This is a genomic window from Dongia mobilis (assembly GCF_004363235.1).
Classification (GTDB): domain Bacteria; phylum Pseudomonadota; class Alphaproteobacteria; order Dongiales; family Dongiaceae; genus Dongia; species Dongia mobilis.
The window spans coordinates 281,874-336,967 of the sequence record NZ_SNYW01000008.1 but is presented as its reverse complement, the minus strand read 5'-3'; the positions used below and the strand labels follow the sequence as shown (position 1 = coordinate 336,967).

The window sequence follows — 55,094 nt, the reverse complement described above, 5'->3', positions numbered from 1 at the left end:
GCGCCGCGATCCTGCAATCGGCCAGAGCGCCGGGCACGACCAACGATTGGTGGCGGTGAGGGGCCGCCAGCCATGACCACGATGCGGGACGTGGCGGCGGCGGCCGAGGTCTCGGTGGCGACGGTCTCGGCCTTCGTCACGGGCAAGCGCTATGTCAGCCCGGAACTGAAGGCCCGCATCGAACGCGCGATCGAGGATCTCGGCTATCACCTCGACGGCGTCGCGCGCAGCTTGCGCAAGGGCTCGAGCGATCTCGTCGGCCTCGTCATTCCCGATATCGGCAACCCGTTCTTCACCGAATTCGTGCGCGACGTGGAGGCGCTGGCGCGCGCCCAGGGCTTCGCCACCATGCTGGCCGACAGCCATTTCGACGTCGCGACGGAACTCAGGATGCTCAACCTGATGCGCACCCAGCGCGTCGACGGCATCATCCTCTGCCCCGCCGGCAATGCCGCCGATTATGCCCATCGCCGCTGGCCGCAGGACCCGCCCATCGTGCTGGTCGACAATGTCTGGGCCGGCGCCCCCTTCGATTCCGTCAGCCTCGACAATGCGGCGGCGGGACAGGCGCTTGCCCGCCACCTGCTCGAAGCCGGCCATCGCGCCATCGCCGTGATCGCGGGTCCCAGGGGCAACAGCACCAGCGACCGGCGCCTCGCCGGCATCGCGGACACCCTGCGTTCGGCCGGCATCGCCCTCGAGGAGACGCGCCTGCGCCACGCCGATTTCCGCGAGGCAGGCGGCTACCGGGCGGCACGGGAGATATTGGCCGCTTCGTCGCCGCGCCCGACCGCCTTCCTCGTCGCCAACAACAACATGCTGATCGGCGCGATGCGCGCGTTGCATGATGCCGGGCTCCGCGTGCCCGACGACATTTCGGTCGCCTCGATCGACGATTTCCCCTGGGCCGAGGCCTTCCGCCCCGCCCTCACCGTTGCCCGCCAGCCGGTCGCGGAATTCGCGGCGCAGGCCTTCCATTTGCTGCGCCGCCGCTGGTCGGGCGAAGCGCCCGGCGCCCCGCAAGCGATCACCCTCGCCCCGGAACTGGTGGTCCGGGAATCCGTGGCGCGGAAGTCGTACGTCGGTACCTGACAGGTGCGCGAAGCAGTGCTAAGACCACCGGCAATTCGGTTGGCAAAGGGAGGCGGCGGTGGCGGGACGATTGGCAGGCAAGGTGGCGCTCATCACCGGGGCGACCTCGGGGATCGGCAGGGCGATTGCCGAGAAATTCGCGGCCGAGGGGGCGCAGCTTTTCATCACCGGGCGTAACGAAGCCGAGGGCAATGCCGTTGCCAAGGCATTGAAGGCGGTATTCGTGCCGGGCGACGTGACGGCGCCGGGACTGGCCGATTCGCTGGTGGCGCAGGCGGTCGCAACCTTCGGCCGGCTCGACATCCTCGTCAACAATGCCGGCATCATCCATCGCGGCAATGCGCTGGAAACAAGTGACGCCGATTTCGCCCGCGTCATGGAGGTGAATGTCAACGCCCCCTTCCGCTTTGCCCGCGCCGCCATCCGCCAGATGGTGAAGCAGTTCGAAGAGGACGGGCGCGGCGGGTCGATCGTCAACATCGCCTCGGACTGGGCGGTGGTGGCGGGCCTCGGCGAGCTTGCCTATTGCACCTCGAAGGCGGCCATCGTGCAGATGGGCAAGGCGATGGCGGCCGATCACGCCAAACAGGGCATCCGCGTCAACGCGGTCTGCCCCGGCGATGTCGAGACGCCGATGCTGCTGGGCGGCATTCTCCACCGCGGCGATACGGCCGAGGAAGGCCTCAAGAAGAATGGCGCGGCCATTCCCATGGGCCGGGTCGGCCAGCCGCGCGAGATCGCCGCGGCCGTCGCCTTCCTGGCCAGCGACGAGGCCAGCTTCATCACCGGCACCTCGCTGCTGGTCGATGGCGGCAATACGGCGGTATGAACCATGCCGGGGCGGAACGACCAGACGATCCGCATCCAGCGCCTGACTCCGGATGACGCCGACCTTTTCCGCACGATCCGGCTGGAGGCGCTGCGCACGACCCCGCTCGCCTTCTGCGCCAGCCATGATGTCGAGGCGGCGGAACCCGCAGCGGCATTCGCTGGACGACTTCAGCGCAATGCCGTGTTCGGCGCCTTCGCCGGTGACGACGTCATCGGGATGGCCGGGTTTTCCCTCTCGGAGAAGAACCCGGGCCGGGGTCTGGTCTGGGGCATGTATGTGCGGCCGGACCGGCAGGGGCAGGGCATCGGCGCCAGGCTTCTGGCGGCGGTGATGGATCATGCGCGCGACCTGGTCGAGACCCTTGGCCTCAGTGTCGTCGCCGAGAATGACGGGGCGCGGGCGCTCTATGAGCGCCACGGCTTCCGGGAGACCGGCAGCCAGTCGCGGCACTTGCCGGATGACGGTCGCATGATCCGCGAGATCCTCATGGACTTGAGCTTGCGGAGCTGAGCTGGTGCCGCGCAGGATTGGCACGGGTCCTGCGTGCAAGTTGGGGAACCCAGACCTGGAGATCCTGCCGTGACGCGCCTTTTGCAGACACTTGCCTGCCTGCTGTTCCTCGCGGTTCCGTTCACGGCTGCGGCCGATTCCCTCCCGCCCGGTGTGACCCTCAAGAGAAATGTCGCCTATGGGCCGGATGACGACCAGAGGATGGACATCTATCTGCCGGCGAATGCCGCCAATGCGCCCATCCTGCTGATGGCCCATGGCGGCGGCTGGAAGCGCGGCGACAAGGCGATGGACCGCGTGGTCGACAACAAGCTGGCCCGCTGGGCGCCCAAGGGGATCATCTTCGTTTCGGTCAATTACCGCATGCAGCCGGAAGCACCACCCCTGACCCAGGCCGAGGATGTGGCGCGGGCCCTGGCGGCACTCCAGAAAATGGCGCCCGAGATCGGCGGCGATGCCGACAATGTCGTGCTGATGGGGCATTCGGCGGGGGCGCATCTGGTCATGCTGCTGAATTCCGATCCGACCCTGGCGACGGCACAGGGCGCGAGGTTGTGGAAGGGCACGGTGTCGCTGGATTCAGGCGCGCTCAACGTGCCGGCGATCATGGAAAAGCGCCATTTCAAGCTCTATGACGAGGCCTTCGGCGATGATCCCGCAGCCTGGGAAGCCGCCTCGCCCTATCATCGCCTGAAAGGCGCGGTGCCACCCGCCCTCATTGTCTGCCGCGAGGGAAAGAGCCCCTGCCTCGAAGCCCGCGCCTACAACGCCCGGGCCAAGGGTATCGGCAACAGCGTCGAGATCCTGCCGCAGGCCAAGACGCATGGCGAAATCAATTCGGAACTGGGCCTGCCCGGCGCCTATACCGAGGCGGTCGAGGCCTTCCTGCGCCGCCTCGGCTGGACGCTTTAGGCGCCCTATTCCTGCGGCGCGAAGGGATCATAGGTGCCGAACGACCAGAGATGGCCACCGGGATCGCGCACCGAATATTCCCGCGCGCCATAGGGCGTGTCGGCCAGCGGCCGCACGATCTCGGCCCCGGCTGCCCGCGCCCGCGCATAATGTTCCTCGATGTCGGCGATCTGCACATAGGTCCCCGCCCGCGCATCGGCCCAGGGATTGGCTGGATCCGGTTTGCCCAACGACCCCAGCATGACCATGGCGCCGCCCAGGCGCAGTTCCGCATGGGCGATGCTGCCATGCTCGCCCTCGGCCACCATATGCTTCGAGAAGCCGAAGACCCTTTCCAGCCAGTCGATCGCCGCCGGGGCGTCGTCATATTTGAGGGCGGGATAAATTTTCGTCTCGCTCATGGGACCTGCCTCCCTGTCGTTGTCATCATCGGAACGGCAACAGTCTAGGCAGCGGCCGGTTGCCGGGTCTTGGACGGAATTTTCCCTAATGGGCCATCGGGCGGCGGGCGGCGAGATATTCGCCAGGTGTGGTGCGGGCGAAGGCGCGGAAATCGCGGTTGAAATGCGCCTGGTCGCAATAGCCGGCAATGTCGGCCAGTTCGGCGAGGGAGCGGCCCTTCGCATCCTCCAGCAAGGCCAGCATGCGGTTGAAGCGCAGAATGCGCGCAATCACCTTGGGCGGCAGGCCGGCTTCCGTCCGGAAGCGCTGGATGAGGCGCTTGCGGCTCCACCCCAGATCCGCGGCGAGATCGCCAATGGCGGCGCGGCCATGGCTGCGCCGGAGGCGGCGGATGGCCCAGGTCACCTCGTTCTCCGGCGCATGCGGCGCAAGGCGTGGGAGCAGCCAGCCATCGACCAGCGCAAAGCGCGCCGGCCAGTCAGGCGTACCGCGCAGGCGCGCGACCAGGTCGAGGACATCGGGGCCGAGGAGATCGGCAAGATCGCAGGTGCGGTTGGCAAGTCCCTGCATGTCCTGACGGGCGAGATGATGCAGCGCCAGCGGCGTCAGATTGATCTGCAGGCATGCAGCATCGCCGCCCGACCAGGTGGTGGCGATGCCGTCATGGAGGCCGGCGGTGAAGGAATCGAACGCCTGCGGTGCGCCCCAGGGCACGTCCGGCGCGCCGATACGCCAGCCGGGTCCCAGATTGAGGATGACCGGCACCATGATGACCGGCAGTTGCGGCCGGAAGACCGGGGCGGCCGACCATTCGCGCCAGCCCTGGTAATCGCCGATGACGAAGGCGGCCAGGCGCGGATCGGGCACGCGGGTCGCGGCCTGCCAGCGATGGCCGGGGCTTTCGCCCGCGCTGTGCCGGACTGTGTCTGGGACAGGCTTCGTCACAATGCCTCGTCCACCAGGATGACATGGAGATGCTTCGGCCCGTGGGCGCCCATGAGGAGGACCTTGCCGATATCGCCGCTGCGCGAGGGGCCGGTGACGAAGTTGATGGTGCGCGGCAGGCCGCCATCGGCATCGCGTACGATGCGGGCAAGAGCCTGCTCATAGGTACCGACGATCTGGTCGCGGCCGATCACCACCACATGATGGTCGGGCAGGAAATGCAGCGTCGTCGGCGTCTCGGCCGAGGATTGCAGCACCAGGGTCCCGGTCTCGGCCACCGCCGCCACCGCGGGGGTGACGCTGGTCGCATCCATGCCATGGGAACGGCCGGTGGCGGTTTCCAGCAGCGGCGCGTTGGCCCAGGGCAGGTCGGCGATGCGCCGGTCGGGGGCGAGGCGTATCTGCGCCGGCGCGTTCCGGGCGGTCAGATAGCGGGCAACAGCCGCCGGCACATCGGACCTGCTTGCCACAACCTCCAGCGTCGCCTTCGCCTCCAGCACCTGTCGGTGGAAGAGATCGACAACATCAATGCCGGGTGCCGTCGCGCGCGCCGGGATGACGGGGATGGGCTTCGCCGGCGGTGGCGCGCCGCGGCGGCGATCCGCCTGGCGCGCCATGCCGGCGCGAATGCCAGCCAGCATGCGTGCGCGTCCCGTATCCGGTCGCGGTTGATCCGTCATGAGCGCGCCCGCCATTGTTCCTGGAAGGTGCGACCCTGCGGCGCCGGCAGGTCGCGGTGCCGGGTCCAGCCGGCGGCGAAGGGGGCGGATTTCAGGCGACCTTGCCCGCGGGCGAGCAGATGGAGCCCACGCGCCGCAAGCCGTGCCGCCAGGCGGTAGAGCCATGGCCGCCGCGCAAAGAAGGCCCAGAGACGGATGAGGCGGCGCTCGGGCATCGGCGCGATGGCGCCCGCGAATTCCCTCTCGCGCCAGTGGCGCAGCATCTTCGGGATCGGGATGCGCATGGGACAGACGGATTCGCAGCGCCCGCAGAGCGTCGAGGCATGGGGCAGCGGCTTGGCGTTCTCGATGCCGTTGAGCGCCGGGTTGAGCAGCGATCCGATCGGCCCGGAATAGACCCAGCCATAGGCGTGGCCACCCACCGAATGATAGACCGGGCAGTGATCAAGGCAGGCGCCGCAGCGGATGCAGCGCAGCATCTCCTCGAATTCGGTGCCGAGATAGGCGGAGCGGCCGTTATCGAGCAGGATGACGTGATACTCGCCCGGCCCGTCGAGATCCGCCGCGCGGCGCGGCCCGGCCGAGAAGGTGACATAGACGGCCAGTTCCTGCCCCGTTCCGGAACGCGGCAGCAGGCGCAGCAGCGTCATCGCATCATGCATATCCGGCACCACCTTTTCGATCGAGGCGAGCACGATATGGATGCGCGGCAGGGTCTGGGTCAGGTCGCCATTGCCCTCATTGGTGACGATGACGCTGGCGCCCTCGTCGGCAATGAGGAAATTGGCGCCAGTGATGCCGACATCGGCCTTCAGAAATCCCTCGCGCAGGTGCGCGCGGGCTTCGGCCATGAGGGCGGCCGGATCGTCGAGGTTGCGCGCGGGATCAAGCCCGTCATGCGATTTGCGGAAGGTTTCCTCGACCTGGGCCTGGGTCACGTGGAGCGCGGGGCCGATGATGTGGCTCGGCGTCTCCCGGCGCAGCTGGATAATGTATTCGCCGAGATCGGTCTCGATCGGTTCGATGCCATTTGCCTCGAGGAAGGCATTGATGCCGATCTCCTCGCCGATCATCGACTTGCCCTTGGTGACGGTCCTGGCATCGACACTGCGGCAGATCTCCAGCACCCTGGCGCGTGCGCTGCCGGCATCGGGGCACCAATGCACATGGCCGCCGCGCGCCACGACCGATTGCTCGAATTGCAGCAGATACTGGTCGAGATGGGCGATGACATGGTTCTTGAGGTCGCGCCCGGAATTGCGCAGGCGCTCGAATTCCGGCAGTCGCTCAATCGCCCGGGCACGGGTCGGGATGGAATGCTCGCGGGCGATGGCGAGTGCCTCCTGCAGCGAGGCGTCGTGCAATGCCGTCGCGGCATTCGCCTTGAACGCGTTGCTGTCGTGAAGAACGGTCATTTGCCGCCAACCCCGGAATCGCCCATCCGGGAATCGCCTGTCCCGGATTCCCCGATGGCCGGTTGCGCGGTCATGCCGGCCAGCACCTCGGCCACATGCCGGACGGCGATGGTAGAACCGGCACGCTTCAGCTTGCCGGCGAGGTTTAGCAGGCAGCCGAGATCGCCGGCCAGCAGCAGATCGGCCCCGGTCGCCCTGATGCAATCCACCTTGCGCTGCGCCATGGCGTCCGAGACATCCGGAAACTTGACGCAGAAGGTGCCACCGAAGCCGCAGCAGGCTTCCGTCTCGGCCATTTCGGCGAGGCTCAATTCACGCACCTGGGAAATAAGGTCGCGTGGCGCCTCCTTCACCTGCATTTCGCGGAGACTGGAGCAGGAATCGTGATAGGTGGCGCGCGCCGCCACTTGCGCATCGATGCGCAGACCGCGCGCGGCGAGGTATTGCGTGAGTTCGAAGACGCGGTCGGCGAGCGAGCGGGCGCGCGGGCCCCAATTCATGTCATCGGCCAGCAGTTCGGGGTAGTGCCGTTTCAGCATGCCGGCGCAGGAGCCCGACGGCACGACAATAGCGGGATGGGCTTCGAGCGCCAGGATCGTCCCTTGCGCGATGGCCATCGCGGATTCCCGATCGCCGGAATTGTAGGCGGGCTGGCCGCAGCAGGTCTGGCCCGGCGGCACCACGACCTGGCAGCCGGCATCCTCCAGCAGCTTGACCGCGGCAAATCCGATCGACGGGCGGAAAAGATCGACGAGGCAGGTCACGAAGAGGGCGACCGTGTCGACTTTGCTGCTGGGCTGGCTGGTCAAGGGCGGGCCCTTATGTCTACTGGAGGGAACTCACGACATCGGTCACGTCGAGAGTCTTGCGCGCCGCGGCTGCCACAGGCAAGAGCAGATACCAGCGGCCGGGGCTTTTCATGGCGCCGGCGAAACGAAGCGCCTCCTCGCCGCTGCCCCAGAAGAAATCGCCGCGCACCGGCCCCTTGATGGCGGAGCCGGTATCCTGCGCCAACATCAGGCGGCGCAGCGGATCGCCGCGGCGATAGGGCGGATGATCGATCGGCCAGGTGGTGTCGAGCCAGAGCGGCAAGCCCAGCGGCACGAAGGCGGGATCGACCGCAAGGCTGCGCCCGGCGGTCAGCGTCACCCCCATGGCGCCGATCGGCCCATCCTTCACCTCGCGGAAGAAGATGAAGCGCGGGTTTCGGTTCATCAACTCGCGCCCCTTTTCCGGATTGGCGCGCAGCCAGTCGCGGATCGACTGCATCGAGGCCGACGAGCGCTCGATGATGCCTTCCTCGATCATCAGCTTGCCGATGGCGACGAAGGCATGGCCGTTATTGCCGGCATAGCCGACCCGCATCATGCCACCGTCATTGAGTGTCACCACGCCGGACCCCTGGACCTGCAGGAAGAAGGCATCGACCGGATCCTTGAGCCAGAGGAATTCGAGGCCACGCCCCTTGAGGCCACCCGCCTCGATTTCGGCGCGGGTCAGATTGGTGCCACCCTCCGGCGCGCGATAGAGCGGATAGCGGTGCGCCGCGTCCGGCGCGCGGGCCGCCGTGATCTCGGCCTCGTAATAACCGGTGAAGAGACCCTGCTGGCTGCTCTCATTTCCTGCGTCATTCTCTGCCACGAAGGGCACGAACCAGCGCTCGAAGAAGGCACGCGCCCGCAAGGTATCGACGGCACCCATCTCCCGCGCGGCGGCGCAGGGCGCCTGCCAATCGGCCGCGGTGCCGCCGAGGCCCTCGGGACCGATCGGTTCCGTGGGTGCCTTCTTGCCGATCACCTGGCAGGATTTCAGGAAGGCCGGCAGGGTGCCGTCGAGGGCATCGTCCTCCCAGCCGGGCAGCATGGAATAGGCGGCGGGCCGCAGTTTGAGGCCGCTGGGCGTCGGTGGTGGCGCGCAGCCGGCCAGGGCGAGGGCGAGAGCGCCCAGCGACAGCGCGGCCAGGAAGGGCCGGCACCGATACCGCTTGCGCTCATCCCCGATCATCCCCTGCATCCCCCGATGCTCGCTCTCCTGATGCGGTCGAAAGGCCCGGAATGCCCTAGGCCGGGCTCTGTGTCGCCACGAGTTGCCAGTTGGGATCGCGCGAGCGCGAGTCGCGGGCGAAGGTCCAGATATCGACCAGCGTATCGACACGGGTCGGATCACCGTCGATCACCTGGCCGGCGGCGTCCTCGGTGACGTCGATCTGCTCGCTGGTGAATTTCAGCGTCACCAGGGCCTGCGAACCCTTCAGCGCCGCCTCGATGATCTCGACATGGGTGATGCCGACCAGATTGGTCTTCAGGCGATGACCCTGCCGGCGACGTTCCTCGATGGCGGCGGTGAAGCTCTGCAGCACCTCGGGACCCAGCAGCGGCTGCAGCGACTTCGCGTCGCCCTCGGCGAAGTTCATCAGGATCATCTCGAAGGCGATCTTGGCGCCGGCGACGAAATCGACCGGATTGAAAGCCGGATCGGCGCGGCGGATGGCCTCCAGCCCGTCGCGCAGGCTTTGCGGGGCCGCCGCGATCTCGGCTTCCAACTGGCGGCGGTCGCGGGGTTGCATCGCGGCACCCGGGCCGGTCGGTTCGGGTCGCGTCTCGACGGGGCGCAGATTGGGGCGCCCATCGGGCCGGCGACTGCCGATCTGGATCGGCGCCTCCGGCTCGTCGCGTTCGATGGTGCGGCCGCGCTGGGGCGCCTCGCCCTCGCCGGCCTTGTCCGGCCGGGACCGGCGGGCAAAGGGGTCGATCTGGCGTTCGTGGCCGGTGCGGCGCCCCAGGATGGAATAGAGCTTCCAGCCCAGGATGACGGCAACGATGGCGAAAAAGACGATGTCGAGATGCTGCAAGAAGCCAAATCCTTGGTTATGCGCCCATGGTTACCCGCCATGAGCCCGGGGGGCTGCTGGACCTGCCCCATCCCATGCGCTAAAGCCTTGATCCGGCATTCTACATAGGAAGAGCGCCGCATGTCAGCAAGGCATCGTCGCCATCCGGCCGGTGGCGCGGAACTTGCTGGCCAGAACGCCGGGTGAGCGGCCCGGGCGGGGTCGCGGGCGAGGGGTAAGGGCATGATTCCAGGGAATATCGACCGATGACGCGCCTCCTCGCCATCCTCATCCTGTTCCTGCCGCTGCTGGAGATCGCCGGTTTCGTGGTGATCGGCGGGCGCATTGGGCTGGGTTTCACCCTGCTCTGGGTGCTGGCGGCCGCCCTGGGCGGCATTGCCCTCATCCGCCAGGGCGGGCTCAACGCCGTCACTAAGCTGCAACTGGAGATGCGCGAGGGGCGCGAGCCCGGCCACAGCCTGATCGACGGCGCGGTCCTGGTGGTGGCCGGGCTGCTGCTGGTGGTGCCGGGCTTCGTCAGCGATTTCCTGGCCCTGGTCCTGCTGCTGCCCTGGACGCGGGGTCTTCTGCTGCGGCGCATGGCGCACCATTTCGAGACCCGGGTCTATACCGGCAACCGGCAAGCCGGCCGGCGCACCACCATCATCGAAGGCGAATTCGAGGTGGTAGAGCCGGAAAGCGGCAATCAGGCGGAGCCACGCCGCACCGGGACCGCCGGAACCGACTCACCCTGGCGCAAGCCGCCGCAAATCATCGACCTCACGGCAGACGATTCATCGAAAGACCAGAAGACATGATCCTGATTCGCCACGGGCAATCCGAATTCAACGCCCATCACGACCGCACCGGGCGCGATCCCGGCATCCCGGATCCGCGCCTGACATCCCTCGGCCGGCGCCAGGTGACGGATGCGGCGACGCGCCTCAAGGACCATCCGACACCCTTGAAGCGCGTGCTGACCAGCCCCTACACCCGCGCCATCGAGACGGCCGAGATCGTGGCCCGCATCCTCGACCTGCCGATCGAGGTAGAGCCGCTGGTGCATGAGCGCGCCTTCTACCAATGCGACATCGGCAGCCCGCGGAGCCACTTGGCCCAGACCTGGCCGGCCCTTGCCTTCGAACACCTGCCGGAGAAATGGTGGCCGGACCTTGATGAAACCCACGAGCAGGTGGAAGAGCGCTGCGTCAATTTCCAGGCGCGTGCCGCGGCGATGCCGGACTGGCCGCATGTGGTGGTGGCGAGCCACTGGGCCTTCATTCTGCAACTGACCGGCCATTCGGCGCAGAACGCGGAACTGGTGCCCTTCGACCCCACCCGCCCGCGCCGCGTCAGCAAGACGGGATGACATCGGCAGGATGACCCGGCCCGAACTGGAAACCGAACGCCTGCGCCTGCGACCGATGCAACGCGATGATGCCGCGGCGCTGCACGCCTGGCTCTCCGACCCCCTCGTCATGCGCTACTGGTCGACCCTGCCGCATCGCGACCTCGAGGAGACCGTGCGCTGGGTGGAACTCAGCCTCCAGGAAGGTGCCGCGGGTCGCGCCCGGGACTATGTCGTGCTGAAGGGCCAGACGGTGATCGGTCGCGTCGCCTTTTGGCAGGGCAACGAGATCGGCTTCTTCTTCGGGCCGGAACATCAGGGGAGGGGATATGCCGCCGAGGCCCTGGCCGCCTTCTGCCGCTTCGGCTTCGACCAGCTGGGCTTCGACGAGATCCGCGCCGATGTCGATCCCGACAATGCGCCGAGCCTCCGGGTGCTGGAACGCCTCGGCTTCGTCCGCACCGGCTTTGCCGAGAAGACCCTGGAGATCGGCGGCAAGTGGTTCGACAGCGTCTACCTGACGCTGGCGCGCCGCTAGAACGTCTCGGACCAGGGCCTGAGGTCCAGTTCCTGGGTCCAGGCGTTGCGCGGCTGCTTGTGCAGCGTGAGATAAGCGGCGGCGATGGCCTGGGCCGAGAGCAGCTTGTCTCCCTCGCCGGCATTGCGCGGCGTCGCAATGCCGCCATCGATGACGATATGGGCGACATGGATTCCCTTTGGCCCCAATTCGCGCGCCATGCTCTGGGCAAGACCGCGCAGCGCGAACTTGCCCATGGCGAAGGGCGCCGAGCCGGCGAACCCCTTCACCCCGGCGGTGGCGCCGGTAAAGAAGATCGAGCCCGCCCCCGCCTTCAGCATCAACCGCGCCGCCCCCTGCCCGGTCAGGAAGCCGGCCAATGCATTGTTGCGCAGCGCCAGTTCCGCTTCCTGCGGGTCGATCTCCGCGATCGGGCCGCGAGCGCGGTAGCCGGCATTGAAGACGACCAGTTCGGGAATGCCGAAATCGCGCTCGGCCACGCTGAACAAGCGGTCGACGGCCTGGGCCTCGCCGGCATCGCAAGCCATGGCGCGGGCTCCCAGTTCAGCCACCAGGGGGGCGAGCTTGGCAATATCGCGCGCCACCAGGACCAGCTTCATGCCGTCGGCGGCACAGGCCCGGGCCAGGGCTGCGCTAAGGCCGGCACCGGCCCCGACGATGATCGCATAACGGCTCATGTTTCCCCCGATCTGCCGCTGACAGGCTGCGGCAGATTGCCCCTGCACGCGAAGCGCAGATTGCCCATGCGCGCGAAGCGCAGATTGCCCATGCGCGCTGAGCATGGTCAAGCGGGCGCGCAGCCGACCCGCCTGTGCGGCGGTTGAAGGGGCGGCTAGCCGGTTGCCAAGCGCCGGGAAGGGTGATAGCGGAACCGCAACCCATTTCCAGGAGCACCAGGAGCAGTAGAATGGCTGAAGAGAACAAGGCCGGTACAGCCGGTTCCGACCAGAATCAGGCGCAGAATCAGGGCGAAGCCGGCCCGGCGCTGGTTGTTTTGCACCAGTTCCTGAAGGATTTCTCGTTCGAGAACCCGCTGGGTGCCGATACCCCCCAGGGCATGACCGAAGCGCCCACCGGCATGATCCGGGTGGACGTCAAGGTGAAGCCGCTGACGCCCCCCGATATCGAGGTGACGCTGTTCCTGTCGGTCGATGCCAAGATCGGCGAGAAGTCGGTCTATCTGGTGGAATGCGAATATTCGGGCTCGTTCCGCCTCGGTCGCGTGCCGCAGGAGCATGTGCTGCCGCTGGTGATGATCGAGGCGCCGCGCCTGCTGTTCCCCTTCGCGCGCCAGTTCATCTCGAATGCGGTGCAGGCCGGCGGCTTCCCGCCGCTCCTCATCAACCCGATCGACTTCGTCGCGCTCTATCGCGACAAGCGCGAGGAATTGCTGAAGCAGGCCGAGGCCCAGAAGGCGGCGCAGGGCGCCGCCACAATCGGCAACGCCTGACCGCCGCGCGGCAGCGCCGCAGATGGCTGGGGGTGACAAGATCGGCCGACGCGGCCTCGGTGCCGACGAATTGGCCCTGTGGCAGGCCGTCGCCAAATCGGTCACCCCGCTGAAGCGCCGGCGCCGCAAGAAGGCGCCGGCAGCGACAGAGCCGTCACCCGCACCGGAAAAGAAGGCCGCCGCGCCGCCGGCGAAACGCCCGAGGGCCAGCAAGGCACCGGCACCGCCGCCGACAGCGAAGACACCAGCCGTCAAACCGCCCGCCCCCCTCATCACTGCGCCGGGGCCGCTCCCCGGCATCGACAAGCGCCAGGCCGAGCGATTCCGTCGCGGCCAGATTCCGATCGAGGGCCGGATTGACCTCCATGGCCGCACCCAGGCCGAGGCCCATGACGCGCTCCACCGCTTCATCGAGCGTGCCCACAAGGCCGGCAAGCGGCAATTGCTGGTGATCACCGGCAAGGGTGCGATGAAATCTGAAGGCGGCATTCTGAAGGCCAACGTGCCGCGCTGGCTCAACGAGCCATCGCTGCGCCGGCATATCCTCGCCATCTCCGAGGCGCGCCCCGAACATGGCGGTGCCGGCGCGCTCTATGTACTGCTGAAGCGGGAGAAATAGGGCCTATCTTCTTCCCCTTGGCCGCTTCGGCGTCGGGCGCGGTCGCGGCGCGGGACGTTTCGCCAGGATCTTGGCGCCGGATTTGCCGCCCTTTGCCGCCCATTCGATGATGAAGGCGAAGAGTGCCCTGAGACCCAATGGCTCGCCGCCATCGGGGCGGCCGGCGCCCTTGCCCTGGGTCCAGCCCCAGGTGTCGATATGGAGCCATCGGGTCGCGGGGCTGACGAATTCCTGCAGGTAGAGCGCCGCGGTGATGGCGCCGGCGAAACTGCCGGGCTCGCAATTGGCGATGTCGGCCACCTTGCTGTCCAGCATCTTGCGATAGGGCTTCCACAAGGGCAGGCGCCAGAACGGGTCACCCTCGTTGCGGCCGTGGCGCAGCAGCGCCTCGGCGAGATCATCGTCATTGGCAAAGAGCGCCGGCAGATCCGGGCCCAGCGCCACGCGCGCGGCACCGGTCAGCGTCGCCATGTCGATCATCAGATCCGGCTTGTCGTCATCGGCATCGGCCATGGCATCGCAGAGGATCAAGCGCCCCTCGGCATCGGTGTCGTTGATCTCGACCGTGATGCCCTTGCGGGTCTTCACCACGTCGAGGGGGCGGATGGCATTGCCGGAGACGGAATTCTCCACCGCCGGAATCATCACCCGCAGGCGCAGGGGCAGGTCGGCCTCCATGATCATCTGCGCAAGCGCCAGCACGGTGGCGGCACCGCCCATGTCCTTCTTCATCATCATCATGCCGCCGCGCGGCTTCAGATCGAGGCCGCCGGTGTCGAAGCAGACTCCCTTGCCGACCAGGGCCAGCAACGGCAGCTTGTCGCCGCCACCCTTCTTGCTGGCGGGGCTTTTCCAGACGATGTCGACGAGGCGCGGCGCGCGCGGCCCCGCGGTCGCGGCGGCGCGGCCGACCGCGTGGATGGTGGGATAGTTCTGCTTCAGCAGGTCGTCACCCATCACCTCGCGATAGCCGGCCCTGTGGGCGCGGGCAATGTCATGCGCCGCTTTGGCGAGGTCGGCCGGCGCCATGTGCTCGGCCGGCGTGTTGATGAGGTCGCGGCCGAGTGCGATCCCGCGCACGATCCGTTCGACCGCGGCACGATCGGCGCTTTTCGGCCAGACCAGATGGGCAAAGGTTTTCTTGTCGCTGCGGTAGCGGGCGAAGCGGTAGCAACCCATGGCCCAGGCGAAGGCATGGGCGTCGCATTGCGCCGGCGTGAGGTCGTCCTCGATCAGGGCATAATTGCCTTCGGGGAGGGCGGAAGGCAGGGCGGCCAGCGACCAGCGGTCGATACCGGGTTCGGCGCCAGCAAGGATATGGGCCTGACTCTGGGTCCGAATCTGGCCCCGGGCGGTGTCGCCGCCGGCCCCGGCTGCTGCCGGCAGCAGCAACCAGGAGCCGGGTTTGGCGCTGAAGCCGGAGGCCTTGATCCAGGCCTGCAGGGCGGCCGGGCGATCCTTCAGCCAGGCTGCGAAGGTCTTGTCGGTAAGCACCAGGATGCGGGTGGGTCGGGTGGCGCGGGCAATCAGATGGTCGAGCACGATGGCTTTCCTCGGGGGTCTGGCATTGGAAGCTGGTATTGGAAGCTGGCGTCGATGGTTCCTGGAATGGATGGTCGCAGCACGGATTTTAGCGGGGCTTTGCCGGCCAGGATAGTTGGCAAGAAGGTACAATTGCCTATGATGTGAAGGTGCGCGAGGTATTTGCGGCGGATAGCCCCGACGGAAAATGAGGGGAGGGAGTGCGAGCGCGATGTCGAGATTGACCCTGATCCTGGGCAACAAGAATTATTCCTCCTGGTCGCTGCGCGGCTATCTCGCCGCCAAGGCGAGCGGACTGCCCTTCAAGGAGGTGGTCATCCCGCTGCGCATGGGCGACACCAGCAGCCGCATCCTGGCGCATTCGCCCTCGGGCCGGGTACCGGCCCTGGTCGACGGCGACATCGTGGTTTGGGAGAGCCTCGCCATCTGCGAATACCTGGCCGAACTGGCGCCAGAGGCGGGCCTCTGGCCAAAGGATCGCGCCGCGCGGGCCCACGCCCGGGCCATCTCCGCCGAGATGCATGCCGGTTTCGCCAGCCTGCGGCGCAACCTGCCGATGGACATCACCCATGACCGCCATGCGGAATCGCGCGCCCATTTGGCCAAGGAGGACATCGACCGTGTCCTCGCCATCTGGCATGACACGCGCGCACGCTTCGGCGAGAAGGCGGCGCACGGCACCGGTCCCTTCCTCTATGGCGGCTTCTCGGCTGCCGATGCGATGTATGCGCCGGTGGCGACGCGCTTCCGCACCTATGGGGTACGCCTTGATCCACAGGCCGCCGCCTATTGCGAGGCGATCCTGGCCTGGCCCGCCTTCAAGGAATGGGAGGCTGCGGCCCTGACCGAGACGGCGGTGATCGAATTCGACGTGTTCCAGAAGGCCGACTGAACGTGGCGTCGCCACCGGGCAGATTTGCGGCAACCGATCCGGCCGCGACGGAACGCGGCTTCGATCCGCTGCCGGAGAATCCGGAGGTGCGGCTGCTCGAGGCGCAGATTGCCGAGGCGGAGGCGAATATCCAGGCCGCGGCAAGCGTGCCGCCGGGAGCGGCACTCCTGCGCTGGGCGCTGGTGGTGCCCTTCCTGTTGTGGCTGGTGATCGTCGCTGGCGCCCTCACCGGCCGGCCGCCGACAGCACCCATCGAACTCGAGAGCCTCGCCGCCGCCTGGCATATGTGGCAGGATTCCAGCCTGGTGCCGCAGCGCGGCCACGATGCCATGGGCAGCCTGCCGCCATTGCATCTCTGGGCGATCATGGCCGGCTGGAAGCTGTTCGGCCTCGGCGAGTTGTGGCCGCGGCTGCTCTCGGTGCTGGCCAGTGTCGGCACATTGTTGCTGGTCGGTCGCACCGCCCTGCAATTGTGGCCGCACCGGCGGCTGACCGAGCTATATGTCCGCATCCTGCTCATCGGGACGATCGGCTTCGCCCTGGTCACCACCATGGTACAGCCGGAGCCGCTAGCGTTGCTGTTCGCGGCGCTGGGTTTCCATGGCCTCGCACATCTCTGGCAGGGGCCGCCGCCCGGCCCCGGTCGCCGGCTGCGTTATGTCGGCTGGTGGGGCGCCTTCGCCTTTGGCCTGCTGGCAACCTTCTTCACCCAGGGCAGCACGGCCCTGTTGCTGCTGCCGCTCACCGCCCTGCTGCCGCCCTATCATGCCGACGGCATCGGCCCGCAGCTGACTGCCGGCCCGTTCAAGGGCCCGGTTCGCGGCGGCAGCCTGCGCTTCGGCCTGCGCTTCGTGCCGCATTGGCATGTCGCCCTCTTCCTTGCCACCCTGCCCACGCTCGCCGCCTGGTTCCTCTGGGCGCAGTACATGCAAGCGCAGGGCGCACAGGCCAGCCTGCTCGCCTTCGGCAACGGCTTCCTCGACCCGGCGACCGAGGCCAGCCGGCGCGAATGGTGGTCGCTGCTGCTGGTGCCGCTGCTGCTCTATCCCTGGATCTGCTGGAAGACGTTGTGGCGGGCCCTCGGGCGACAGATGCGCCAGCCGGTCGGGCGCGGCTTCCGCCTCTGCCTCGCCCTGCTCATGGCCAGCGTGATTGCCGGTCTGCTGAGCGGCTGGCAGATGCAGGGCCAGATCTGCGTCGTGCTGCCGCTGGCCCTGCTGGGTGCCCGCCTGCTGGCGACGCAGGAGATCCGCGCGCGCGACTTCCATGCCGTCGTGCCGGCTCTCTGGGCGCTGCTGCTCGGCCTCTGCTTCTTCCTGATGAACATCATCCCGACTGCGCATCTCGATGTGCTGTGGCGTGCCTTGTTCGACGTCTCGCTGCCGATCTGGCTGGGCGGCATGGGCATGACGTCGGGCCTGGTGCTGCTGGTGGCGGGCTATGGCATCGCGCAATTGTCACCCATGCAATTGCTGTCACGCACCATCCAGGTGGCGATCCTGCCGGTCCTGGTGCTGACCTCGATCAACCTGGAATTTCCCAACAACCTGCGCCAGTTCTTCGATCTGAAGCCGGTGGCGGAGCGGCTGCGCGAGTTGCAGGATGCCGGCCAGCCGATCGCCGTCTATGGCCGCTATCGCGGCGAGTTCGACTTCTACGGCCGACTCGGCGATGCACCGACCAGCCTGCCCGACGAAGCCGCCGCCCTTGCCTGGGCGCGCGCGCATCCCGCCGGCATCATCGTTTCCTACTTTGACGGTTCGCCGCTGCGCCTGCCAGCCCTGCCCTATTACCGCGGCGTCGCGCGCGACCGCTGGGTCGCGGTATGGCCGGCGAGCGCCGTGCTGGCGACCGAGGGTGGCGCGCTCGGGCAACATTTCTGACGGCATCCTTGACATCGGGCGGCGGCGATCGCGCCAGCATGCTGGCAAAGGGCCGGGACAGGTGCCGCGGCATCTGTTACATTGCTCGCGATTGAGCCGGAAATTGTGAGGTTTGGGGGCATGAGCAGCTTTACCATGGGCTTTCGCCACGTGCGCGGTCCCGAGCACCGCCGCGACAAGCGCCTGCCTCTGCCGATCTTCACGGTGATGGTCGACGGCCAGGAAGCCGACACGGTGAACTGGTCACTGGGCGGTCTGCTGATCGGCAATTACGACGGCCACCTGCTGGTCGAGATGCCGGTCGAGATTGCCATCAAGATCAAGGACGAATCGGCCGAGTTCTCGATGAAGATCAACGCCAAGGTGGTGCGCAACGATCGAACCAAGAAGCTGCTGGCGGTGAAGTTCGACGAACTGAGCCCGGCCATCTACGATTTCTTCGAGCGCGGCTTCAACCGCCGGTTCCAGCGCGCCAAGGCCTCGACCCGCTGACCCCCTCCCGCTGACCCCCTGCTGAACCGATGCCGGATATCCTGTTGCAGCACTGGACCTGGCCCGACGGCCTCGCACTCCTCTGGATGCTGCTGTTGTGGTTCGTCTATGGCCGCTTTGCCGATTTCCTGCCGCCCGACGACGTGGCGCCCAGGAACCTCAACCAGATGATGCATCACCTGCGTCGCTCCTGGATGCGGCGCATGATCGACCGCCACGACCGCATCGTCGATTCCGGGCTCACCGGCCACTCGGTGAATTCCACCACTTTCTTTGCCTCGACCTCGATGCTGATCATCGCCGGCCTCCTCGGCGTGCTCGGCAATGCGGCGGCGGCCCACGCCGTGATCCAGTCCTTCGGCTTCGTCATGCGCGCCGACATCGTCATGTTCGAGATCAAGGTGCTAGGCCTCGTCATCCTCTTCATCGTCGCCTTCTACAAATTCACCTGGGCGCTCCGGCAGTTCAATTTCGCCTGCACCCTGATCGGCGCGGCGCCGCTGGCACCGGCGGAACCGGCGACCCGCGATCGCTTCGCCGATCATGCGGCGCGTGTCATGTCATTGGCGGTGGTGAGCTTCAATGGCGGCATCCGCGCCTTCTATTTCGCCATGGCCTGGCTGGGCTGGTTCATCCACCCGGTCCTCTTCGCCATGGCGACCGGCATTGTCGTGCTGGTGCTGCTGAAACGGCAATTGAAGAGCCGCAGCCAGCAGAGCGTCGCGGAATATTACGACGCCAGCTGGCGGTAGTGTCGCACCGAATTTGCCATCAGTGACGCGGCTACGTCACGAATTTCTTTAATGGCCCCTGAACGAACTGTCCTGGCTTCCAACCGCCCAGAATGCGATCTAACAAGAAATTGTCTAATGCGCTGGCTCCGATTCCTACCGCCATTCCCAGCCCACCAGGAATGGCAGCCTCAATACCGACGCCGACTCCAGTGGCTATTAAGAAACGCGCAGATTTTGCAGGTAGTTTTGTAAGCCAAGTTTGCTCTGCCGTTCTCGTCAAATACTCCGTCACTAGGTCGATGCTCGGATTACTTGCTTGCAACCACGATCTAAATGACCGCGACTTCCTAAGGATTGGCATAAAGTCGTGAAATGATTGTTCTCGAGAATTAATACATTCGCGAATTGCAAATGATCCACCGATTGTCATTTGTTGAAATGAAGAAATCTGCCGAGAGTTTCGCTCACGCTTTTCCTGAATGTTGTGAATCCGGTTTGAAAAAAGACTTGAGGTAAGTGCACCAGTTGCTAATTCTGACACGTGAAAGGATGCTAGTACCGTGTCACAGTATGCTTCGAATGCGCTAGAAAGTATTTTTGATTCTGTAACTTTGCCACCGGTAAGCTCGCTAAGCTTAGAGAACGGAATATTACTGTCGATACGGTAATCATCACGCTCCCGCAGCCATCTAAAATAAAGATTCGGCGGAAGCTGGATATAGGGGGCCGTATGCAGAATGGTACTTATCGCAATTGGGGAGCCATATTCTCGATTCTTGAGTTCATCCACGAAAGCGTTAAATGGGTTACTATTTCCAAATGCGCAGTTGATTAGCTTTTCGTGAGGGACTCTTTTGATCAATTGCGCCTGATCATCTTCGTGAATTTTTAGAACGTTAGTCTTCCCGTTGAGGGCACGATCAAATAGTTCATCGGGGGAGTATTCTCCCCTGCCCTGATGACCAACTAGGCTAGTTAGTATCGGCTTATAGGTTTGGGTGTTGCCTTTAGTACGAGTCTCTATGGCGGGAAGATCCGTGAGAAAAGACAAAAGCAAGCTCCCCTCGTCGATCAACTCGACAATATTGTCGATTCCCATTCCGTCGACGAGTTGTCTCAGAATTCGTTGATCAGCAAAGAGATGGACTTGCCGATAAAACAACAGTGCTTCAGCGATCGCCCCCAGATCCAACTGATCTTCCGACCTCATCGCTTGGCGAAAAATTATATTCTCGAACACTGCACGCTCCACCGCAGGACTGGCAGAAGCCTAGCCACTGATCGCGCTGGTAGCAATCTATGGTAGAGTGACTTTTTCTACAAATTAGAAGTATAGAAGCACGTTTCCGCTCTTCGCCCCGTCAAATAGTATTCGCTTCAATGTTTTAACCCTGCGCCGCCGTGCCACCCACGGTGAGCGCGTCGACACGGAGCGTCGGCTGGCCGACACCCACGGGCACACCCTGGCCCTCCTTGCCGCAGGTGCCCACACCTGTATCGAGCTTCATGTCGTTGCCGATCATGCCGACCTTGGTGAGCACGTCGGGACCGTTGCCGATGAGGGTGGCCCCCTTGACCGCCGGGCCCAGCTTGCCGTCCTCGATGAGATAGGCTTCCGAGGCCGAGAAGACGAACTTGCCCGAGGTGATGTCGACCTGTCCGCCGCCGAAATTGACGGCATAGAGGCCCTTCTTCACGCTGGCCAGGACCTCGGCCGGATCATGTTTCCCCGCCAGCATGATGGTGTTGGTCATGCGCGGCATCGGGTTGTGGGCGAAGCTCTGGCGCCTGCCGTTGCCGGTCGGTTTCATCCCCATGAGGCGCGCATTCTGCCGGTCCTGGATATAGCCCTTGAGGATGCCATCCTCGATCAAGGTGGTGCACTGGGTCGGTGTGCCTTCGTCATCGATGGTGAGCGAGCCGCGGCGGTCGGTGAGCGTGCCGTCATCGACGACCGTGACACCCGGTGCCGCGATGCGCTGGCCGAGCAGTCCGGCAAAGGCCGAGGTCTGCTTGCGGTTGAAATCGCCCTCGAGGCCGTGGCCGATTGCCTCGTGGAGGAGGATGCCGGGCCAGCCGGGACCCAGGACCACCGGCATCTCGCCCGCAGGCGCCGGCACGGAAGAGAGATTGACGATTGCCTGGCGCAGCGCCTCGTCGGCGCCCTGCTTCCAATTGCCCTCGGCGACGACGCCCTCATAGGAGACGCGGCCGCCGCAGCCGAAGGAACCGGTTTCCATGCGGCCAGCCTCCTCGACCATCACCGAGATGTTGAGCCGCACCAGTGGGCGCACATCGGCCATGCGCTGGCCGTCGCCGCGGATGATCTGGATGGCCGACCACGAGGCGGAAAGCGAGGCCATCACCTGGCGCACGCGGGGGTCCTTGCCGCGCAGATAGGCGTCGATTTCCTCCAGCAGCTTCACCTTGGCGCCGAAGGCAAGCGAGTTAAGCGGATTGTCGGGGGCGTATAACTGCCGGTTGGTGCCGACCGGGCCCACATCCATGCGGCCGTCATGGCCGGCATGGACTGCCTTCACCGTCTGCGCGGCGCGACCGAGGGCCGCCTCGGACAGGTCGCTGGCATGGGCATAGCCGGAAACCTCGCCGGCAATGGCGCGCAGGCCGAAGCCCTGGGTGGTGTCGAAACTGGCGCTCTTCAGCTTGCCGTCGTCGAAGGCAAGCGCCTCGGATTGCTCGTATTCCAGATAGAGCTCGCCGTCATCGGCGCCGTTGAGGGAATCCGCCACCAGTCGCTCGGTCTTCTTGAGGTCGAGGCCGGCACGCTCGAAGAACAACGTATCGGTGGTGGCAAGACTGGACATGGCGCGGGGCCTCCGGAAACGGGCGAAAAGGGTCGAGCCACAGATATAGGAAGTGCTGCCGCTTTGTCGAGGTTGCGGGGTGGTTCCGGGATGGTCGCCGACCCGGCCGCCCCCCGCTAGGCTGTCAGCCTGGCGATCTCGGCCAGCAGGCGCGGCAGATCGATGCGGTCGAGGCCATCACCGCCCGCTGGATTGGCACCGAGATCGAGTACCGGGATCTGCCGCGCGCCGGCCATGGCGAGCAGGCGCCGGTGCGAGGCACCCTCGGTCAGTGTCGGGTCGCCGAGGTCGATCAGGATCAGATCCGGCCGCAGCGTGCGCAGGGCCTCGAGGGCCAGTTCCGGCGTATGCACGACATTGAGGTCGAGGCAGTCCCGGGCACCCAGCGCCTCCTCGATCAGGCGGACATGGGCCGGGTTGTCATCGACATAAAGGATGCGCCGGCGCTTGCCCGGGGCCGCCGCGCGGTCGGGCGTGGCAGGGCGCGTGTCGGGAAGGCGCCGGTCGGCAGGGTGATGGCCTGGAGCTCTTGCCTCGGCAACAGGCCGGCCCGGCACCACCTGACGTGCCGCCGGCAGTTCGACCCAGAAGGTACTGCCCTCGCCAAACACGCTGCGATAGCCGATGCGGCCGCCCATCAGCTCGGTCAGGCGCTTGGCCAAAGCGAGGCCGATGCCGGTGCCCTCGATCGCCTGGGTTTCGGCGCCGAGGCGGTTGAAGGGCGTGAATAGCTCGGCCTGGCGCTCCGGCGGAATGCCCTGGCCGTTATCGGCAACGCTGATGCGCATGAAACCGCCGCCGACGTCCCGGCAGGCGATGTCCACGTGGCCGCCACGGCGATTATACTTGATCGCATTGCTGACCAGGTTGAGCAGGATTTGCCGCAACCGCACATTGTCGGCCATGACCCAGCCGGCCGCATCGGGCGCCGGCATGTTGAGCGTGATGTCGCGTGCCTGCGCCATGCGCTCGATCAGCGGCAGCACGGCGGCGATGACCTGATGCGTATCGGTCGCGTCGATCTTGAGGCCGATACGCCCGGCATCGATCTTGGCAAATTCCAGGATGTCCTTGATCAGCTCCAGGAGATGCTCGCCGCCAGCCTTGATCGAGGCCAGATAGGAGCGCTGCCGTTCGGTCACCGGCCCGGCAATCTCGGTCTCCAGCAGCTGCGCAAAGCCCAGCACGGCATTCAGCGGCGTACGCAATTCATGGCTCATATTGGCGACAAAATCCGATTTGGCGCGGTTCGCCGTCTCGGCCGCCTCCTTGGCCTGGCGCAGCGCCAATTCGTTCAGCTTCTGCTGGGTGACGTCCTGCACCGTGCCGATCGAGCGCGCCGGCCGGCCGTCGTCATCGTAGAAGGTACGGCCATGCACCTCGACATGCTTGACGCGGCCGTCCGGCATGACGATGCGATAGGTCATGTCGAAGGGGGCGTGCTCCTCGATCGCCTTGGCATAGACGCGCGCCACCCGCTCCCTGTCGGCGGGATGGATCGCCTCCTCGAAGGCGAGGTAGAAATTGCCGTCGCCCGGCCGCTCGATCTCGAGGATGGCGAAAACCTCGTCGGACCAGACCCGGCTGCCGTCCTGATGGTCGATTTCCCAGGCGGCGATCCGGGCGATCCGCTGGGCCTCCTGCAGCCGGGCCTCGCTGCGTTTCAGCGCCTGTTCGGTGCGGATCACGTCCGAGATGTCCTCGACAACGCCGATCAGGCGGTGCGGCGCGCCGCTGCGGGTGCGCGCCAGCGCCACCGTCATGCGCCCCCAAATCACGCCGCCATCCTTCCTCAGATAGCGCTTTTCCATCGTGTAGGGGCCGCGCTGGCCGGCGATCAGCGCGTTGCCTTGCTGCTCGTCCCGGGCGACATCGTCGGGATGCGTGATGGTGGCAAAATTGCGCCCCTGCAATTCCTCGGCGGAATAGCCGGTGATGTCGCAGAAGCGCTGGTTGACGCGAATGAAATTGCCGGCGAAATCCGAATAGCAGATGCCGACCGCCGCCTGCTCGAAAATGGCACGAAACAGCGAGTCGCCATCATCGCCCAACTGGGTATGGCCTTGTGTCACCTGCGCTGCTTTGGTCAATCGGGGTGTCCCATGCTGCGCCCAATTCCCTTCCGCGATGCCGGCCGCGCCGCCAGCGGCCACCGGACCGTTCAAGCTGCTGCCCGGTAATACCTTTTCCGGCGATTGGCGGCAGAGCCTTTGCGGCGATTCTTTACGTTAGGGTGCGAAATGCTAACGATCGGTTAGTCGATTTATGCGGGGCTGTATTTGTCACGGCACAAAATCTTATAATAACCCGAATTTAGTCATGGTTTCCTGTGCCGCCGCGGAGCAGCGGGAACTGCCGGCCGGCATTGCCGCGAGACGATCCTGATGGCTGAGATCGACGGGTCCGACCCTTGCCCCCTGTGCGGCCGTCCCCTGCCGGCGGGGCCGGCGACCGACTGGCATCACCTGGTGCCACGCAGCCATGGCGGCAAGGCTCAGCTGCGCCTGCACAAGATCTGCCACCAGGCGATCCATGCTCATCTCAGCGAAGCAGAACTGGCGCGCGATTTCGCCACCATCGAGGCACTCCGGGCGCATCCGGGTATCGCCCGCTTCATTCGCTGGGTGGCAAGACGGCCGGCCGACTACCAGGATCGCAGCAAATGGACACGGGCGCGCCGCGGCAGCTAGCCATTCTTGCCGGATATGGCGCGCGCGTGTAGGGTCCGCCCCAACTCGTCCAATCCTGGAGACAGCACCGCCATGCGTCCATCCGGCCGCGCCGCCAATGCCCTGCGCAATGTCGAATTCAATGTCGGCTTCAACCGCCATGCCGAGGGTTCCTGCCTCGTCAAGTTCGGCGATACCCATGTCATCTGCACCGCCTCGCTGGACGAGAAGGTGCCGCCCTTCCTGAAGGGCTCCGGCAAGGGCTGGGTAACGGCGGAATACGGCATGCTGCCGCGCGCCACCCATACCCGCGGCGAGCGTGAGGCAGCCAAGGGCAAGCAATCCGGCCGCACCCAGGAAATCCAGCGCCTGATCGGCCGCGCGCTCCGCGCCGTCACCGATCTGACCGCCTTCGGCGAGCGCCAGATCAAGATCGATTGCGACGTAATCCAGGCCGATGGCGGCACGCGCACGGCGGCCATCACCGGCTCCTATATCGCGCTCCATGAATGCTTCCGCCTGATGAAGGAGATGAACGCGATCCGGGCAATCCCGCTCATCGACCAGGTGGCGGCCATTTCCTGCGGCCTCTACAACAGCCAGGCCGTCCTCGACCTCGATTACGCCGAGGATTCCAATGCCGAGGCCGATGCCAATTTCGTCCTGACCGCGCAAGGCGGCATGGTCGAGGTGCAGGCGACTGCCGAAAAACGCGCCTTCACCGACGCTCAGTTCGCCGAATTGCTGAATCTCGCCCGCCATGGCACGGGTGAACTCTTTGGCCTGCAGCGGGCAGCCCTGGCAGCGGCTGCGGCCAGGTGATGGCGCGGCACTTCAGCGGCGGCAAACTGGTCCTTGCCAGCCACAATCCGGGCAAGCTGCGGGAAATGGCCGATCTGCTGGCGCCCCATCAGGTCGAGATCGTGTCGGCCGGGGCGATCGGCCTGCCCGAGCCGGAGGAGACGGAAACGACTTTCATCGGCAATGCGCGCCTCAAGGCCCTGGCGGCGGCTCGAGCAAGCGGCCTGCCCGCCTTCGCCGATGATTCGGGGCTCGAGGTGATGGCCCTCAACCGCGACCCCGGCATCTATTCAGCGCGCTGGGCGGGGCCGGCCAAGGATTTCGGTCTTGCCATGGGCAAGGTGCTCGCCCTTCTGGCTGGCCATCAGGATCGCCGCGCGCGCTTCGTCTCGGCGCTGGCGCTGGCCTGGCCGGACGGACATTGCGATGCCTTCGAGGGCGATATCTGGGGCGCGATCGTCGATGCGCCGCGGGGATCGCGCGGCTTCGGCTACGACCCCATCTTTCGGCCGGACGGCCACGATGTCACCTTCGGCGAGATGGATCCCGCGCAGAAGCACGAGATCAGCCACCGCGCCGTCGCTTTCCGCAAGTTCATCGCCGCCTGTTTCGGCTAGAGGCCGCTAGATCGCGCGGCTGTGCCGCTGCCCATCGGGCTGGAGATAGGCGTCGAAGGCTGCGGCCACGACGCGGCGGAACGGCTCGCCGCGCGGCGTCAGCGCCAGTTGCCCCCTTTGCAGCGTCACCAGCCCGTCGGCAATAAGCGGCGCCAGGCGGGCAAGTTCCGACTTGGCGTTGAGCGGCAGGACGGTGAGATCGGCGGTGCCGTAGCACATCACCTCCTCGATGAGGGCGCGGCGGCGACGGTCCTCGTCGCTGAGCGCGATACCGCGCGCGGTCGCAAGGCGCCCGGCGCGAATCTCGCGCGCCCAGGGCGAATTGTCGGTCTGGTTCTGCGCATAACCCAGGGGCGTCGCCGAGATGGCACTGGGCCCGAGACCGAGGATCGTTTCCGCCCGGTCGTCGGTATAGCCCTGGAAATTGCGGCGCAGGCGGCGCGTATGCAGGGCACGGGCAAGGCCGTCCCCGGGAAGCGCAAAATGGTCGAGGCCGACCTGCTCGTAGCCATGGGTGACCAGGACATCGACCGCCACCTCGAATTGCTGCGCCCTGAGCGTGGCATCGGGCAGGTCGGCTTCCACGATCAGCCGCTGGTTGGCCTTCATCCAGGGCACATGCGCATAGCCGAAGAGCGCCACCCGGTCGGGCCGCAATTCCGCCGCCGCCTGGGCGGTATGGGCGATGCTGCGGACCGATTGCCGCGGCAGGCCGTAGATGAGGTCGAAATTGATCGCGCGAATGCCGGAAGCGCGCAATTGCTCGACCGCCCGCGCCACCATGTCATAGGGCTGGAGGCGGTTGATCGCCAACTGGACCTCGCGATCGAAATCCTGCACACCGAGGGAGACCCGCGTCGCACCGCAATCCTGCATCGCCTCGATGAAGGCGGCGTCGAGTCGGCGCGGATCCAGCTCCAGCGCCAGGTCGAGGTTTGAATCAAGGTCGAAGACATGGCCAAGCGCCATCATGATGCGCCGAAGATCGTCCGGCGCGAGCGTGTTCGGCGTACCGCCGCCGAAATGGATCGAGGTGACGCGGCGGCGCTTGGCGATCGGGCCGGACAGGATCTGCCGCCCGACCAGTTCGATCTCGGCGACCAGATTGTCGGCGAAGGCGGCGACGGGCTGCAGGCGCGCGGTGATCTGGGTGTTGCAGCCGCAATACCAGCACATCTCGCGGCAGAACGGCACATGAATGTAGATCGAGACCGGTGCGCCGAGCGGCAGCGCCGCCAGCCACCCGGCATAGGCCGCCTGGTCGATGCCGGCATGGAAATGCGGCGCCGTGGGATAGGAGGTATAACGCGGCACCGGGCGATCATGCCGGGCAATGAGAGCTGTATCGATCATGGCATCACCATGACAGTTGACCGGCCGCTGCTTCTTGATTCAAATCAACCGCGCCCAAATGTCGCAATGCATGCCGGAAAAATCCAATGCCCGTGAGCCATACCGTTCCCGCCCGCGAGGGCCTTGCCCTGAGGATCGCCGCTGGGCAGAGCTTCAGCGTGGTCAACACCCATGGCACCCAGGTGGTCGATACCTGGGCCTTCAACGAAGCCGACATGGGCGAGTTCATGTCGATGGAGCATACCCGCGCCGGCCTCAAGCGGCTCTGCGCGCGCGTCGGCGACGCCTATCTCAGCAACCGGCGCCGGCCGATCCTGATGCTGGCCGACGACACCTCGCCGGGACGCCACGACACGCTGATCGCGGCCTGCGACGTGCATCGCTACCGGCAGCTGGGCCATCAGGGCCATCACGACAATTGCACCGAGAATCTGGCTGCTGCCTTGCAGGCGCTGGGCCTGGCGCCGCCGGAGACGCCCTCCCCGCTCAACCTCTTCATGAACATACCCTGGGAACTCAACGGCGATCTCTTCTGGAACGAGCCGATGAGCATGGCCGGCGACGCCGTCACCCTGCGCGCCGAGATGGATCTGGTCGCCGTCTTCTCCTGCTGTCCGATGGACCTGCTGCCGATCAACGGCAAGGATTGCGTCATCCGCGACGTCGAGATCCGGTTGGGGTGACGGCCTTGACCCAGCTAACCACCATCGGCTTCGACGCCGACGATACGCTGTGGCAGAACGAGCAGTTCTTCCGCCTGACCGAGCAGCGCTTTGCCGACCTGCTCGGGGATTACGGCGACCACGAGGTCATTGCACGGCACCTGCTGGAGGCGGAGCGGCGCAACCTCGCCCTCTATGGCTTCGGCATCAAGGGCTTCACCCTATCAATGATCGAGACGGCGATCGAAGTGACGGCGGGCAAGGTGCCGGCCAGCGTCATCCAGCAGATCCTGCTGGCGGGGCGCGAGATGCTGCATCACCCGATCGAGACCCTGCCGCAGGTGGCCGAAACGCTGGAGCGCCTCGCCGGCCGCTTCCGTCTCGTCATGATCACCAAGGGCGACCTCTTCGACCAGGAGCGCAAGCTGGCGCAATCCGGCCTCGGCGATTTCTTCCACGCGATCGAGATCGTGAGCGGCAAGGATGCCGCCACCTATGCCCGCCTCTTCGCCCGGCACGGCGACGGGCCGGAGGCAGCGATGATGGTGGGGAATTCGCTGAAATCCGATGTCATCCCGGCACTTGATGCCGGAGCCTGGGGAATCTTCGTACCCCATGACCTCACCTGGGCGCTGGAGCATGCCGAGGAACCGGTCGAAGCCCCGCGCTTCCGCAAGCTGGCATCGATCGGGGAACTACCGGAGCTGATCGGGCGGCTTTAGCCAGTGGAAGCTTGAATCGCGGGCTGGGTTTAGATCACGGGCAGGGCTTCAGGATCGCCGGGCCTTCCCCGCCGGTTTCCGGAATGGCGCGACAATCGCCCTGGCTGCAGATTTGCCACGTTCCGCCGGTGGCGCCTGAACGGGCGAGAACCAGTTGGTCCTGCTGAAAGCGCATCTGCGGCTGCCAGCGCCAGACGCGGCCGTCGAACACGGCCCCCTCCGGCGGTTCCATGCCGGCGCCCGAGCCTTCGATCCGCGCCTCCACCAGATGAAAGCCCGCGACACCAACCAGCCAGTCTTCCTCCCAGCGGGTCTTTTCTACTGAATGCGACCAGGCCAGGGTGAAGCTGCCGGCGGCCAGCACGATTTCCCTGAGCCCGTCGATCAGGCAGACATTCATGCAGCGGTCGCGCGGCGACGGCGCCAGATATGCTGGGCGACAAACAGAACGACCAGCGCGAAGCCAAGCTCATCGGTGACCGGCAGGGCCAGCACCAGACTGAACGCGGCGGCCGTCGCCAGCAGGCGTTCCCACCAGAGGAGCGGGCCGAGGAAATAGCCGATCCCGGCCGCTCCCCAGAGGCCGATCGCGATGAGCGCCTTCACCACGATATAGACGACCGCGGGCAGGTAGCCGATCTCGGCGGCAAGCGGCCCGCCATCCTGCAGCATGAGGGCTGGGGTATAGACCGCCATGAAGGGAATGACGAAGCCGGCGAGCGCAATGCGCACCGCCTGGAGGCCGATCTTCAACCCCGCCTCCTTGGCAATGGGGGCGGCGGCAAAGGCAGCGAGCGCCACCGGCGGAGTAAGATCGGCGAGGATGCCGAAATAGAACACGAACATGTGGCTGACGATGAGCGGCACGCCGAGTTCCAGCAGCGCCGGCCCCGCCAGCGACGAGGTGATGATGTAATTGGGGATGGTCGGGATGCCCATGCCGAGGATGAGGCAGGTGACCATGGTGAGGACGAGGCTCAGGAACAGGCTCTTCTCGCCGATCGAGACAACAAAATCGCCGAAGGTGGTGGCAGCACCCGTCAGCGTCATGGTGCCGACGATGATGCCGACGATGGCACAGGCGATGCCGACGGGAATGGCGGTCTTGGCGCCGTCCGCCAGGCTGTCGCGGGCGATGATGAGCGTCTCGCGCCCGCCGCGGCTGAGGGCGCAGAGGCCGACCAGCAGCAGCAGGACGCCGACCAGGACCCAGATGCCGAACTTCATGAAGGCAGCGGCGGCAAGCCCCAGCAGCACCCAGAAGACATAGCGCAGCATGACCTGCGGGACGCCGCGCATGATGCCGCCGCCCAAGAGGAGGAAGACGGTGAGAGCCAGGCCCACGGTGCCCGAGAAAAGCGGGGTGTAGCCGTCGAACAGCAGATAGACGAGCGCCGCCAGCGGCAGCACCAGCGCCCAGCCCTGGCGCAGGGCATTCCAGGCGGAGGGGCATTGTTCCTTCGGCAGGCCGGTGAGATGCGCGCGGCCGGCCTCGAGATGCACCATCCAGAAGGCCGAGACGAAATAGAGCACGGCCGGGATGATCGCCGCCTTCACCACCTCGGCATAGGGGACGCCGATGGTCTCGGCCATGATGAAGGCGACGGCGCCCATCACCGGCGGCATGATCTGGCCGCCCATCGAGGCGGTTGCCTCGACCCCCCCGGCAAAGGCCGCCCGGTAGCCGAAGCTTTTCATCAGCGGGATGGTGAACTGGCCGGTGGTCACCACATTGGCGACACCCGATCCCGAAATCGTGCCCATGAGTCCGGAGGCGATGACCGATACCTTGGCGGCACCGCCCTTGGCATGGCCGACCAGACCCAGCGAGACATCGGTGAACAGCTTGATCATGCCGGTGCGTTCCAGGAACGTGCCGAACAGGATGAAAAGGAAGATGTAGCTGGACGACACATAGGTCGGCGTGCCGTAGATGCCTTCCGTGCCGAAGGCCATCTGCTCGATCACCTGCGACAGGTCATAGGGCCGGTGGTCGAAGGGGGCGGGCAGGTATTCGCCGAACAGCGCATAAAAGAGGAAAAGGCCGCAGATGACGGGCAGCGCCGGCCCCATCACCCGCCAGGCGGTGACGAAGAGCAGGACCAGGCTGAGAATCCCGAGCCAGACGTCGATGGCGAGAAGATCGCCGGAACGCAGCAGCAGATCCTCGTAGAAGACCCATTGATAGAGCGCCACCGCGACGCCGAGCAGGCCAAGACCCCAGGCCAGGATCCGCGCCGGCCGCGAGCCGCCGGTCGCCGCCGTGATGAGCGGCAGCGCCAGCAGGATCAGGAAGCCGACATGAACCGACCGGATGACCTGGCTGGACAGGTTGATGAGATGCGCTGCCGTCACCAACTGGAAAGTCGAGAAGGCGATGGCGATCAGGAACAGCGCCCGCCCCTCGCGATTTTCCGCGAAGGGTGCGGCAAGGGCGGCGGCACCGGCGTGCTCGCCGCCCAGCTGCTTCAGTTCGTCGCTCATCCCGCGCTGCTTGGACGGGCCGTCAGATGAGGCCCTGTTCCTTGTAGAAGCGCTCGGCCCCCGGATGCAGCGGCACCGGCATGTCCTTGGCCGCATCGGCAAGATTGATGGCGCTGGCCGCCTTGTGCGCCGCCGTCATGGCGTCGAGATTCTCGAACAGCAGCTTCGTCATCTGATAGGCGATCTCGTCATCGACCCCGTCATGGGTGATGAGGAAATTGATTACCGCTGCGGTCGGCACGTCTTCGGCCTGGCCCTCATAGGTGCCGGCGGGAATCACCTTGGCGACGTAGGGCGAGCCGATCTTGGCGATCACGTCTTCCGGCACCGCCACCATCTGGATGGGAAGCGAGGTACCGAGGTCGCGGATCGAGGCAACGCCGAGGCCGGCCGATTGCAGCGTCGCATCCAGCTGCCGGTTCTTGATCAGCTCGACCGATTCGCCGAAGGGCAGGTATTCGACCTTGCCGAGGTCGTCATAGGAGATGCCGGCAGCACCCAGGATGGCACGGGCGTTGAGTTCGGTGCCGGATTTCGCCGCCCCCACCGAGAGGCCCTTGCCCTTCAAATCGGCGAGCGTTTTGATGCCGGATTCCTGCGCCGCCACGATCTGGATGTAATTGGGATAGATGGCGGCGATCCCGCGCAGCTTGTCGAGTTTGGCCTTGAAGCCCGCCTCCTCGTTCCCCTCCCAGGCAAGCTTGACCGAATCGCCCAGCGAGAAGGCGATCTCGCCCTTGCCCTGCTGCAGCAGGTTGAGGTTCTCGACCGATGCCTTGGTCGCCTGCACCTGGGTGCGTATATCTGCGATCTTGTCGCCATAGATCTTGGCGAGTGCGACGCCCAGCGGGTAGTAGACGCCGCTGGTTCCGCCGGCCAGAACATTGATGAAGGTGCTGGCGCGGGCCGCCGTCACGAAGGGGGCGGCGACGGCAAGGCCGGCAGCGGCGGCGGTGAATGAGCGACGGCTGAGCAGGGTCATCGTTTTCCTCCCGAGTAAGTCGAATGAGCAGGGTCTTTTTTCTTGCGGCCCGGCGCGCGCCGGGCGGTGCATGGATGGGCAACCATATTGGCTGGGTGCCGATCCTGCAAATCACATGCCCGGCCACGGGCTTAGACCTTGGTATGAGGAAGGTTTTCGGCTCCGTCAACGACACTCTGCCGCAGCGCAACATTTTCGGTTTGGAACCTGCCCGGAAGCACTCATATGATGGCGCTCATCCCGGATAGCAAAGGAACCATATCATGCAAGCGAATGCTCAGCTTCACGGCAAGGTGGCCCTGGTGACGGGCGCCGCCAGCGGCATCGGCAAGGCGATCGCCACGGCCTATGCCCGCGCCGGGGCAGCCGTCGCCATCGCCGATCTCAACCAGCAGGGCGCCGATGCCGCCGCCGCCGAGATCACGGCGCAGGGCGGGAGGGCCATCGGCATCGCCATGGACGTGACCGACGAGGCGGCGGTCGATGCCGGCACCGCGCGCTGCATCCAGGAGCTGGGCGGGCTCGACATCCTCGTCTCCAATGCCGGCATCCAGATCGTCAAGCCGGTGGTCGATTTCCCGTATGCCGAATGGAAGAAGATGCTGGCCATCCACATGGACGGCGCCTTCCTCACCACCCGCGCCACGCTCCGCCACATGTACAAGGACAGACGCGGCGGCACGATTCTCTATATGGGCTCGGTGCATTCGCATCTCGCCTCCAAACTGAAGGCGCCCTATGTGGCGGCGAAGCATGGCCTCCTTGGCCTTGCCCGCGTCGTCGCCAAGGAAGGGGCCGAATACAATGTGCGCAGCAATGTGATCTGCCCCGGCTTCGTGCGCACCCCGCTGGTCGACAAGCAGATCCCGGAACAGGCCAGGGAATTCGGCATCACGGAAGAGCAGGTCATCAAGACCATCATGCTGAAGGACACGGTGGATGGCGTCTTCACGACGCTGGAGGACGTGGCCGAGACCGCCTTGTTCCTGGCCGCCTTCCCGAGTGCGGCCCTCACCGGGCAGTCGATCACCGTCAGCCATGGCTGGCACATGCAGTGACTGAATCGAGCAAGATCGCGCTGCCGCCCTATGAGACCGTGGCCCTGGTGCTGCAGGGCGGCGGGGCGCTCGGCTCCTATCAGGCGGGGGTCTATCAGGGCCTGCACGAGGCGGGGATCGAGCCCAACTGGTTCGCCGGCATTTCGATCGGTGCGCTGAATGCCGCCATCCTCGCCGGCAATCCGCTGGAGCGGCGGCTCGAGCGCCTCGCCGAATTCTGGGAAACGATCTGCCAGTCCGCCCTGCTGCCGACCCTGCCCTTCGATGCCGATCTGTCTGCCATCCTGGGTGATGGCGAGGTGCGCGGCTGGGCGGGTGCCCTTGCCTCGCTGCGGGCCCTCATCGAGGGCCAGCGCGGCTTCTTCACGCCGCGCTTTCCGCCGCCCTATCTGGCGCCGACGCCGGCCGGCGCCACCAGCTATTACGACACGACACCGCTGAAGGCGACGCTGGAGCGCCTGGTCGATTTCGACCTCCTCAACAGCCGCCATGTGCGCGTCTCGGTCGGCGCGGTCAATGTGACCAACGGCAATTTCACCTATTTCGACAATGCCAACCGCACGCTCGCGCCAGAGCATTTCATGGCCTCGGGCTCGCTGCCGCCGGGTTTTCCGGCGATCGAGATCGAGGGTTGCTTCTACTGGGATGGCGGGCTCGTCTCCAACACGCCGCTGATGGAGGTGCTGGCGCGCCCGCCCCGGCGCGACACCCTGGCCTTCCAGGTCGATCTGTGGTCGGCACGGGGACCATTGCCGCGGAACCTGTTCGACGTCGCCGAACGGCAGAAGGACATCCAGTATTCCAGCCGCACGCGCCTCGTTACGGACGTGGCCAACGAGATGCAGAAGCTGCGCCATGCCTTGCGCCAGGCACTCGACCTGTTGCCGGCCGAAGCGCAGGAATCACCGGAAGCCGCCGCCCTGCGGGAACTCGCCTGCACCAAGGTCTACAACACCATCCAGCTGGTCTATCGCGACAAGCAGTTCGAGACGCATTCCAAGGATTACGAGTTCAGCCTCACCACCATGCGCGAACACTGGCAGGCCGGGCTCCATGACATCCGCGAGACGCTGAAACATCCGGACTGGCTGGAACGGCCAAAGGGCGGCAGCGGTGTCGTCACCCATGACGTGCACAGGCTGCAGGACCAATTCGGGACGGCCCCCGGCGGGGCCGATGCGACGCGCCCCTAGGTTGTTTCCAAGATGACCTGAAGCGATCTACGAAATCGCCTGCAGCGCCTGTCCGGCGAGGCGGACCCATTGGCGCTCGTCGTCATTGACCCGGAACAGCTGCTCGTGGCGGGTGAGTTCGGTGAGGGCGGCGACGGCCTCATCCATGGCGCCGCTCTGCCAGAGGATTTCGGCGCGGCGGTATTGCGCCTCCAGGCGCCGGCCTTCGAGATTGCCGGTCTGGCCGAGGATCGCATCGAGGAGCGCCACCGCCGCCGCGACATCACCCTGTTTTGCCAGCACGCGCGCTTTCAGGATGGCGACGGCATGGGGCTGGAAGGCCGGGCGCCCGGTCACCAGTTCGTCGAGCAGATTGAGAGCCGCGTCCAGGTCGCCGCGCCCGAAATGGGCGCGGGCCAGGCCGAAGACGATGTCCGGCGAATCGGCGAAGAAGCCCTGCCGTGCCGCGGCGAAGAGATCGACCGCCGCATCATAGCGATGGGTGGCGAGCGCCTCCTCGGCCCGCTTCAGCTTGTCGTGGATCATGCCCTCGCGCAAAGGATCCTTGGGCGGGCGGAACATCCGCGCCGCCCGGTGCGCCTCCCCGCTCCGCGGTGGCGACAATTCCCCCTGGCCACCGCGCCGGCGCCACTGCAAATCGTCGCGGCGGTTCCGCGTGACATCGCGCTGCCGCGCCTCGCGCGCCGCCTCGAGCGAGACCACGCCCTCGCCGCGGAAGAGCTGCGGCAGCATCTCCACCAGCACATAGATGAGGCTGCCCAGCACCGGCAGAAGCCAGATCACCGGCAGCCACATCATCGACCGGCCGGTCTGGCAGACATGGACCGAGAGCACAATGACGAGGGCGAGAACCGCAAGGCCAAAGACTGGCATCAGGTTGTCCAGATTGAGTGAATATCTCTGTTAAGTAGAAATAGAACAAAAACGGTACCCGGAGTCAAGCCGCGGCCGGGCCAAACAAAAACCCCGCGGCATCGCTGCCGCGGGGTTTCAGTTAGCTTCGAGCCTGGAGGGCCTGGACTTAGAAGTCCATGCCGCCCATGCCGCCCATGTCGGGAGCGCCGGCGGGGGCCGCCTTCTTCTCCGGACGATCGGCGATCATGGCTTCCGTGGTGATCAGCAGCGAGGCCACCGAGGCGGCATCCTGCAGGGCGCAGCGCACGACCTTCGCCGGGTCGATGACGCCGTCCTTCACCAGATCGGTGAACTCGTTGGTCTGGGCATTGTAGCCCCAATTGGCACCCTTGCCTTCCAGCAGCTTGCCGGCGATCACGGCACCGTCGACGCCGGCATTCTCGGCGATCTGGCGGACCGGGGCCTGCAGGGCGCGGCGGATGATGTCGATGCCGACCTTCTGGTCGTCATTGTCCACCTTCAGCTTGTCGAGCGCCTTGACCGAATAGAGGAGGGCGACGCCGCCGCCGGCGACGATGCCTTCCTCGACCGCCGCACGGGTGGCGTGCATGGCGTCGTCAACGCGGTCCTTGCGCTCCTTCACCTCGACCTCGGTCGCACCGCCGACGCGGATGACGGCAACGCCGCCCGCCAGCTTGGCGAGACGCTCGGCCAGCTTTTCCTTGTCGTACTCGCTGGTGGTCTCCTCGATCTGGGCGCGGATCTGGGCGCAGCGGCCCTCGATTTCCTTCTTCTTGCCGGCGCCGTCGACGATCGTGGTGTTCTCCTTCTCGATCACGACCTTCTTGGCCTTGCCGAGCATGTCGAGCGTCACGGTCTCAAGCTTGATGCCGAGGTCTTCGGAGATGACCTGGCCGCCGGTGAGGATGGCGATGTCTTCCAGCATCGCCTTGCGGCGATCGCCGAAGCCCGGCGCCTTCACGGCCGCGACCTTGAGGCCGCCGCGCAGCTTGTTGACGACGAGGGTGGCGAGCGCTTCGCCTTCCACATCTTCCGAGATGATCAGCAGCGGACGGCCCGACTGCACCACCGCCTCGAGGACGGGGAGCATCGACTGCAGGTTCGAGAGCTTCTTCTCGTGCAGCAGGATGTAGGGGTTGTCGAGCTCGGTGATCATCTTCTCGGCGTTGGTGATGAAGTACGGCGAGAGATAGCCGCGGTCGAACTGCATGCCCTCGACCACTTCGAGCTCGGTGTCGAGGCCCTTCGCCTCTTCCACCGTGATGACGCCCTCATTGCCGACCTTCTGCATCGCCTTGGCGATCATGTCGCCGATTTCCTTCTCGCCATTGGCGGAAATCGTGCCGACCTGGGCGATCTCTTCCGAGGTCGAGACCTTCTTGGCGCGCTTGCGCACGTCCTCGACCACCGCCTCGACGGCGAGGTCGATGCCGCGCTTCAGGTCCATCGGGTTCATGCCGGCGGCAACCGCCTTGGCGCCTTCGCGCACGATGGCCTGGGCCAGCACGGTCGCGGTGGTGGTGCCGTCACCGGCGAGGTCGTTGGTCTTCGAGGCCACTTCGCGCACCATCTGGGCGCCCATGTTCTCGAACTTGTCGGCGAGCTCGATCTCCTTGGCGACGGTGACGCCGTCCTTGGTGATGCGCGGCGCGCCGAAGGCCTTGTCGATGACGACGTTGCGGCCCTTCGGGCCCAGCGTCACCTTCACCGCATTGGCGAGGATGTCGACACCGCGCAGCATGCGCTCGCGGGCGTCAGCGGAAAAACGTACGTCTTTAGCAGCCATGTTAGCTTAACTCCGGAATTGGGTTGTCGATGGAAGCGGCGCCAGAAGGCGGTTGATGCCTCAGGCGACCTTCTTCTTCGCGACGGTGCCCTCGATGATGCCGAGGATGTCGCTCTCCTTCATGATGAGGAGCTCTTCACCGTCGACCTTCACCTCGGTGCCCGACCACTTGCCGAACAGGATGCGGTCGCCCGCCTTCACGTCGAGCGGGGTGACCTTGCCGTCCTCGGACTTGGTGCCGGCGCCGACGGCGATGACTTCGCCCTCTTGCGGCTTTTCCTTGGCGGTGTCGGGGATGATGATGCCGCCAGCGGTCTTCTCCAGGCCCTCAATACGACGCACGAGAACGCGGTCGTGGAGCGGACGGAACTTCATGGTGGTCCTCCGTAGATCTTTGAAAGAAGTGAAACGTTTCCCTAAGCGCGCCGGGCCTGACGAGATGCCGGGACAGCCCTCTTCTGAGGCACTGTTAGCACTCAGCCCAAGCGAGTGCCAGCGATGTAGGCCAAGCCCCCAATCCCGTCAAGGGCTCAAACCCCGAAATTTTTCAGTCAGTTGGCAGCGACGCGGATGCTGCGACGCAGCATGAGGTGGCTGAACTGGCAGCAATCTATTGATCTGAGTGCTAACTACCTGAAATCACGCAGATTTTTATTTTCTGTTAGCAATTCCTGCGGCATTCTGTCGTTAACGAATCGGGTCACGCATTTCAGGAAGGGTTCACTTAGCCGGTCCATCATCGAAGGAGGTCCCATGGAGAGGCGCGCGCTGAATCTGCAACTCAACGACTACCGACTGGTCACGGCCGAGATCCTCTATCACATGCCGGACCATCCGGGCCTGCTGCAGAGCTATATCTGGCAGGATTACGACCTTGCCCCGCGCCTCCCCGTGCTGCACAAATTCCTCGATTTCTGGAGCCGCAACCTCGACGGCAAGCTGCATTCCATCAAGGTAGCGAAAACCGAGATCATCACGCCCGGGCGCTGGCGCAACGCCGAGGCGCTGCTCAGCCTGCACTGAGCCTCGCGCCACGTGGCCTTGGCACCGGCCGAACTTATCGCCTATGGCGCTGCACCCTGCCGTCAACTAGGTTAACGGACGCGGATGGTGCAGATTGATCGCGCAGGTGAAAGGTCGCCATGCTGCCGGATATCCAGTTCTCGCCGGTTGCCGTTTCCGGCTGCGCCATCAATCTGATCATCGCCGCGATCTGCTACTATGTGCGGCGCTTTCGCGACGGACGTCAGGGCCTCGCCTTTTTCGGCGGCGCGCACCTGATCAACGGCATCGTCTATCTGCTGATCATCCCCCTGCCACCCGGCCCGCAGTTAAGCGCCGCCCTTGCCTCGCCCTTCGCCTATCTATTGGCATTGGGAGTCGTCGCGTCCTCCGCCTGCGTGCTGGCGGGGGCTTGGGCGATCGACCACCGGCTCCGCTTCCAGCGCAGATTCGTCCTGGCGATCGGCATTGCCTATCTGATTCTGGTGGGGCTCGGCCTTGGCGTCGGCGCCGACATTGCCTTTCGCGGGGCGATGATTCTCAACGTCTGCTCGGCCCTCGTCGCCGGCGTCCTGTTCCTGCAAGGACGCACTGCCTTCTACAAGCTGACCGGCGCGACATGGCTGTTGCGGACCGTCATGACGCTGGTGCTGGCCCTGTTGCCGCCGACGCTGGCCGGGCAGCAGTATTTCATCACGATTGGTATCCTGAACGTCATCTTCATTGCCGCCACGGGCTTCGGCATCATCCTGACTGAGCTGGACGATGCGCGCCAGGCCGCGTCCGATGCCAGTGCTGCGAAATCGCAGTTCATCGCCAATATGAGCCACGAATTGCGCACGCCCCTGAATGCCATCATCGGCTTCGCCGAAATGGTCGAAGGCCGCGCCTTTGCACCGACATTGCAGCAGTCGCAGCAATACGGCAGCCTGATCCTGCAGGCCGGACGCCATCAACTGGGCCTCGTTGACATGTTGCTGGATATGGCCAGCATCGAGGCGGGTCGCGACAGCCTTGTGCCGCAGTCCATGGCGGCCGACAAGATGGCCGAAGAGTGCGTAAGGATGCTGGCAGGTGAAGCGGACCGGGCAGGCGTTGTGCTCCACACCGCGACCGAGCCGATCACGGTCATGGCGGACCCGCGCGCCTTGCGGCAGATCCTCATTGCACTCATCAACAATGCCATCAAATTCTCGCCGGCCGGCGCCGCGGTTCGGGTCGAGGTGTCGATGGCGGGCCCAGGCAGGACCGCGATCCGGGTTTGTGACAGGGGCGATGGAATTTCCCTGACCGAATTGGGCCGCATTTTCGAGCCATTCTTCCAGGCCGGAGACACCTATACCCGCGCCAAGGGCGGCCTCGGCCTGGGATTGGCCATTGCCCAGCGCCTTGCCACCGCACTCGGCGGCAGCATCGCCGTCGAAAGCCAGCCGGGCATGGGCAGCACCTTCACTCTGCTCCTGCCGCGCGGCGAAACCCTGCCTGATGGCCAAACGGCTGGCAGCCATATGGCAACGATTGTGCCCGATCGCGCGAACTGATAGGACACGACTCCGAGCCCATTCCCGACCGGTAACAATCCTTGCTGCGCCGCCTCTACGACTGGATCATGGAACTGGCCGAGAGCCCGAAGGCGCTCTGGGCCCTGGCGGCCGTTTCCTTCACCGAAAGCTCGTTCTTCCCCATTCCGCCCGACCCGATGCTGGTGCCGATGGTGCTGGCCCAGCGCCGCAAGGCCTGGATCTTTGCCGCCGTCTGCACGGTGGCGTCGGTCGCCGGCGGGGTGTTCGGCTATTTCATCGGCTATGCGCTGGAAGGCGTGGGGCAATGGCTGCTGGCGCTCTATGCCAAGCCCGAGAGCATGGCCAATCTGCAGGCCTGGTATGCCGATTGGGGCCTGTGGTTCATCCTGATCAAGGGCCTCACGCCCATCCCCTACAAGGTGGTGACCATATATTCCGGCCTGATGGGTTTCGACCTCAAGGTCTTCATCGCCGCGTCGGTGGCGACCAGGGGTGCGCGCTTCTTCCTGGTGGCGGGCCTGCTCTATTTCTTCGGCGAACCGGTACGCGACTTCATCGAGCGGCGCCTGACGCTGGTCACGACCTTGTTCGTGCTGGCGATCGTGGGCGGTTTCGTCGCCTTGCGCTATCTGTTCTAGCCTCGCTAGGCTGACGCGCCAAAAACCGGAGAGCATTGCCGTGAATACCCGACCGCCCCGCGCCGAAAGCTTCATCGCGCCCGCCCATGTGCCCTGGCTGGTGGCGGGTCTCGGCCTCTCGGCCCTCTGCGTCGCCTGGCTGGCGCAATATGGCTTCGGCCTTGCCCCTTGCGAACTCTGCCTGTGGCAGCGTTATGCGCATTGGGCGGCGATCGCCGGCGGCATCGGCGCCATCGCCCTTGCGCGCCATACCCGCCGCAGCGGGCTGGCGCTGGGCCTCGCCGCCCTCGCCTGCCTCGCCGGCGCCGCCATTTCCCTGTTCCATGTCGGCGTCGAGCAGAATTGGTGGGAAGGGACTGGCGCCTGCGTCGGTGCCGGGATCGGCGGCCTCAGCGGCGCCGAACTGGAAGCGGCCATCATGAACGCGCCGGTGACCCGCTGCGACGAGGTCGCCTTCGAGATGTTCGGCATTTCCATGGCCGGCTATAATGGTCTTTTCTCGCTGGCCCTGGCCCTGTTCGCGGCCTGGGGGGCGAAACAGCTGCTGGCCGGGAGGAAGCGATGACCGATCGGGCCCAACCCAATCAGGTCCAACCCAACCAGGCCCAACCCAGTCAGGCCCAACCGAGGCGACGCCTGCCGGGCGATCTGACGCCGGACGCCCTGCTTGACCGCGTCATCCGCGTCGACCATGCCGGGGAGTACGGCGCCAAGCGCATCTATGAGGGGCAGCTGGCGGTGCTGGGCGCCAAGCCGGAAGGCAAGGTCATCCGGCACATGCTGGAACAGGAGCTCACCCACCTGCACGCCTTCGAGAAGCTGATGGTGGAACGGCGCGCACGCCCCTCGCTGCTGTTCCCGGTCTGGCATGTGGCGGGCTTCGCGCTGGGCGCCGCCACGGCGCTGATGGGGCCCAAGGCCGCCATGGCCTGCACCGTCGCCGTCGAGGAAGTGATCGACGAGCATTACCGGGAGCAGAAGCTGGCACTGGGCGAAGCCGAGCCGGAGATCACAGCGAAGATCGAGCAGTTCCGCGCCGAGGAAGTCGAGCACCGCGACACCGGGCTTGCCCATGGCGCCGAGGAGGCACCGGCCTATCCGCTGCTCAGCCGCGCCATCAAGACCGGCTCGCGCCTCGCCATCTGGCTGGCGGAACGGGTCTGAACCTTCATCCGGCTTCCAGTGCGGCGCGCACTTTTTCCTCCAGCCGGTCGCCCAGCTTCTGGCCAAGCTCGCCGCCATCGCCGCGGATCTCCTTGGCGAGGACCAGCCGCATGGCATCGACATGCGCCTGGGCGAGATCGAGATCGGCATCGGAGAAAAACGATTTGCGCCGGGTGAGCTGACAGAGCGACTGGCCAAGCCGGGTCATCAGCGGATAGCCGAAGGACGAGCCCTGGCCCTTGATGTTGTGGGCGACCGTATGGATATCGCGGGCATGCTCGGTGCGTCCGTCGCCGCCAGCGGCACGGGCCGCCGCCAGATGCACGGCGCATTTCTCGACATCGGCGCTGGCCCAGGCGGTGTAGCCCTTGGCAAGATCGGCGACGGCGGCCTCGGCCTTCGCCATCATGCGGGCCATGTGGCCGCCTTCCTCCCGCTCGTCGTCTTTTCCGTCGTCGTGTTTTCCGATGCTCATCGGCCCGGCAATTCCAAATCCTTGCTGTCGGGCAATGTAGCTGTTTCGCGCGGGGGTGAACAGAGTCACCACCGCGCGGGGAGGATCATCGCTACAGGCGGCGCGGCAAATAGCGCGCGGTGGCGCCGACCACCAGCATCAGCAGGCCATAGGTGACATAGACCGCCCGCTGGTCGAAATAGTGCAGCAAGGCCGTGAAGACGGCGAAGGGCAGCAGGTTGCCGAGATCGATATAGGTCCGGTAGACCGAGGTCATCTGCGGCCGCTCAAGCGGCCTGACCGCGCGCAGGAACGGGATGTTGCCGAGCGAATCCAGCAGCACGATGAAGACCGCCGCCAGCATCAGCAGCACCCCCACCATGATGGGTGAGTCGAAGAAAAGCGGCACCGCCATGGTGATGAGGCCAGCGCAGAAAAAGGCCACCATGATCGGCCGCCGGATGCCGAAGCGGCGGCCCAGCCAGCCGAAGAAGGGCGAGAGGACGAGCAGCAGGTTGGCGCCGCCGGCCAGCGCCCCGGCCCAGCTGGGATCGACCCCTTGCGCGCTGAAATAGAGCGCCGGATAGACGAAGAAGAGCGACCACCAGCCGGAACGGCAAAAGGCGACCAGCCAGGCGAGGCGCAGGCGCGGCTGGGCGCAAAAGCGGCCGATGCTCTTCAAGGGATTGGGCGGCGGCCGGGTCGCCGCGGCGACCGCCGGGTTCTCGGTCAGACGTAGATAGCCGAAGAAGGCCACGGCAACGAGGGCGGCAGCGAGGCCGAGGGCGGCGACCGCCGCGGGACCCCAGACCTTGTAGAGTTCGATCCCCAGCCAGGGGCCGAGGCCCCAGGGAAGGCAGCCGAGCAGCAGTTTCAATGGTTCGTAGCGCACAAGGTCGCCGCGCGGGATGAAATCCAGCACATAGAGCGTCAGCGCAATGATGCAGGCGGTGCCGGAAAGGGTCCGCATCACCTGGCCGCTCATTTGTCCCAGGGGGTTTTCGAAAGACAGTGCCACCAAAGCGAGGCCACCCAGCACCAGGCCGCCGGAATAGACCCAGCGGCGGCGATAGCGGTGGATCAGCAGCGGCACGCCGAACCCCGCCAGCAGGCCGAATATGGTGACGCCGAAATAGACCGCCGAGACCGCGCCGTCGTCGCCGAAGATCTTCTGCGCCTGCAGCGGCATGACGGTGAGGGCCAAGGACCGCGTGGTCGATTCCAGCATGTAGAGCACGGCAAAGACGATCGCCCCCGGCTTGCGCCGGGAAACCGGGAGGGGCGGGTAATCGACGGCCATGTGGCGCTGGAACTCGGGCGGGAGGGGGCAAAATAAGGGTTGCGGCAACCCGGGAAGATGCTTAACACACCGGCCGTTTGCGCGCCCCAGCGGATGCGGCATGGCTTTCGCGGAAATTCGGCATGGCTGCCGGCCGGACCAGGACGACTGCCCGGGACAACCGCCCGGGACAATCCGCCCGGGACAATCCGCTGGCCTTGCTCCTTGCCTTCCTGCGTCAAAAGCGCGACAAGAAACAAACTTACCGGCAATTCGACGGGACAACATGGCGAAACGCAGCCTGGACGACACCGACCGCAAGCTCATCTCCCTCTTGCGCGGCAATGCCCGCACGCCCACGGCGGCGCTCGGGCGGCAGCTTTCCCTCTCCCGTTCCGCGGTGCAGGAGCGCCTGAAGCGCCTGGAGCGGGATGGCATCATCGCCGGCTATACCCTGGTGGTCGGCAAGGATGGCGAGGCGCCGGGTGTCGGCGCCCATGTCCTGCTTTCGGTCGATCCCAAGGGCCATGACCAGGCAGTCGCGGCCCTCAAGAAGCTGCCGGAGGTACAAAGCGCCTATACCGTCTCCGGTTCCTTTGACGCGGTCGCCATCGTCAGCGCCAGCAACGCCGCCCATCTCGACGAGATACTGACCCGCATCGGCCATCTGCCCGGCGTGCAGCGCACCACCTCCTCGATCCTGCTTTCGACCCTGGTCGAGCGGCATTGATGGTGTCGCCGGACGCGATCGAGGCGGCGGCGCGCCGCCTCCATGGCCATGTCCGGCGCACGCCGGTCATGCCGCTGGAACTGGGTGCCTGCGGGGTCCCCGCCGCCCTCACCTTCAAGCTTGAATTGCTGCAGCACAGCGGCTCGTTCAAGGCACGCGGCGCCTTCAACTCGCTGCTCTCGCAGGACGTGTCGCCGGCCGGGGTCATCGCGGCATCAGGCGGCAATCATGGCGCCGCCGTCGCCTTCGCGGCGCGCGCCCTCGGCCACCGCGCCGAGATCTTCGTTCCCGCCTTGGCCAGCGCCGCCAAGGTCGCGCGGATCGAGAGTTTCGGTGCCACGGTCAACGTGGTTCCCGGCGCCTATGCCGACGCGCTGGCCGCATCGGAAGCCCGTGCCGCGGAAACCGGGGCGCTTGCCATCCATGCCTATGACGCGCCCGCAACCGTGGCGGGACAGGGCACACTTGCCCGCGAACTCGATGCACAGCTGAGCATGTTGGATACCGTGCTGGTGGCGGTTGGCGGCGGCGGTCTCATCGGCGGTGTCGCCGCCTGGTTCCAGGGTCGCGTCAAGGTCGTGGGCGTCGAGCCCGACTCATGCCCGACGCTGCACAGCGCACGCCGGACCGGCCATCCGGTCGATGTGGCGGTGGGTGGCCTGGCCGCGGATTCGCTGGGCGCGAAGCGGGTGGGCGACATCCCCTTTGCCATCGCGCAGGAACATGTCGCCGATGTGGTGCTGGTGCAAGACGAGGCCATCCGCGCTGCGCAGGAATTGCTGTGGCGCGATTTCCGCCTGATGAGCGAACCGGGCGGTGTCACCGCCCTCGCCGCCCTCACGAGCGGCGCCTATCGCCCGGTCCCGGGCGAGAAGATCGCCGTCATCCTGTGCGGCGGCAATGTCGACCCCGCCAGCCTGGGGACGTAGGCGGGAGCAAACCCGAGGGACGGGTAACCCGCCTCAATCCATCGCCAGGGCGGCGAGGTAGGCGGCCAGCTTCTGTTCTTCCGCCACCTGCGGCCCGAGCCCGCCGCCAAGCTTGCCGATGGTGGTGACCTGGCCGGCCGAAAGCAGGATCGCCTTGTCCTGCTCGGCGCTGGAAAATGCGCGGAAGCCGAGGCTGGCCTCCTGGACATCGACCTTTCCCTCCTGCACCAGCACCGTGGTCTCGGCCTTCCTTGCCTCGACGATCCATTGCGTCGAGCGGCTGGCCGCCACGGCGTTGCCGGTGCGGATCGCGAAGCTGGAACCGGCGCCGGACTTGGCCGTGATCGCCTGGATGAGACCCGATTGCAGGTCGAAGGCGGCCTGGCGCGACAGCGTTTCGCGGGTGAAGTTGAATTCGTCGATGGTGATGCGGGTAAGCTCGCCCAGATTGACCTGCGAGCCATCCGCGAAGGCAATGCGCAGGCGGCTCTCGGCCAGCGTGGTGACCACATCGCCCACCATGACCGGGTCCCCGGCAGAGAGGACCGATTGACTGCCGCCGCGATTGATGGAAGCGGACCCCTTGAGTCGCTCGACCGTGCCGATGCCGTCGACTGCCCTGGCGGGTAGAGCCACCAGCAGCGGTATCAGGGCATATCCGCCGGCAAGGGCGAGGCCGCCCAGCAGGGAATGTCGCCGCGAAATGTTGCAATCCTTCATGACGGGTACCTCCCCTGACGGCGGCGACGGGCCCGTCGCCGGTCGCCGCGCCCCGAAAATCATCTGCCATGATAGTGGAGAGCGAGGCGCCGCGCGACCATGACGACGATCACATCGGCGCCATCGGGGCTTACATTCCGGTGCGGGGTTTGCGGCGCGTGAAGCCTGTCAGGCGCGCGCTGGCATCAGGCGATGTTCTCGATATCGGCGTCGGAGAGGTTTCCGGGAACGATGGTGATGGGAATCCTGAGCTTGCCGACCTGCTTGCCGGTGAGCGACGAGATCAGCGGCCCCGGTCCCTTGGGGCCGGTGGCGGCGCCCAGCACCAGGATCGAGATGGCGGGTTCCTCGTCGATCAGCTTCAGTACCTCGTCCTGCCGCTCCCCCTCGCGGAAATAGAGGATGGGAAAGGACTGGGCGTGTTTCTGCACCTCGCCCGCCATCTTCTGCATGATCGCCTCGGCCTGCTGGCGCGCTTCCTCGCGCATCAGGTTGGAGACGCCGACCCATTCCTGGTAGTCGGCCGGTTCCATGACATAGACCATGGCGACGCGGCCGCCGGTGCGGGCGGCGCGGCGGCAGGCATAGCGCAGCGCCACCTTCATCTCCGGCGATTCGTCCACCACCACCAGGAAGACCCGGCCCATTCCGGGCTTGTCCTCGCCCGCCCGGGTTTCCCCGGGCTTGCCGTCGCCGGATTTGGCATTGGTTGCTTCGCTCATCCCCGTCGATCCCTGTTGTGCCCTCGTCAGCCTGACCCTAGCGGCGACGGAAGGCAAGATGCGCCAGCCAGCCGGCGAACAGCGCCACCAGGACGGCGATGACACCATAGGCGGCGCCATGGCGATGGGCAAAGTCATAGATATCGGCACCGAAGCCGATCTTGCTGATCACCAGCGGCGTGGTCTGAACACCCACCACCTTCTGCTCGCGCACCAGATAGACCTCGGCCAGATAGGTGCCGGTCGGCACGCTGGAAGGAACCCGCAGATTGACCCGGAACAGGCGGTCGCCGATGAACAGGATGCGGGCGGGCTGCGGTGCGAACAGGCCGCTGGCCTGCTTGTTGCGGATGAGGGCGGCGGAAAATTCGCCCAGTTCCGGATCGGCGGGATCGACCGGAACGATGCGGATATTGGGAATGCCCATCTGGTAACTGGCGCGCAGCGGCTCGGGCAGCAGGTCCTCGATCGGCTTGGAACTGGCGGTCATATAGACCGCCGGCACATTCTGGAAACCCAGGCTCTTGCGGTTGATCCAGATGCCGGCAACGCGTTCCTTGCGCACCACGTCGACATTGTCGACCGGCCCCTTTACCACAACGATGACGTCGCCCGGCCCGTCGGTGGTGCCGAACAGCAGCACATCGGCACCGGCGAAACCGGTGGTGATGGCGATGAGATGGTCATCGAGATCGGCGATCAGCGGCGCCTGCGCCTGCGCCGGCGGCACGGCGCCCAGCAACGGACCCAGAAGCAGGACCAGCGCGCGGAGCAGCGCCCGCATCAATAGCCACCGATCACGAGGGTGAAGGGATCGGCCGGGGTTGCCACCAGCTCATAGAGCATGCCGCCGGCGGTGACCAGGATCATGATCGCCATCAGGAAGCGCAGTTGCTCGCCCGGCAGCCTGGCGCCGAGGCGCCCGCCCATCTGCGCCCCCACCACGCCGCCGATGGTGAGGATGAGGGCCAGCAGGATGTCGACCGTCTGGTTGTTGTTGGCCTGCCAGAAGGTGACCCAGGACTGCACGAAGATGATCTGGAACAGCGAGGTGCCGACGACGGCGCTGGTCGCCATGCCGAGGAGATAGATCATGGCGGGGACCAGCAGGAAGGCGCCGCCCACACCCATGATGGCCGACATGATGCCGACTACGAAGCCGATCCCGGCCGGCAACAGGGCGCTGATGTAAAGCCGCGACTTCCTGAAGCGCATCTTGAAGGGCAGGCCCTGCGCCCAGTTGTGCTGGTGCAGCTTGGTCGGCAGGCGGTTGGGCCGGCGCGTGCGTGCCAGGGCATTGGCCGATTCGATCGCCATCAGGATGCCGATCGAGGAAAGCGTGATGACATAGGCGACCGCGATGAAGAGATCGATCTGGCCCAGCTCCTTCAGCACGGTGAAGATGATGACGCCGAGGCTGGAGCCGCCGATGCCGCCCGCCAGCATGACGGCACCCATCTTGAAATCGACGTTACCGCGCGCCCAATGGGCCAGCACGCCGGAGACCGAGGAGGCCACCACCTGGTTGGATTGCGTGGCGACGGCGACCGCCGGCGGCACGCCGACGAAGATCAGCAGCGGGGTCAGCAGGAAGCCGCCGCCCACCCCGAACAGGCCCGAAAGCATGCCGACGCCGGCGCCGAGCCCGAGGAGCAGGAAGACATTGAGGGCAACCTCGGCGATCGGCAGATAGATCTGCAGACCGAGGAACCAATCGAGGACGGCGCTCGCCCAGGTCACAATTTCCCCCAGAAGACGGGAGCGTGACCGAAGCCAGGACCAGGATACGCCGCCGTCGCCAATTCGGCCGGATTTGCGGCCCCGCGACTCGGGTGCCGCAACGCCAGGAGGTCACTGTAAATCACTGTGATTCCAAGGGGAAGCTATCCGCGCCGAAATCACGCCGATTTCGCGGAGATTTCATGCGGCGGCTGGCGCTGGCCCCATCGAATCCACTGCCTGCACCCGCCGGCGGCAGGGCCCCGTCACTTGCGCAGGATGTCCTGCAATTCGTCGAGCTGGGCACGGGCCCGGAGCAGATAGAAGCCCTGCTCGGCCAGGTGATTGGGCTGCGCCACCGAACCCGGTTCGCCATTGACGACAAACAGCGGCTGCAGCACGGCGCCCTCCAGCATCGAATCGACCATGCGCTGCCAGATCGTGCTGGCCCCCTTTTCCGCCAGGATCGGCTGGAAATCCCGCCCGAGGGCGCGCAGCAACAGGCCATAGGCGTAGAGCTGGCCCTTGTTGAAATAGAAGATGTCGTCGGCGCCGGTATCGAACCAGGCGGCAGATTCGGCGTCGATCTCCTGGTCGATCTTGTTGGAGGCGGCGCCGAGGTCCTGCGAGATGCGCTCGAGCGTAGAGAGCAGGTTGTCGGCGCGGCGCTCGAACACCGCCTGACCGGCGACCAGACGCGTATTGAAATCGATCAGCGAGCGCATGGCGTCGCGATAGTAATTGTCCGACGGCGTCAGGGGCGCCCAGGACCGGTTGAGGTCGAAATACCAGATGTCCGGCCGCGTATTGATGGCGCTGGCGGCGTTCTGCAGGCCGGGATCGATCGAGGAGGTGCCGCGCGAGCGGCCGATCTGGTCGCGCAGCTCGGTGATGACCCGCTGCAGCGCCTGGATTTCGCCGGCCTGGAAATTCGGCATGTTGTCGAGTACCGCGCCGGGGAAGAACCAGGGATCATTGGACGGCCAGCCGGTCTGGTTCACCTCGCGGTCAATGATGGCGGCCGCCATGGCCACGGCGTTGCTGGCCTCGGCCGGCACCACGCCCGGATTGAAGGCGGGATCGTCATTGATCCGGTGCACCAGGGCGGCACCCACAGGGTAATAGAGCAGCATGACGGCAAGCAGCGCCGAGCCGCCCCAGCGCAACCCCGTCACCCAGCGGCTGCGCTCGCCATCTTCGTGCGGCCGGGACAGGGCAAGCCCGCCGATACGCGGCAGGAAGCGGCGCCAGCCGGTTCGCCGGGTATCATTCCCAGATCGGTCGCCAGCAGGCTGGTCAGCGATGAACTCGTCACTCATGGGCAGGCGGACCCTCGGCTGGTTGCGATGGCAATGCCCCTAGCAGATAGGGAGGCATTGGCATGACCGCAATGTGTGCAGGTGCCGGCCCATCTTCCATCCACTCGGCGTCATGCCGGGGATGACGAGATGGGGTGGCGATCAAGGATGGCTACCCGGCCGGCCATTTTAAGCCGACAGGAAACCGACAACCTCCTCGATCTCCTTGAGGACCGGCTCGGAGAGGGCGCGGGCGCGGGCGGCACCTTGCGACAGCACCGCATCGATCTCGCCCGGATGCGCCAGCAGGCGCTTCATCTCGGCGCCGATCGGCCCAAGGACGGCAACCGCGAGATCGGTCAATTCGCGCTTGAAGGCGGAAAATTCCCTTCCCGCGAACTGGTTGATGACATCGCCGATCTCGCGGTCGGAAAGGGCGGCATAGATCGCCAGCAGGTTATAGGCCTCCGGCCGCGCCGCTTCGGCTTCGGCCGTCACCGCGCCCTTGGCGTCCAGCACTTCCGCGCCCGGCAGCGGCGCCGGGTCGGTCTTTGCCTTGCGCAGCTTGAGGGCGATCGTGTCGGCATCGTCGGTCATGTTGATGCGGGAATAGTCGGAAGGGTCCGATTTCGACATCTTCTTGGTGCCGTCGCGCAAGGACATGACGCGCGCCGCCGGGCCGCCGATGACCGGCGCCGGCGGCACCAGACAATCAACGCCGTAATCATTGTTGAATTTCTGGGCGATGTCGCGGGCGAGTTCCAGATGCTGCTTCTGGTCCTCGCCCACCGGCACATGGGTGGCGCGATAGCCGAGGATGTCGGCCGCCATCAGCACCGGATAGGTGTAGAGGCCGACCGAGGCGTTCTCGCGGTCCTTGCCGGCCTTCTCCTTGAACTGGGTCATGCGGTTGAGCCAGCCCACCCGCGCCACGCAATTGAGGATCCAGGCAAGCTGCGCATGCACCCGGTTCTGGCTCTGGGCGAAGATGATCGAATGGGAGACGTCGATGCCCGACGCCATGAAGGCCGCCGTTACCTCGCGCGTGTTCTGGCGAAGCGCCTGCGGCTCCTGGAACAGCGTGATCGCATGCATGTCGACGACGCAGAAGATGCACTCGAATTCCTTCTGCATGCGCACCCAGTTGCGCACCGCGCCCAAGTAATTGCCCAGATGAAGCGTGTGGGTCGGCTGCACGCCGGAAAAAATGCGGCCCTTCATGATGCGCGGATCCTGAATATTGTCCTGAAAACTGCCCGTTCCGGGCCGGTTTATGGGGCCTAAGCCGTCGTTCCGCAATTGATTTCGATGGCGGCCGCGCAGTGCTTCCGATTTCCCGCCAAGGGCCCGGCAGCTATTGATTTTTGGCAACTCACCCCTACATTGCCAGCTAGCCGCAAGCTTCAGCGGCATTGGATAGAACGGGGAGTGAACGAAAATGGTCACCGGACCGAACCATGAATATGCCACCAGCCGGACGCAGGGCTATGCCAGCGCCCAATCGGCGGCGATCGACGCAGGCCTCCGCGCCCATATGCAGAAGGTCTACGCCTATATGGGCGGTGGCCTGGCGCTCACCGGAATTATTTCCTATCTTGTCGGCAATAACGAGGCGATGCTGGGCCTGATCTATGGTACGCCGCTCGCCTGGGTGGTGATGCTGGCCCCACTGGGCTTTGCCTTGTTCTTCGGCATGCGCATCCATGCCATGAGCATGTCGACCGCCCAGATCCTGTTCTGGGCCTTTGCCGGCATCATGGGGCTCAGCCTCTCCTATATCTTCGCGGTCTACACCACGGCCTCGATCGTGAAGACCTTCTTCATCGCCGCCTCGACCTTCCTGGCCATGAGCCTCTGGGGCTACACGACGAAGAAGGATTTGTCCGGTATGGGCAATTTCCTGATCATGGGCGTGTTCGGCCTGGTCATCGCCATGCTGGTCAATTTGTTCATGCAGTCGAGCGCCCTGGAATTCGCGATCTCGATCATCGGTGTCCTGGTCTTCACCGGCCTTGCCGCCTATGACACGCAGAAGATCAAGGAGTTCTATTGGGAAGCCGACGGCCACGAGGTGGCGACCAAGAAGTCGATCCTCGGCGCCTTCGTCCTCTATATGGACTTCATCAACCTCTTCCTGTTCATGCTGCGCTTCCTCGGCAACCGCGAGTAGGCCGGCTTCAATCAGACCGACGGCGGCACCACCTGGTGCCGCCGTTTTTCTTTGTGCGCAACCAGAAATGAAAATTTGCTAGCCACTTTTCATTGAGTGGCAAACGCGCTACGAGTGAGAGGTGGAACCGACGCCAGGAGCCAATGAGCGCCGGTCCGTGACTTGGGGAGTGCGGCATTCGTGGCAGCAGCAGCGGCGGAGACCGGTTCGTTTGACGTCGAGTTCCGTTCGGTCGCCAGGTATTTCGGCGAGGTTCGAGCGGTCGACGATGTCAGCTTCGCGCTGAAGCGCGGCTCGTTCCATTCCTTCCTCGGCCCCTCGGGCTGCGGCAAGACCACCTCCCTGCGCCTCATCGCCGGGTTCGAACAGCCGAGCGCCGGCTCGATCGAGATCGCCGGGCAATCGGTGGTGGGCGTCCCCGCCTATCGCCGCCCGGTCAACATGGTGTTCCAGCATTACGCGCTGTTCCCGCACATGGATGTCGCGGCCAATGTCGGCTATGGCCTCCGGCAGCGCGTTCCCGGGCGGCCGCGCCTGGCACAAGGCGAAATCGACCGTCGCGTGGCGGAAGCCCTCGAGCTGGTACGCCTGCCGCAACTGGCGAGGCGACGCATCTGGGAATTGTCCGGCGGCCAGCAGCAGCGCGTGGCGCTGGCCCGCGCGCTGGTAAACCGGCCGACCGTGCTGTTGCTGGACGAACCGCTGGCCGCCCTTGACCGCAAGCTTCGCCGCGAGATGCAGATCGAACTGCAGAACCTGCAGCGCGAGGTCGGCATCACCTTTGTCCTGGTGACGCATGACCAGGAGGAAGCGCTCTCGATGTCCGACACGATCGGCATCATGAAGGACGGCAAGGTCGTCCAGCTGGGCAGTCCCGAGGAATTGTACGACGCGCCGGTCAACCGCTATGTCGCCGATTTCGTCGGCGAATCCAATTTCTTCGCCGGGCAGGTGGCGGGCAGCGACAATACCGGCGGCACGCTGGTGACGGCGAGCGGCCTCACGCTGAAGGCGCCGTTCAGCCGCCTGGGTGCGCGCCTCAAGACCGGCGACCGCGCCGTCATCGCGCTGCGGCCGGAGGCGATCGGATTGTGGCGGCCCACTTCCCCGCCGGCCGGCCTCGATGTCGCGCGCCCGGCGCGGCTGACCAATCGCATCTATCTCGGCGACCACAGCGAGTTCCAGGTGGAGGCGGAGGGGCTGGGCCCCGTCCTCGTGCGCCTGCCGAAATCGGCCACCCATGCCCAAGGGCTGGAGCCGGGTGACCAGGTGTTGCTGGGCTGGCAGCACGAGCGCGCGCTGATGCTGGCAGAAAGCTGAGGCGGCAAGGGATATTCCGATGCGCCGATGACGCCGGCGGAAGCAGCGGAAGAACAAGAACCATACCGCGTCATGTCGACGAATCCGGTCGACGAAACTGGGGCCTCACATCATCGAAAGGGAGTCGTTGCTATGACCGATCCACGCAAGGAATTCATCGCCCAGCTGCGCCGCTACCAGATGGGCTCGATCTCGCGCCGGCATTTCCTCGGCGTCACCGGCCTCGGCACCGCCATGGCCGTGCTGGCAGGCGCCGTGCCGGGCCTGCGCCCGCGGCCCACCTTTGCCGCCGGCGAAATCGGCGACAAGGTATCGCTCACCTCATGGCCGAACTATCACGATCAGGCCAATCTCGATGCCTTCGCCGAAATGACCGGCGCCACAGTTGAACTCACCGTGTTCGGCTCGAACGAGGAGATGTATGCCAAGCTGAAGGCCGGCGGCACCGGCTGGGACGTCTTCGTGCCGACCAACTACACGATCCAGAACTATGTCGATGCCGACCTCATCGACCCGCTGGACCTCGCACAGATCCCGAATTACGACCCGGCCTCGCTGACCGATCCGCGCATGACCGAGCCCGGCTCGATCGGCGGCAAGGTCTATGCCGTGCACAAGGATTGGGGCACCACCGGCTTCGTGCAGAACACCAAGGAACTGCCCGACAAGATCACCTCGTGGAAGGAATTCTGGGACATCACCAAGGACAAGGCCTCGGGCCGCGTCATGGTGCATGACTACCAGCTCACCACCATCGGCAATGCGCTCAAGTATTTCGGCTATTCCTTCAACTCGAACGACGAGAAGGAACTGGCCGATGCCGAAAAGCTGCTGATCGAGGCGAAGCCGCATCTCTTTGCCATCAACAGCGACTACCAGCCCTCGATGCGCAATGGCGATGCCTGGATGTCGGTGGCCTGGACCGGCGACGGCAAGCAGCTGCACAAGGACATCCCCGAGATCGTCTATGTGCTGGGCAAGGAAGGCGGCGAGATCTGGTCCGATTTCTACGCCGTCCCGAAGGCGGCGCCCAACAAGAAGGGCGCCTATGCCCTGATCAACTATCTGCTGGACCCGGAAGTGAACACGAAGGAATTGCTGTTCCACGGCTATCCGGTTGCCGACAAGCGGGTCATCGCCAAGCTGCCGCCTGATGTCGCCAACGATCCCATCATGTATCCGGCGGCGGAACTGCTGACCCCGCTGGAATTCGGCGCCAGCGACGTGCTGACCAATCCCTTGCGCGCCGAGATCATGGCGCGGTTCAAATCGGCGTAAGGGCGCGCAATGCGGAGAGAGTGGATTGCCGGGTCAAGCCCGGCAATGACGGGTTTTTCTGTGACCGTCATGCCCGGGCTTGACCCGGGCAACCACTCTTGCCGCTGCAGGATGTTTCCATGACCGATTCCGCCGTCATCCAGGAACGTTCGCGCCGCCGCTGGGCCTATGTCCTGCTGGCGCCGAGTGCGTTCTGGTATCTGGCGCTGCTGGTGCTGCCGCTCATCGTCGTCCTGGTTTATTCCGTCGGCGAACGGGCGGAGACGGGCGGCTACCAGGCGGCCTTCACGTTCGACAACTACCTCAACCTCGGTGCCCGCTGGACCGCGTTCCAGAACACGCTGACCCTGGCCCCGGCGGGGACCCTCATCTGCCTGCTGGCCGGATATCCGCTGGCCTATTATCTCGCGGTGAAGGCCAGTCCGAAGACGCGGCTCTTCCTCCTCATCCTGGTGGTGGTGCCGTTCTGGACCAGCTTTCTCATCCGCACCTATGCCTGGATGTTCATCCTGGGGGGACGCGGCCTGCCGCAGCTCCTCGACTATATCGGCATCGAGGGTGTGCGCCTCATCAACACGCCCTTGGCCGTACTGGTCGGCATTGTCTATGGCTATCTGCCGTTGATGGTCTTCCCGATCTTCGTCAGCCTGGAGAAGCTCGACAAGCGCCTGCTGGAGGCTTCGGAGGATCTGGGGGCGGCCCCCTTCGCCACCTTCCGCCAGGTGACACTGCCGCTCTCCGCCCCCGGCGTCATCACCGGCTGCATGCTGGTCTTCATCCTGTTGATGGGCGAATACCTCATTCCGCAGATGCTGGGTGGCGGCAAGGTGTTCTTCATCGGCAATGCCCTGGTCGATCTGTTCCTGCAGAGCCTCAACTGGCCGTTCGGCTCGGCCTGCGCCATGGCCCTCGTCGTCATCATGGTGGTGACGGTGACGCTTTACCTCAAGGCGACGCGCGGCACCGGTGGCCGCGACGTCTCGCTGATGTAGGGGGTGCGGGCC

The 55,094-nt window shown here is 65.5% G+C and carries 59 protein-coding genes (1 of these 59 only partly in view); 32 read left to right on the top strand and 27 right to left on the bottom strand.

The genetic code is table 11. From position 1 onward, the window contains the following. The 5 genes from A8950_RS10280 to A8950_RS10260 form a co-directional block, all read left to right on the top strand. On the top strand, positions 1–59 hold the 3' portion of the coding sequence (locus A8950_RS10280) for a phytanoyl-CoA dioxygenase family protein (RefSeq protein WP_133613554.1). It extends 823 nt beyond the left edge of the window; only the last 59 of its 882 coding nucleotides appear in the window; its start codon lies off the left edge, out of view; it ends in the stop codon at positions 57–59. Between the two features lie 13 nt (positions 60–72). Continuing rightward, complete coding sequence (locus A8950_RS10275) at positions 73–1,092, top strand: LacI family DNA-binding transcriptional regulator (protein ID WP_166645105.1); 1,020 nt, start codon at positions 73–75, stop codon at positions 1,090–1,092. A gap of 58 nt (positions 1,093–1,150) precedes the next feature. Next, a complete protein-coding gene (locus A8950_RS10270) occupies positions 1,151–1,921 on the top strand; it encodes an SDR family NAD(P)-dependent oxidoreductase (protein WP_133613552.1) in 771 nt (256 codons plus the stop codon). Between the two features lie 3 nt (positions 1,922–1,924). Continuing rightward, a complete protein-coding gene (locus A8950_RS10265; RefSeq protein WP_133613551.1) occupies positions 1,925–2,434 on the top strand; it encodes a GNAT family N-acetyltransferase in 510 nt (169 codons plus the stop codon). Between the two features lie 69 nt (positions 2,435–2,503). Then, positions 2,504–3,346 carry an alpha/beta hydrolase gene (locus A8950_RS10260; RefSeq protein ID WP_133613550.1) on the top strand — a complete coding sequence of 281 codons (843 nt, stop codon included), beginning with the start codon at positions 2,504–2,506 and terminating at the stop codon, positions 3,344–3,346. Positions 3,347–3,351: 5 nt separating this feature from the next. Here A8950_RS10260 and A8950_RS10255 read toward each other — a convergent pair whose 3' ends face one another. The 7 genes from A8950_RS10255 to A8950_RS10225 all read right to left on the bottom strand — a co-directional run bounded on the left by A8950_RS10255 (position 3,352) and on the right by A8950_RS10225 (position 9,639). Continuing rightward, complete coding sequence (locus tag A8950_RS10255; RefSeq protein WP_133613549.1) at positions 3,352–3,747, bottom strand: VOC family protein; 396 nt, start codon at positions 3,745–3,747, stop codon at positions 3,352–3,354. Positions 3,748–3,832: 85 nt separating this feature from the next. Next, on the bottom strand, positions 3,833–4,615 hold the full coding sequence (locus tag A8950_RS10250; RefSeq protein ID WP_133613548.1) for an AraC family transcriptional regulator: 783 nt from the start codon (positions 4,613–4,615) through the stop codon (positions 3,833–3,835). 74 nt (positions 4,616–4,689) lie between these two features. Then, positions 4,690–5,334, bottom strand: a complete 645-nt coding sequence (locus tag A8950_RS10245) for a LutC/YkgG family protein (protein ID WP_166645104.1) — start codon at positions 5,332–5,334, stop codon at positions 4,690–4,692. Between the two features lie 35 nt (positions 5,335–5,369). After that, complete coding sequence (locus A8950_RS10240; protein ID WP_133613546.1) at positions 5,370–6,788, bottom strand: lactate utilization protein B; 1,419 nt, start codon at positions 6,786–6,788, stop codon at positions 5,370–5,372. Further along, positions 6,785–7,597, bottom strand: a complete 813-nt coding sequence (locus A8950_RS10235) for a (Fe-S)-binding protein (RefSeq protein WP_133613545.1) — start codon at positions 7,595–7,597, stop codon at positions 6,785–6,787. The genes A8950_RS10240 and A8950_RS10235 overlap by 4 nt, the downstream gene beginning before the upstream one ends. A gap of 16 nt (positions 7,598–7,613) precedes the next feature. Continuing rightward, positions 7,614–8,792 carry a murein transglycosylase A gene (gene mltA, locus A8950_RS10230; protein WP_133613544.1) on the bottom strand — a complete coding sequence of 393 codons (1,179 nt, stop codon included), beginning with the start codon at positions 8,790–8,792 and terminating at the stop codon, positions 7,614–7,616. Positions 8,793–8,847: 55 nt separating this feature from the next. Then, positions 8,848–9,639: a Tim44/TimA family putative adaptor protein gene (locus tag A8950_RS10225; protein ID WP_133613543.1), complete on the bottom strand. Its 792-nt coding sequence runs from the start codon at positions 9,637–9,639 to the stop codon at positions 8,848–8,850. 245 nt (positions 9,640–9,884) lie between these two features. Between A8950_RS10225 and A8950_RS10220 the strand changes: the two genes are divergently transcribed. From A8950_RS10220 to A8950_RS10210, 3 genes are read left to right on the top strand one after another with little or no spacing between them, the layout of a single operon-like run. Then, positions 9,885–10,436 carry an FxsA family protein gene (locus A8950_RS10220; RefSeq protein ID WP_133613542.1) on the top strand — a complete coding sequence of 184 codons (552 nt, stop codon included), beginning with the start codon at positions 9,885–9,887 and terminating at the stop codon, positions 10,434–10,436. Then, a complete protein-coding gene (locus A8950_RS10215) occupies positions 10,433–10,987 on the top strand; it encodes a histidine phosphatase family protein (protein WP_133613541.1) in 555 nt (184 codons plus the stop codon). The genes A8950_RS10220 and A8950_RS10215 overlap by 4 nt, the downstream gene beginning before the upstream one ends. Before the next feature lie 10 nt (positions 10,988–10,997). Further along, the gene (locus tag A8950_RS10210; protein ID WP_133613540.1) at positions 10,998–11,504 is read left to right on the top strand and encodes a GNAT family N-acetyltransferase; all 507 of its coding nucleotides are present in this window, start codon (positions 10,998–11,000) and stop codon (positions 11,502–11,504) included. Here A8950_RS10210 and A8950_RS10205 read toward each other — a convergent pair. After that, complete coding sequence (locus tag A8950_RS10205) at positions 11,501–12,181, bottom strand: SDR family NAD(P)-dependent oxidoreductase (RefSeq protein WP_133613539.1); 681 nt, start codon at positions 12,179–12,181, stop codon at positions 11,501–11,503. The two genes, A8950_RS10210 and A8950_RS10205, sit on opposite strands and share 4 nt — an antisense overlap. A 230-nt stretch (positions 12,182–12,411) precedes the next feature. Here A8950_RS10205 and secB point away from each other — a divergent pair, with 230 nt between their 5' ends. Both secB and A8950_RS10195 read left to right on the top strand, forming a co-directional pair. Continuing rightward, entirely contained in the window at positions 12,412–12,954 is a 543-nt protein-coding gene (secB, locus tag A8950_RS10200) for a protein-export chaperone SecB (protein WP_133613538.1), read from the top strand. 22 nt (positions 12,955–12,976) lie between these two features. Beyond that, a complete protein-coding gene (locus tag A8950_RS10195; protein ID WP_133613537.1) occupies positions 12,977–13,573 on the top strand; it encodes a Smr/MutS family protein in 597 nt (198 codons plus the stop codon). A 3-nt stretch (positions 13,574–13,576) separates the two neighbouring features. On the opposite strand, the gene A8950_RS10190 is transcribed toward A8950_RS10195, so the two are convergent. Further along, the gene (locus A8950_RS10190) at positions 13,577–15,115 is read right to left on the bottom strand and encodes a leucyl aminopeptidase family protein (RefSeq protein WP_133613536.1); all 1,539 of its coding nucleotides are present in this window, start codon (positions 15,113–15,115) and stop codon (positions 13,577–13,579) included. A 211-nt stretch (positions 15,116–15,326) separates the two neighbouring features. Between A8950_RS10190 and A8950_RS10185 the strand changes: the two genes are divergently transcribed. From A8950_RS10185 to A8950_RS10170, 4 genes are all read left to right on the top strand, one after another. Continuing rightward, positions 15,327–16,007, top strand: coding sequence for a glutathione S-transferase family protein (locus A8950_RS10185; protein ID WP_133613535.1), 681 nt, complete (start codon positions 15,327–15,329; stop codon positions 16,005–16,007). A gap of 2 nt (positions 16,008–16,009) precedes the next feature. After that, complete coding sequence (locus tag A8950_RS10180) at positions 16,010–17,890, top strand: ArnT family glycosyltransferase (protein WP_133613534.1); 1,881 nt, start codon at positions 16,010–16,012, stop codon at positions 17,888–17,890. Positions 17,891–18,010: 120 nt separating this feature from the next. Continuing rightward, the gene (locus A8950_RS10175) at positions 18,011–18,382 is read left to right on the top strand and encodes a hypothetical protein (protein WP_133613533.1); all 372 of its coding nucleotides are present in this window, start codon (positions 18,011–18,013) and stop codon (positions 18,380–18,382) included. A 29-nt stretch (positions 18,383–18,411) separates the two neighbouring features. Beyond that, on the top strand, positions 18,412–19,134 hold the full coding sequence (locus tag A8950_RS10170) for a DUF599 domain-containing protein (RefSeq protein ID WP_133613532.1): 723 nt from the start codon (positions 18,412–18,414) through the stop codon (positions 19,132–19,134). 31 nt (positions 19,135–19,165) lie between these two features. Here A8950_RS10170 and A8950_RS10165 read toward each other — a convergent pair whose 3' ends face one another. The 3 genes from A8950_RS10165 to A8950_RS10155 all read right to left on the bottom strand — a co-directional run bounded on the left by A8950_RS10165 (position 19,166) and on the right by A8950_RS10155 (position 24,031). Further along, positions 19,166–20,356 (bottom strand): hypothetical protein, encoded by a 1,191-nt coding sequence (locus A8950_RS10165; RefSeq protein WP_133613531.1) that lies wholly within the window; start codon positions 20,354–20,356, stop codon positions 19,166–19,168. 145 nt (positions 20,357–20,501) lie between these two features. Then, positions 20,502–21,941: a metalloprotease TldD gene (gene tldD / locus A8950_RS10160; protein ID WP_133613530.1), complete on the bottom strand. Its 1,440-nt coding sequence runs from the start codon at positions 21,939–21,941 to the stop codon at positions 20,502–20,504. Between the two features lie 116 nt (positions 21,942–22,057). Next, the gene (locus tag A8950_RS10155) at positions 22,058–24,031 is read right to left on the bottom strand and encodes a hybrid sensor histidine kinase/response regulator (protein ID WP_166645103.1); all 1,974 of its coding nucleotides are present in this window, start codon (positions 24,029–24,031) and stop codon (positions 22,058–22,060) included. Between the two features lie 294 nt (positions 24,032–24,325). Between A8950_RS10155 and A8950_RS10150 the strand changes: the two genes are divergently transcribed. The 3 genes from A8950_RS10150 to rdgB all read left to right on the top strand — a co-directional run bounded on the left by A8950_RS10150 (position 24,326) and on the right by rdgB (position 26,028). Then, on the top strand, positions 24,326–24,631 hold the full coding sequence (locus A8950_RS10150) for an HNH endonuclease family protein (RefSeq protein WP_133613528.1): 306 nt from the start codon (positions 24,326–24,328) through the stop codon (positions 24,629–24,631). 72 nt (positions 24,632–24,703) lie between these two features. Next, positions 24,704–25,432 (top strand): ribonuclease PH, encoded by a 729-nt coding sequence (rph, locus tag A8950_RS10145; RefSeq protein WP_133613527.1) that lies wholly within the window; start codon positions 24,704–24,706, stop codon positions 25,430–25,432. Then, a complete protein-coding gene (gene rdgB / locus A8950_RS10140; RefSeq protein WP_133613526.1) occupies positions 25,432–26,028 on the top strand; it encodes an RdgB/HAM1 family non-canonical purine NTP pyrophosphatase in 597 nt (198 codons plus the stop codon). Before rph ends, rdgB begins: the two co-directional genes overlap by 1 nt. Positions 26,029–26,034: 6 nt before the next feature. Here rdgB and hemN read toward each other — a convergent pair whose 3' ends face one another. Further along, positions 26,035–27,381 (bottom strand): oxygen-independent coproporphyrinogen III oxidase, encoded by a 1,347-nt coding sequence (gene hemN, locus A8950_RS10135; RefSeq protein ID WP_133613525.1) that lies wholly within the window; start codon positions 27,379–27,381, stop codon positions 26,035–26,037. A gap of 86 nt (positions 27,382–27,467) precedes the next feature. On the opposite strand from hemN, the gene A8950_RS10130 reads away from it, so the two are divergent. Beyond that, the gene (locus A8950_RS10130; protein WP_133613524.1) at positions 27,468–28,064 is read left to right on the top strand and encodes a DUF1989 domain-containing protein; all 597 of its coding nucleotides are present in this window, start codon (positions 27,468–27,470) and stop codon (positions 28,062–28,064) included. Then, the gene (locus tag A8950_RS10125; RefSeq protein WP_133613523.1) at positions 28,061–28,765 is read left to right on the top strand and encodes an HAD family hydrolase; all 705 of its coding nucleotides are present in this window, start codon (positions 28,061–28,063) and stop codon (positions 28,763–28,765) included. The genes A8950_RS10130 and A8950_RS10125 overlap by 4 nt, the downstream gene beginning before the upstream one ends. A gap of 34 nt (positions 28,766–28,799) precedes the next feature. Here A8950_RS10125 and A8950_RS10120 read toward each other — a convergent pair whose 3' ends face one another. Genes A8950_RS10120 through A8950_RS10110 form a run of 3 tightly spaced genes read right to left on the bottom strand, consistent with a single transcriptional unit; the run spans position 28,800 to position 32,231 of the window. Continuing rightward, positions 28,800–29,165, bottom strand: a complete 366-nt coding sequence (locus A8950_RS10120; protein WP_133613522.1) for a DUF1850 domain-containing protein — start codon at positions 29,163–29,165, stop codon at positions 28,800–28,802. Next, a complete protein-coding gene (locus A8950_RS10115; protein ID WP_133613521.1) occupies positions 29,162–31,249 on the bottom strand; it encodes a TRAP transporter permease in 2,088 nt (695 codons plus the stop codon). The genes A8950_RS10120 and A8950_RS10115 overlap by 4 nt, the downstream gene beginning before the upstream one ends. A gap of 22 nt (positions 31,250–31,271) precedes the next feature. Further along, on the bottom strand, positions 31,272–32,231 hold the full coding sequence (locus tag A8950_RS10110; RefSeq protein ID WP_208109820.1) for a TAXI family TRAP transporter solute-binding subunit: 960 nt from the start codon (positions 32,229–32,231) through the stop codon (positions 31,272–31,274). A 263-nt stretch (positions 32,232–32,494) separates the two neighbouring features. Between A8950_RS10110 and A8950_RS10105 the strand changes: the two genes are divergently transcribed. Together A8950_RS10105 and A8950_RS10100 are read left to right on the top strand one after the other, a co-directional pair. After that, positions 32,495–33,289, top strand: coding sequence for a 3-hydroxybutyrate dehydrogenase (locus A8950_RS10105; RefSeq protein ID WP_133613520.1), 795 nt, complete (start codon positions 32,495–32,497; stop codon positions 33,287–33,289). Next, entirely contained in the window at positions 33,286–34,482 is a 1,197-nt protein-coding gene (locus tag A8950_RS10100; protein WP_208109819.1) for a DUF3734 domain-containing protein, read from the top strand. The genes A8950_RS10105 and A8950_RS10100 overlap by 4 nt, the downstream gene beginning before the upstream one ends. Before the next feature lie 27 nt (positions 34,483–34,509). Here the strand turns inward: A8950_RS10100 and A8950_RS10095 are convergent, their stop codons facing one another. From A8950_RS10095 to groES, 3 genes are all read right to left on the bottom strand, one after another. Continuing rightward, the gene (locus A8950_RS10095) at positions 34,510–35,355 is read right to left on the bottom strand and encodes a tetratricopeptide repeat protein (protein ID WP_133613519.1); all 846 of its coding nucleotides are present in this window, start codon (positions 35,353–35,355) and stop codon (positions 34,510–34,512) included. Between the two features lie 148 nt (positions 35,356–35,503). Next, positions 35,504–37,144, bottom strand: coding sequence for a chaperonin GroEL (gene groL, locus A8950_RS10090; protein WP_133613518.1), 1,641 nt, complete (start codon positions 37,142–37,144; stop codon positions 35,504–35,506). A 60-nt stretch (positions 37,145–37,204) separates the two neighbouring features. Beyond that, positions 37,205–37,519 (bottom strand): co-chaperone GroES, encoded by a 315-nt coding sequence (gene groES, locus A8950_RS10085; protein WP_133613517.1) that lies wholly within the window; start codon positions 37,517–37,519, stop codon positions 37,205–37,207. A 378-nt stretch (positions 37,520–37,897) separates the two neighbouring features. Between groES and A8950_RS10080 the strand changes: the two genes are divergently transcribed. The 5 genes from A8950_RS10080 to A8950_RS10060 all read left to right on the top strand — a co-directional run bounded on the left by A8950_RS10080 (position 37,898) and on the right by A8950_RS10060 (position 41,471). Further along, positions 37,898–38,167, top strand: a complete 270-nt coding sequence (locus A8950_RS10080; RefSeq protein ID WP_133613516.1) for an usg protein — start codon at positions 37,898–37,900, stop codon at positions 38,165–38,167. Positions 38,168–38,286: 119 nt separating this feature from the next. Beyond that, positions 38,287–39,687, top strand: coding sequence for a sensor histidine kinase (locus tag A8950_RS10075; protein WP_133613515.1), 1,401 nt, complete (start codon positions 38,287–38,289; stop codon positions 39,685–39,687). 41 nt (positions 39,688–39,728) lie between these two features. Further along, the gene (locus A8950_RS10070; RefSeq protein ID WP_133613514.1) at positions 39,729–40,307 is read left to right on the top strand and encodes a YqaA family protein; all 579 of its coding nucleotides are present in this window, start codon (positions 39,729–39,731) and stop codon (positions 40,305–40,307) included. A 40-nt stretch (positions 40,308–40,347) separates the two neighbouring features. Next, the gene (locus A8950_RS10065) at positions 40,348–40,872 is read left to right on the top strand and encodes a disulfide bond formation protein B (protein ID WP_208109818.1); all 525 of its coding nucleotides are present in this window, start codon (positions 40,348–40,350) and stop codon (positions 40,870–40,872) included. After that, positions 40,869–41,471 carry a demethoxyubiquinone hydroxylase family protein gene (locus A8950_RS10060; RefSeq protein WP_133613513.1) on the top strand — a complete coding sequence of 201 codons (603 nt, stop codon included), beginning with the start codon at positions 40,869–40,871 and terminating at the stop codon, positions 41,469–41,471. Before A8950_RS10065 ends, A8950_RS10060 begins: the two co-directional genes overlap by 4 nt. A 4-nt stretch (positions 41,472–41,475) precedes the next feature. Here A8950_RS10060 and A8950_RS10055 read toward each other — a convergent pair whose 3' ends face one another. Beyond that, a complete protein-coding gene (locus A8950_RS10055; RefSeq protein ID WP_133613512.1) occupies positions 41,476–41,946 on the bottom strand; it encodes a hypothetical protein in 471 nt (156 codons plus the stop codon). A 91-nt stretch (positions 41,947–42,037) separates the two neighbouring features. Next, positions 42,038–43,225 (bottom strand): MFS transporter, encoded by a 1,188-nt coding sequence (locus tag A8950_RS10050; RefSeq protein WP_166645102.1) that lies wholly within the window; start codon positions 43,223–43,225, stop codon positions 42,038–42,040. 265 nt (positions 43,226–43,490) lie between these two features. Here A8950_RS10050 and A8950_RS10045 point away from each other — a divergent pair, with 265 nt between their 5' ends. Beyond that, positions 43,491–43,934, top strand: a complete 444-nt coding sequence (locus A8950_RS10045; protein WP_243735599.1) for an Lrp/AsnC family transcriptional regulator — start codon at positions 43,491–43,493, stop codon at positions 43,932–43,934. Further along, positions 43,934–44,863: a threonine/serine dehydratase gene (locus A8950_RS10040; RefSeq protein ID WP_133613510.1), complete on the top strand. Its 930-nt coding sequence runs from the start codon at positions 43,934–43,936 to the stop codon at positions 44,861–44,863. Before A8950_RS10045 ends, A8950_RS10040 begins: the two co-directional genes overlap by 1 nt. A 33-nt stretch (positions 44,864–44,896) precedes the next feature. Here A8950_RS10040 and A8950_RS10035 read toward each other — a convergent pair whose 3' ends face one another. The 6 genes from A8950_RS10035 to trpS form a co-directional block, all read right to left on the bottom strand. Further along, positions 44,897–45,583, bottom strand: coding sequence for a FecR family protein (locus A8950_RS10035; RefSeq protein ID WP_166645101.1), 687 nt, complete (start codon positions 45,581–45,583; stop codon positions 44,897–44,899). A gap of 185 nt (positions 45,584–45,768) precedes the next feature. Beyond that, the gene (locus A8950_RS10030; protein ID WP_243735598.1) at positions 45,769–46,305 is read right to left on the bottom strand and encodes a universal stress protein; all 537 of its coding nucleotides are present in this window, start codon (positions 46,303–46,305) and stop codon (positions 45,769–45,771) included. 37 nt (positions 46,306–46,342) lie between these two features. Further along, on the bottom strand, positions 46,343–47,089 hold the full coding sequence (locus A8950_RS10025) for a TIGR02186 family protein (protein ID WP_133613508.1): 747 nt from the start codon (positions 47,087–47,089) through the stop codon (positions 46,343–46,345). Further along, a complete protein-coding gene (locus A8950_RS10020; protein WP_133613849.1) occupies positions 47,089–48,006 on the bottom strand; it encodes a sulfite exporter TauE/SafE family protein in 918 nt (305 codons plus the stop codon). Before A8950_RS10020 ends, A8950_RS10025 begins: the two co-directional genes overlap by 1 nt. Positions 48,007–48,290: 284 nt before the next feature. Beyond that, the gene (locus A8950_RS10015) at positions 48,291–49,343 is read right to left on the bottom strand and encodes a DUF2333 family protein (RefSeq protein WP_133613507.1); all 1,053 of its coding nucleotides are present in this window, start codon (positions 49,341–49,343) and stop codon (positions 48,291–48,293) included. A gap of 168 nt (positions 49,344–49,511) precedes the next feature. Further along, the gene (gene trpS / locus A8950_RS10010) at positions 49,512–50,543 is read right to left on the bottom strand and encodes a tryptophan--tRNA ligase (protein ID WP_133613506.1); all 1,032 of its coding nucleotides are present in this window, start codon (positions 50,541–50,543) and stop codon (positions 49,512–49,514) included. A gap of 217 nt (positions 50,544–50,760) precedes the next feature. On the opposite strand from trpS, the gene A8950_RS10005 reads away from it, so the two are divergent. The 4 genes from A8950_RS10005 (at position 50,761) to A8950_RS09990 (ending at position 55,082) form a co-directional block, all read left to right on the top strand. After that, the gene (locus tag A8950_RS10005) at positions 50,761–51,492 is read left to right on the top strand and encodes a Bax inhibitor-1/YccA family protein (protein WP_133613505.1); all 732 of its coding nucleotides are present in this window, start codon (positions 50,761–50,763) and stop codon (positions 51,490–51,492) included. 180 nt (positions 51,493–51,672) lie between these two features. Continuing rightward, complete coding sequence (locus A8950_RS10000; protein WP_133613504.1) at positions 51,673–52,812, top strand: ABC transporter ATP-binding protein; 1,140 nt, start codon at positions 51,673–51,675, stop codon at positions 52,810–52,812. Positions 52,813–52,944: 132 nt separating this feature from the next. Further along, a complete protein-coding gene (locus A8950_RS09995; RefSeq protein ID WP_133613503.1) occupies positions 52,945–54,090 on the top strand; it encodes an ABC transporter substrate-binding protein in 1,146 nt (381 codons plus the stop codon). A gap of 119 nt (positions 54,091–54,209) precedes the next feature. Further along, the gene (locus A8950_RS09990; protein WP_133613502.1) at positions 54,210–55,082 is read left to right on the top strand and encodes an ABC transporter permease; all 873 of its coding nucleotides are present in this window, start codon (positions 54,210–54,212) and stop codon (positions 55,080–55,082) included. Positions 55,083–55,094 lie beyond the last annotated feature (12 nt).

Coding starts and splice junctions, on each gene's coding strand:
- A8950_RS10275 (WP_166645105.1), top strand. CDS start 73: ATGACCACGATGCGGGACGTGGCGGCGGCGGCCGAGGTCTCGGTGGCG.
- A8950_RS10265 (WP_133613551.1), top strand. CDS start 1,925: ATGCCGGGGCGGAACGACCAGACGATCCGCATCCAGCGCCTGACTCCG.
- A8950_RS10255 (WP_133613549.1), bottom strand. CDS start 3,747: ATGAGCGAGACGAAAATTTATCCCGCCCTCAAATATGACGACGCCCCG.
- A8950_RS10245 (WP_166645104.1), bottom strand. CDS start 5,334: ATGCTGGCTGGCATTCGCGCCGGCATGGCGCGCCAGGCGGATCGCCGC.
- A8950_RS10240 (WP_133613546.1), bottom strand. CDS start 6,788: ATGACCGTTCTTCACGACAGCAACGCGTTCAAGGCGAATGCCGCGACG.
- mltA (WP_133613544.1), bottom strand. CDS start 8,792: ATGATCGGGGATGAGCGCAAGCGGTATCGGTGCCGGCCCTTCCTGGCC.
- A8950_RS10220 (WP_133613542.1), top strand. CDS start 9,885: ATGACGCGCCTCCTCGCCATCCTCATCCTGTTCCTGCCGCTGCTGGAG.
- A8950_RS10215 (WP_133613541.1), top strand. CDS start 10,433: ATGATCCTGATTCGCCACGGGCAATCCGAATTCAACGCCCATCACGAC.
- A8950_RS10210 (WP_133613540.1), top strand. CDS start 10,998: ATGACCCGGCCCGAACTGGAAACCGAACGCCTGCGCCTGCGACCGATG.
- A8950_RS10205 (WP_133613539.1), bottom strand. CDS start 12,181: ATGAGCCGTTATGCGATCATCGTCGGGGCCGGTGCCGGCCTTAGCGCA.
- secB (WP_133613538.1), top strand. CDS start 12,412: ATGGCTGAAGAGAACAAGGCCGGTACAGCCGGTTCCGACCAGAATCAG.
- A8950_RS10195 (WP_133613537.1), top strand. CDS start 12,977: ATGGCTGGGGGTGACAAGATCGGCCGACGCGGCCTCGGTGCCGACGAA.
- A8950_RS10185 (WP_133613535.1), top strand. CDS start 15,327: ATGTCGAGATTGACCCTGATCCTGGGCAACAAGAATTATTCCTCCTGG.
- A8950_RS10175 (WP_133613533.1), top strand. CDS start 18,011: ATGAGCAGCTTTACCATGGGCTTTCGCCACGTGCGCGGTCCCGAGCAC.
- A8950_RS10170 (WP_133613532.1), top strand. CDS start 18,412: ATGCCGGATATCCTGTTGCAGCACTGGACCTGGCCCGACGGCCTCGCA.
- tldD (WP_133613530.1), bottom strand. CDS start 21,941: ATGTCCAGTCTTGCCACCACCGATACGTTGTTCTTCGAGCGTGCCGGC.
- A8950_RS10150 (WP_133613528.1), top strand. CDS start 24,326: ATGGCTGAGATCGACGGGTCCGACCCTTGCCCCCTGTGCGGCCGTCCC.
- rph (WP_133613527.1), top strand. CDS start 24,704: ATGCGTCCATCCGGCCGCGCCGCCAATGCCCTGCGCAATGTCGAATTC.
- rdgB (WP_133613526.1), top strand. CDS start 25,432: ATGGCGCGGCACTTCAGCGGCGGCAAACTGGTCCTTGCCAGCCACAAT.
- hemN (WP_133613525.1), bottom strand. CDS start 27,381: ATGATCGATACAGCTCTCATTGCCCGGCATGATCGCCCGGTGCCGCGT.
- A8950_RS10130 (WP_133613524.1), top strand. CDS start 27,468: ATGCCCGTGAGCCATACCGTTCCCGCCCGCGAGGGCCTTGCCCTGAGG.
- A8950_RS10120 (WP_133613522.1), bottom strand. CDS start 29,165: ATGAATGTCTGCCTGATCGACGGGCTCAGGGAAATCGTGCTGGCCGCC.
- A8950_RS10115 (WP_133613521.1), bottom strand. CDS start 31,249: ATGAGCGACGAACTGAAGCAGCTGGGCGGCGAGCACGCCGGTGCCGCC.
- A8950_RS10110 (WP_208109820.1), bottom strand. CDS start 32,231: ATGACCCTGCTCAGCCGTCGCTCATTCACCGCCGCCGCTGCCGGCCTT.
- A8950_RS10105 (WP_133613520.1), top strand. CDS start 32,495: ATGCAAGCGAATGCTCAGCTTCACGGCAAGGTGGCCCTGGTGACGGGC.
- A8950_RS10095 (WP_133613519.1), bottom strand. CDS start 35,355: ATGCCAGTCTTTGGCCTTGCGGTTCTCGCCCTCGTCATTGTGCTCTCG.
- groL (WP_133613518.1), bottom strand. CDS start 37,144: ATGGCTGCTAAAGACGTACGTTTTTCCGCTGACGCCCGCGAGCGCATG.
- groES (WP_133613517.1), bottom strand. CDS start 37,519: ATGAAGTTCCGTCCGCTCCACGACCGCGTTCTCGTGCGTCGTATTGAG.
- A8950_RS10080 (WP_133613516.1), top strand. CDS start 37,898: ATGGAGAGGCGCGCGCTGAATCTGCAACTCAACGACTACCGACTGGTC.
- A8950_RS10075 (WP_133613515.1), top strand. CDS start 38,287: ATGCTGCCGGATATCCAGTTCTCGCCGGTTGCCGTTTCCGGCTGCGCC.
- A8950_RS10060 (WP_133613513.1), top strand. CDS start 40,869: ATGACCGATCGGGCCCAACCCAATCAGGTCCAACCCAACCAGGCCCAA.
- A8950_RS10055 (WP_133613512.1), bottom strand. CDS start 41,946: ATGAGCATCGGAAAACACGACGACGGAAAAGACGACGAGCGGGAGGAA.
- A8950_RS10050 (WP_166645102.1), bottom strand. CDS start 43,225: ATGGCCGTCGATTACCCGCCCCTCCCGGTTTCCCGGCGCAAGCCGGGG.
- A8950_RS10045 (WP_243735599.1), top strand. CDS start 43,491: ATGGCGAAACGCAGCCTGGACGACACCGACCGCAAGCTCATCTCCCTC.
- A8950_RS10040 (WP_133613510.1), top strand. CDS start 43,934: ATGGTGTCGCCGGACGCGATCGAGGCGGCGGCGCGCCGCCTCCATGGC.
- A8950_RS10035 (WP_166645101.1), bottom strand. CDS start 45,583: ATGAAGGATTGCAACATTTCGCGGCGACATTCCCTGCTGGGCGGCCTC.
- A8950_RS10030 (WP_243735598.1), bottom strand. CDS start 46,305: ATGAGCGAAGCAACCAATGCCAAATCCGGCGACGGCAAGCCCGGGGAA.
- A8950_RS10025 (WP_133613508.1), bottom strand. CDS start 47,089: ATGCGGGCGCTGCTCCGCGCGCTGGTCCTGCTTCTGGGTCCGTTGCTG.
- A8950_RS10015 (WP_133613507.1), bottom strand. CDS start 49,343: ATGAGTGACGAGTTCATCGCTGACCAGCCTGCTGGCGACCGATCTGGG.
- trpS (WP_133613506.1), bottom strand. CDS start 50,543: ATGAAGGGCCGCATTTTTTCCGGCGTGCAGCCGACCCACACGCTTCAT.
- A8950_RS10005 (WP_133613505.1), top strand. CDS start 50,761: ATGGTCACCGGACCGAACCATGAATATGCCACCAGCCGGACGCAGGGC.
- A8950_RS09995 (WP_133613503.1), top strand. CDS start 52,945: ATGACCGATCCACGCAAGGAATTCATCGCCCAGCTGCGCCGCTACCAG.
- A8950_RS09990 (WP_133613502.1), top strand. CDS start 54,210: ATGACCGATTCCGCCGTCATCCAGGAACGTTCGCGCCGCCGCTGGGCC.